Raw genomic sequence first — 57,671 nt, forward strand, 5'->3', positions numbered from 1 at the left:
CCCTGACCGCGGTCCTGGCCGGCTGTGGTGTCTTATCGTGGCTGTTTGGCCGCAATGCAGCAAGGAAAGCACGGTAAAACTTGATCTAAGTGATTTTTCCATATTAGAATAATCTTCTTTGTACCCCAGCACTGGGGTTAACACGATCCTAATTTTACAATCGCCCGCGGCTTTTTTCGTTTAGCGGAGGCTGATTTAGATCTCAAGGGGTATGACCATGGCACGCGTATGCCAAGTGACCGGAAAAGGCCCAATGTCGGGCAACAATGTTTCGCACGCCAACAATAAGACCAAGCGTCGCTTCCTGCCAAACCTGCAGTCCCGTCGTTTCTGGGTTGAAAGTGAAAACCGCTGGGTTCGCCTGCGCGTTTCCGCTAACGCTATCCGCACCATCGACAAGAACGGTATCGACTCCGTTCTGGCCGAAATGCGCTCCCGCGGCGAAAAGTACTAAGCTGCGCTTCTTAAACATTTAACCAGGAGCTCATCATGGCAAAAGGTATACGCGAAAAAATCAAACTCGAATCGTCCGCCGGTACGGGTCACTTCTACACCACCACCAAAAACAAGCGCAACATGCCTGAAAAGATGGTGATCAAGAAATTTGACCCCGTCGTTCGCAAGCACGTCGAGTACAAAGAAACCAAGCTGCGTTAATTCGCGCCCGCTCCTGCAGCGGATTGGTTTTCAAAAAAGCCCCTGCCCTGCAGGGGTTTTTTTTGCCCTTCACGGGCTGCTGTGGCAGGCCCACCTCCTGTCTGCCATTACGTTCATGCACACTGCCCGCCTTGCAGCCGTCCACAGCGAGATTTGCCCCGTATAATGGCGGATACTCCTTTACTTCTGTCTAAAACGGTATTGCCACTCATGCAGGAACGTTACAACCCCAGCGAGGTCGAACAACTCGCTCAGCAAAACTGGACCGATCGGGACGCCTATCGTGCCGTCGAGAACGCCACCGCTCCGGATGGCTCGCTCAAACCCAAGTTTTACGCATGCTCCATGCTGCCCTACCCCAGTGGCAAGCTACACATGGGCCACGTGCGCAACTACACCATCAACGACATGATGGCGCGCCAGCTACGCATGCGCGGTTTTAACGTTCTCATGCCCATGGGCTGGGATGCTTTTGGCATGCCCGCCGAAAACGCCGCCATCAAGTCACAAGTGCCGCCTGCCAAGTGGACTTACGACAATATCGCCTACATGAAAAAGCAGATGCAGGCGATGGGGCTGGCAATCGACTGGTCGCGCGAAATGTGCGCCTGCGATCCTGAATACTACAAATGGAACCAGTGGCTGTTCCTGAAGATGCTGGAAAAAGGCATTGCCTACCGCAAGACCCAGACGGTGAACTGGGACCCAGTGGACCAAACCGTTCTGGCCAACGAACAGGTTATTGAAGGCCGTGGCTGGCGCTCCGGTGCGCTGGTTGAAAAGCGTGAAATCCCCGGCTACTACCTGCGCATTACCGATTACGCCGAAGAGCTGCTGGATACCGTGAAAACCGGCCTGCCCGGATGGCCCGAGCGTGTACGCCTGATGCAGGAGAACTGGATCGGCAAGAGCCAGGGCGTACGCTTTGCGTTCCCTCACGACATTCGTGACGAGCAAGGCCAACTGATTCAGGACGGTCGTCTGTACGTGTTCACCACCCGCGTGGACACCATCATGGGCGTTACCTTCTGTGCGGTTGCTCCTGAGCACCCGCTGGCTGCCCTGGCTGCCCGCAACAATCCCGAGCTGACGGCCTTTATTGAAGAATGCAAGAAAGGCGGCACCACGGAAGCCGACATGGCTACCCGCGAAAAAGAAGGTCTGCCTACCGGCCTGAGCGTCAAGCACCCCTTGACGGGCGCGGACGTTCCTGTCTGGGTCGGTAACTATGTCTTGATGAGCTACGGTGACGGTGCCGTGATGGGCGTGCCTGCTCACGACGAGCGCGACTTCGCCTTCGCCCTGAAATACCAATTGCCTATCAATCAGGTCATTGGGGTAGAAGGCAAGGAATACGACGCCACCCAATGGCAAGACTGGTACGGCGACAAGCAGCAAGGTCAAACCATCAATTCCGGCAAGTACGACGGCCTGACGCACGTCGCGGCCGTGGATGCCATTGCCGCAGACCTGAACGCCAAGGAACTGGGCGAAAAACAAACCACCTATCGTCTGCGCGACTGGGGCATTTCCCGTCAGCGTTACTGGGGCACCCCGATCCCGATCATCCACTGCGACGATTGCGGACCGGTTCCTGTTCCAGAAAAAGATCTGCCCGTGGTCTTGCCCGAAGAGCTGATTCCCGATGGCAGCGGCAACCCGCTGAACAAGCATGACGCCTTCCTGAAGTGCGCTTGCCCTTCTTGTGGCAAACCCGCACGCCGTGAAACAGATACCATGGACACCTTTGTGGACTCGTCCTGGTACTTCCTGCGCTACACCACACCCAATCTGAACGATTCCATGACCGATCCACGCACCGATTACTGGATGCCCATGGATCAGTACATCGGTGGTATCGAACACGCTGTGCTGCACTTGCTGTACGCCCGCTTCTGGACCAAAGTCATGCGCGACATGGGCCTGGTCAAGATTGACGAGCCCTTCACCCGCCTGCTGTGCCAGGGCATGGTGCTGAACCACAGCTACACCCGCCGCACCCCACAAGGGGGTATCGAATACTTCTGGCCTGAAACTGTCGAAAACGTTTACGACGAAAAAGGCGCGATTATCGGTGCCCGCTTAAAGAGCGATGGTCAGCCCGTGCAGTACAACGGCATTGGCACCATGTCCAAGTCCAAGAACAACGGCGTGGACCCTCAATCCCTGATCGACACGCTGGGTGCGGACACCGCCCGCCTGTTCATCATGTTCGCCAGCCCGCCAGAACAGACGCTGGAGTGGTCTGATTCGGGTGTGGATGGCGCCAACCGCTTCCTGCGTCGCCTGTGGGCCTTCTGCTACAACCACGCCGATGCGCTGCGCGCCGGCAACGCCCAAGCTACCGATTGGAGTGATCTGGACGCCGCTGCCAAGCGCGCACGCCTGGAAATTCACTCGCTGCTCAAGCAAGCCAATTACGATTACGAGCGCATTCAATACAACACGGTTGTTTCGGCGTGCATGAAAATGCTCAACACGCTGGAACAGACGCAGTGGGAAGACACACCGGCAGCACAACGTGCGCTGGCCGAGACCACCTCCATCCTGTTGCGTGTTCTGTACCCGGTTGTCCCCCACATCACCTGGCAGTTGTGGCGTGAGCTGGGTTGGGCTGATACGCTGGGTGATCTGCTCGATGCAGCCTGGCCCGACGTTGATGAACAGGCCTTGATTGCCGACGAAATTGAACTGATGCTGCAAGTCAACGGCAAGCTGCGCGGCTCACTGGTCGTGCCTCAGGGAGCAGAAAAAGCCGCCATTGAACAAGCCGCTGCCCAACACGCCGCCGTGCTCAAGTATTTGGAAGGCCGCCCTGCCAAACGCATTATCGTCGTGCCCGGCAAACTCGTTAACGTCGTAGGTTAATCATGCACTCAGCCCGCCTATTTTCTTCCAGCTCCATGTCTGCTCCTGCACCCAGGTTCTGGGGACTGGCGGGCCTGATCGTCCTGCTCAGCCTGGTGTTGACCGCCTGCGGTTTCCATCTGAAAGGCGTGTCTCCGCTGCCGTTTGACACGCTATACACGAACATTACGGACAACAGCGCTTTTGGCGCGAACCTGCGCCGCACTTTATCGGCCAGCTCGCCGCAGACCCGCTTTGTTGAGCGCCCGCAAGAGGCAGAGGCCCTCTTGCAACAGCTCTCGCTCAACCGTAATCAACGTGAGATCTCCATCAACGCCAAAGGTCAGGTGGAAGAGTACGAACTGCAGCTGACCTTCGTGTTTGAACTGCTGGACGCCAAGGGCCGCCCCATCCTGCCTCCCACCACCTTGAACGTGATTCGAGAGGTGCCTTATGACGCTGAAGCGGTTCAGGCCAAAGACAGCGAGATCGAGATGATTTTCCGTGACATGGAACAGTCACTGATCAACCGAATCGTGCGCCGCCTGAGCTCTCCCGATGTCGCCAGCGCCTACCACTTCCTGCGCAGTCAGCCCGAGGCCAGCTCGATGGAAGAGATGGAACTGCTGCCCGCGCGAGAACAGGCGCCGTTGTAAGTATGGGACGCAGGGCCGACCACGACACCTTGCTGCGCGAACTGGCTACGCCATCCGCCGCTTTCCAACCACTTTATGTGGTGTCTGGCGACGAGCCCCTCTTGCTGGTTGAAGCAGCCGACGCGGTACGCGCCCGTGCCCGTCAGGATGGTTTTACAGAACGCAGCAGCTTTACGCTGGATGCACGCGCAGACTGGTCCCAGCTATTTGCGGTGGCCCAGAACATCTCCTTGTTTGGCGATCAAAAGCTGGTGGATATCAACATCCCCAGTGGCAAACCCGGCAAACCGGGGGGCGACGCCCTGCAAAAACTGTGCGAACTGATTAGCGGTGGCCAGATGGACGGCACCAGCTTTCTGATCCAACTGCCCAGATTGGACAAGGCCACGCGCAACAGCAAATGGTGTCAAGCTCTGGAACAAGCGGCCTACTGGGTTGAAATTCAGCCCATCAGTCGCCACTCCCTGGCGGGCTGGATTGCCCAGCGCCTCCAGGCTCAGGACCAAAGCCTGGAGCGCAACAGCCTGGAATGGATGGCTGACAAGGTTGAGGGCAATCTGTTGGCTGCGCATCAGGAAATCCAGAAACTGGCCCTGATTTACCCACCTGGACAGCTCACCCAGCAAGAACTGGAGAGCGCGGTACTGAATGTGGCACGATACAGCGTGTTTGATCTGCGCGACGCCATGCTGGCGGGCCATAGCCAACGGGCGCTCACCATACTGGATGGCTTGCAGGCAGAAGGCGAGGCCTTGCCTCTGGTCTTGTGGGCCGTGGGTGAAGAGGTCCGCACCCTGGCGCGCCTGTCGCAAGCGCGTCAGCAAGGGATGGATTTATCCAACCTGTTTCGTCAATACCGCATTTTCGGTCCGCGTGAAAAACTGGTACGCCAGGCGCTGGATCGCATCCCGCCCCACAGCTGGCCCGCCTCGGTTCTGCACGCCCACGATATAGACCGTTTGATTAAAGGCCTGCACCCCAACGGACGTCAGCAAGACCCGTGGGAAGAAATGCGCCGCCTGACCATGCGTATCGCGGTCGCGACACAAGCGCCCCGTCGCTAAGCGTCCAATACCCCTTAATGTCTTAATTGTTGCGATAATGCTCTCTTGAACCGGAGAGTTACACGGCTATGAACGATATCACCCAGTCCTCTGCCGCCACCCAGGTCGGCGATCTGTCCTCCATGATGCAAGATTTGGGCAAGCGTGCCCAGCTTGCTGCACGCCGCATGCGCGCCGCCACCGGCAAAGCCAAGGCTGACGCCCTGCGCTACATGGCTGACGCCCTGATTGAACAAAAAGCCCAGTTGCAGGCGGCCAACGAGCTGGACCTGCAAGCGGCACGTGAACGTCAGATTGCCCCGGCCATGATCGAGCGTCTGGCCCTGTCCGACCGTGCCCTGGAGATCATGACCACAGGCCTGCGTCAGATTACCGACATGGACGATCCGGTCGGACAGATCAGCGCCTCGCGTACTCGCCCCAACGGCATGCGCGTCGCCCAGATGCGCGTGCCATTGGGCGTGATCGGCATCATTTACGAATCGCGCCCCAACGTGACCATTGACGCCGCCGCCCTGTGCCTGAAATCGGGCAATGCCACGATTTTGCGCGGTGGCAGCGAAGCATTCCACTCCAACCAGGCTTTGGCGCAGATTATTTCCAACAGTCTGGAGCGCGCCGGATTGCCCAAAGACGCCGTGCAAGTAGTGCCCACGACCGACCGCGATGCCGTCGGCCTGCTGGTGACCATGAATGACTACGTGGACGTCATCGTGCCGCGTGGTGGCAAAAGCCTGATCCAACGCCTGAGCGCCGAAGCAACCGTGCCGCTGATCAAGCATCTGGATGGCAACTGCCACGTCTATGTGGACGAGTTCGCCGATCTGGAAAAAGCCAATCGTATTGTCTTTAATGCCAAAACCTACCGCTATGGTATTTGCGGCACGATGGAGACCTTGTTGGTTCACCGCAGCATTGCGCCGGCTTTCCTGCCGGAAATGGCCCGCCAACTACAGGAAAAAGGCGTGGAACTACGAGGCTGTGAGCAGACCCGTGCGCTGGTCGCCAATGTCGCTCCCGCTACCGAAGAGGATTGGGAGACCGAGTTTGCCGCGGCCATACTGGCCGTACGCATTGTGGACTCCATGGATCAAGCCATGGACCATATCGCTCAGTACAGCTCCGAACACACCGAATCCATTGTGACGGAAAACCTGAGCCAGGCCGAACGTTTCCAACGTGAAGTCGATTCCAGCTCTGTCATGGTAAACCTGCCCACCTGTTTTGCCGACGGCTTCGAGTATGGCCTGGGAGCCGAAATCGGCATTTCCACCAACCGTCTTCATGCCCGTGGTCCAGTCGGCCTGGAAGGGCTGACGACTTATAAATGGGTGTTGCACGGCAACGGCCAGATGCGTGGTTAAATGATGCTTTGGCTAAAGACCTTTCACATCCTGTTTGTGACCTCCTGGTTTGCCGGGCTCTTCTACCTGCCCCGCATTTATGTCAACCTGGCCCAGGAGCACGACCCCAAAACCCATGAAACGCTGCTGGGCATGGCTCGACGCCTGTATCGCTTCATGGCGCCCCTAGCCGTCCTGACCTTGCTGACGGGCCTGGGGCTGTTTTTGTATTACGGCATAGGCAAAGGACAGGGATGGATGCACGCCAAGCTGACCCTGGTTCTGGTTCTGTTTGCCTTTCACGGTGTGTGCGGACGCTATCTGCGGCAGTTCCAGCAAGGACAGCAAAACCGCTCACACGTATTCTTCCGCTGGTTCAATGAAATTCCGGTCATCGTTCTGCTGCTGGTCCTCATCCTGGTGGTTATAAAACCCTTCTAATACCTTATTCATGTCAGACCAATCTGAACGCAAGACACTAAGCCTGAACCCAGGCGCCAAAAAGAAAGCCAGCAACGCGGAACCCCGCGTGCGTTCGGGTGCACGCGCCCGAGCAGCCAGCCTGCAGCAGGACCGCCAGGGCGGTGCCCAACGAGAGGCCCGTCCCTACGTAGAAAAGCGCGATCAGGAGCGCCGTGAACGCCCCGCATTTAACCGTGACCGCGACAGCCGCCCACAATCGGGTGAACGTCGTGAGTTCTCCGGTGAGCGCCGTGAACGCCCCGCATTCAACCGTGACCGCGACAGCCGCCCACAATCCGGTGAGCGTCGTGAGTTCTCCGGTGAACGCCGCGAACGCCCCGCATTTAACCGTGACCGCGACAGCCGCCCACAATCGGGTGAACGTCGTGAGTTCTCCGGTGAGCGCCGTGAACGCCCCGCATTCAACCGTGACCGCGACAGCCGCCCACAATCGGGTGAACGTCGTGAGTTCTCCGGCGAGCGCCGTGAACGCCCCGCATTCAACCGTGACCGCGACAGCCGCCCACAATCGGGTGAACGTCGTGAGTTCTCCGGTGAGCGCCGTGAACGCCCCGCATTTAACCGCGACCGCGACAGCCGCCCACAATCCGGTGAACGTCGTGAGTTCTCCGGTGAGCGCCGTGAACGCCCCGCATTCAACCGCGACCGCGACAGCCGCCCACAATCGGGGGAACGTCGTGAGTTCTCCGGTGAGCGCCGTGAACGCCCCGCATTCAACCGCGACCGCGACAGCCGCCCACAATCGGGGGAACGTCGTGAGTTCTCCGGTGAGCGTCGCGAACGCCCCGCATTTAACCGCGACCGCGACAGCCGCCCACAATCCGGTGAACGTCGTGAGTTCTCCGGTGAGCGCCGTGAACGCCCCGCATTCAACCGTGACCGCGACAGCCGCCCACAATCGGGGGAACGTCGTGAGTTCTCCGGTGAACGCCGTGAACGCCCCGCATTCAACCGTGACCGCGACAGCCGCCCACAATCGGGTGAGCGTCGCGAGTTCTCCGGTGAGCGTCGCGAACGCCCCGCATTTAACCGCGACCGCGACAGCCGCCCACAATCCGGTGAACGTCGTGAGTTCTCCGGTGAGCGCCGTGAACGCCCCGCATTCAACCGCGACCGCGACAGCCGCCCACAATCGGGTGAACGTCGTGAGTTCTCCGGTGAGCGTCGCGAACGCCCCGCATTCAACCGTGACCGCGACAGCCGCCCACAATCGGGTGAACGTCGTGAGTTCTCCGGTGAACGCCGTGAACGCCCCGCATTCAACCGCGACCGCGACAGCCGTCCACAATCCGGTGAGCGTCGCGAGTTCTCCGGTGAACGGCGTGAACGGCCTACCTTCAAAGACAACTCCGAATCCTCAGAGCGCCCTGCGGCTGGCAATATGCCTAGCGGGCTGTTTAGTCCGGCCAGTGATTCTGACGCTTTCCCCCAGTATGTCTCCCCTATTCAGCGTGTAGACAGCCCCCAGGCCCCTAAACCCGGCCAACGCCTGCCCGATAGCAATATCGAACAAAACGAGCGTGTCCAGGTCAAGGCCCTGCAAGGCGAGCGCTACCGGTTGTTTGCACCCTGCCCTCAAGGACTGGAAGAAGCACTGGCTTTGGAGCTGCAGGCTCTGGGCTATGAAAACGTTCTGGCCGGTCGTGCCGGCTGTCATTTTGATGCAGACTGGATTGGCGTCATGCGCGCTAACCTGTCCTCACGACTGGCGACGCGCATTTTGCTGGAAGTCTCGCATGCTCCTGTCACCAACGAGGAAGACATTCTGGCCTTGGCCCGTGTGACGCCGTGGGAGCGCTGGTTTGGCCCCGAACACACACTGCGTGTCGATACCTCGGCCGTACGCAGTCCGATGCAAAGCCTGCAATACTGCAATCTTCGTGCCAAAGATGGAATTTGCGACCGACTCAGAGACCTGGAAGGTGCCCGTCCCTCGATCGACACGGTGCGCCCCGACGCCAAGGTACATTTGTTCCTGGACGAGACCACGGCCACTTTCTATCTGGACACCAGCGGCGAGTCCTTGTTCAAACGCGGCTGGCGTCATGACAAGGGCGACGCCCCCTTGCGTGAAAACCTGGCAGCCGGTCTGCTGGTCCTGTCAGGATGGGACCCCAGCAAACCCTTGATCGACCCCTTCTGCGGTAGCGGCACCATTCTTATCGAAGCCGCCTGGATGGCTCTGGGGGCTCCTCCCGGCATCTGGCGTCCATTCCACTTCGAACGCCTGCGCTGCCATGATCAGCGTCTGTGGCGTGACATCAAGGACGAAGCGCGTTCCATGATCGCCCCTCGTCTGGATACCCCGCTGATTGGCTACGACATCAACCCCACCGTTCTGGATGCCGCCCGTTCCAACCTGGAGCGCTCGCACCTGACCTTGGAGACGATTCGCTTCGAACAGGGCGATGCCCTGAAGATTCGCCCCGAAACAGAAGCTGGCTGGATTGTGACCAATCCTCCTTACGGAGAGCGTCTGGAACATCAGGACGAGGACTTCTGGCCCAGCTGGGCCAGTAACCTCAAGCAGAACTTTGCCAACTGGAGCGTAAACATGATCAGCAGCGACCTGGAGCTGCCACGTCATATGCGCCTCAAACCCAAGCGCCGTTACCCCTTGTATAACGGTGCGCTGGACTGCCGCCTGTTCTGTTTTGACATGGTTCCGGCCAGTTATCGCAATAACGATGCAGCCTCAGACGCCAGCGAAGACTCGGCCAGCGCTGAATAAGCGTCAAGCAGTCTTGTAAAAGGCGACAAGGGCCAGGACCATGCAAATGGCTTGGCCCTTGTTTATGGGGACAAGCCCCCCATATCGTGGTTACCGCTCACATTTTTAACGCTTCCCACGACACCAGGCCGTGTTCCAGACCCCAGCACACCTTGCTGGTCAGCCCTGAACGGGCAGCATTCCGTTAGCAGGCGATATACGCGATAATGGAAGTCTTCCCTGCATCAAGACGCACCATGACACCCTCCTTTACTACCCCAGGCCGCTGGCGACGCTTTGCCTGCATGATGTATGAATCCATTCTGCTGTTTGGCGTCATTTTTACCACTGGCTATCTGTTCGATACCTTGACCCAAAGCCGTAGCGGCCTGGATCTGCGGCATGTGCGTCAGGTCGTTCTGTTCATTGCTCTGGGGGTGTACTTTGTGCTGTGCTGGCGCAAAGTGGGTCAAACCTTGCCCATGAAGACCTGGCATATACGCCTGGTTGACGAGCACGGCCAGATTCCTGCCCTGCGCACCCTGGTGCTGCGTTATATTCTGCTATGGCCCCTGCCCTTGCTCGGGGCATTGCTGGTTCAGCTCCTGTCTGGCTACACAGGTTTTGCCTCCACAGACCTGCTTATCGTCTTTACGCCGTTTCTGAACTTTATCTGGACCTGGTTCGACAAAGACCAGCAGTTCCTGCACGACCGTCTTAGCAAGACTCGTCTGATCAATGCGCGCCCAAGCCGGGTTAGCTCGGCTGCTGCCTGATCGGGCAAGCTGCCTCTTCATTTTTTAGTAGTACAGCAAAGTCATGACTGACATTTTAAAAAAATACCTGTTCGCCGACCAAAGCACACGCGCCCAGATTGTTCATCTTGAGCAAGCCTGGCAAATGGGTCTGGAGCATCAGCACTATCCTGCCTGCATCCGCGACCTGCTGGGTGAACTGGTTGCGGCCTCGGTGCTGCTGGCCGGCAATCTCAAGTTCGATGGCTCCTTGATTCTACAGATTCAAGGCGATGGCCCCATTGCCCTGCTGGTCGTCGAATGCACCTCGGACATGGACATCCGCGCTACCGTGTCCCTGCGCGAAAATCATCCTGTCCCCCAAACGGGCACCTTGCAAACACTGCTGAATCCACAGGGCCAGGGCCGCTTTACCGTCGTGCTGGCGCCACGCCAAAGCAGCAAGGACTTCCGCCCTTATCAGGGCGTCGTCCCTCTGGAAGGCGAGACTGTTGCCGAGGTATTGCAAACCTATATGCGTACCTCCGAGCAACTGGATACTCACCTGTGGCTGGCTGCAGATGAAAACCGATGCGCGGGCCTTTTGTTGCAACGCATCCCGCCACAAGGTGGCCACAGCCTGGCTCAGAACCTGGACACCTGGGAGCGTGCGCTGGCGCTGGGCTCAACCGTCCAGACGCAGGAACTGCTGCAGCTGGACAGCGATACCCTTATTCACCGTCTGTTCTGGGAAGAAGACCTGCAGGTCTTTGAACCCCAATCCGTGCGTTGGCACTGCCCCTGTTCCCGTCAACGGGTCAGCAATATGCTGCGCATGCTGGGACAGGCAGAAATCGAACAGATGCTGGCAGAGCAAGACACGATCAATGTGTCCTGCAATTTTTGCGGCAAGCCCTATCAATACGACGCAATTGATTGCGCCTCTCTGTTTGTCGATAAAGGGGATACGCAGCCCGGTGATGACACCCTGCACTAAGCCCTGATCCCTACGAAGCACTACGCCGGTACAAGTGCTTCTATCAGGCTCAAGGACAATCAGCCATGATGGCAACATCATGGCTGATTTCTTTCTCTCATCCCATCGCCAATCGGGCCTGGCGGGCTCTCACATTCTGGGAGCCCTCCTAGCCATGATTCTGCTCAGCTGGCTGGTGCTGGACGTCTTGACGCTGTACTCCTTACGCGTGCGTCTGCAGCACGGCCTGCTACAAGCAGCCCGCCAAGCCAGCGTGCATCATGCCCGGCCTGACACCATTGCCGTGGCATTCAGCCAAACACTGGCCGCTGCCAAAGTGCCACTGCACGATCAGTGGCAAATCCAGATTCTGTCTCCCTCAACACAGGCTTTTATATTGCATGGCAGACCTTCCAGGCTGCATGAGGGGCGAACCAGCATTACCCAGGGCTGGCAGGCGCAACAAGCGGAACAAAGCAGCCATAGCGGCCCCAACATTTACCAGGCCAACACACTGCATTTGTATCTACTCTACGCCCATAAGCCCGGGCCCCTTTCCTTGCTTCGTCTGCTACCCAAGCTTGCCCTGAGTATGCCTAACCCCGTGGGGTCGACAGCAGTGTGGCTACGCCTGGAAATCAAACACCCCATGCAATCTGATGCCGTACAGTGGAATGACCTGGCTGACGGTCGAGTCATCTATGCCCAGCAGCTTGAGAACACGCGTGTCTTGCCCGTTTCCCAAACAAGCGGGTTAGCAGAACGGGAGCCCGCGAAAACGCCCTCACCGGACGTGAATGCCCGTCTGCCGTCATGGGATGGTGCTGCCCCAGGGCCAGACACGGGTTCGCTTTCTCCAGAGCCTGCCGCCCCCACTCCAGACTCAGGAGGAGCTCCAGCCTCGCCCCCACCCCCCGCCTGCTACTAATCGACGCATCAGCCAGTCTCAACAACGAAGGGCGCCAGAAAGCCCGGATCACCGATCCAAACACACAGCAGAAGAATCATCAGAAATGAACTGGCTGATCAGCCGTTCTAGCCGCACATTGCGCGCTGCTTGTTATCGCGGATTGGCATTCGTGGCCGACGAACCACCGGGAGGCACAATCTGCACAAAAATCTCGCCTTCCCGCATCATGCCAAACTCGCTGCGGGCACGCTCTTCGACAGCGTGGGTTCCCGAACGCAAATCCTGAACCTCGGCCAGCAAGGCGTTGTTGCGCGCCGTCAGGGCTTCATTGGTTTCTTTTTGCGCGACCAGCCTGGTCTGCATTTGCCGTACATCCAGCCAGCCGCCCTTGCCCCACCATAATGCGTAATGGGTGATCAGGGTCAGACATAGCAGCAGCAGAACAATAAGGCGCATGGTGATATAAGAACCGGGTCTTGCGACCCGGTTCCTCAAACAGAATTAGCGCAGATTATAGAACGCTTCGCGACCTGGGAAGGTAGCAACTTCTGCCAATTCTTCTTCAATACGCAACAACTGGTTGTACTTGGACATGCGATCGGAACGGGACAAGGAGCCTGTCTTGATCTGCATGGCGTTGGTTGCCACGGCGATGTCAGCAATAGTGGAGTCTTCGGTTTCGCCGGAACGGTGCGAAATAACAGCGGTATAACCGGCTCGCTTGGCCATCTCGATGGCGGCGAAAGTCTCGGTCAAGGTGCCGATCTGATTGATCTTGATAAGGATGGAGTTGCCAATACCCATCTCGATACCCTTTTTCAGGATCTTGGTATTGGTTACAAACAAATCATCACCCACCAACTGGATCTTGTCGCCCAGTTGCTGGCTCAGAATGCGCCAGCCATCCCAGTCGTCCTCGGCCATCCCGTCTTCGATGGAGATGATGGGGTACTTGTCGCACCAGTTAGCCAACAGATTGGCAAAGTCTTGCGAGCTTAGAGACACGCCGCCTTCGCCAGCCAGGTGGTATTTGCCGTCACGGTAAAACTCGGACGCTGCGCAGTCCAGAGCCAGTGCAATTTGCGTACCGGCTTCATAGCCTGCTTGTTCGATAGCACGCAGAATCAACTCGATAGCCGCTTCGTGGTTGGCCACGTTAGGAGCAAAACCACCCTCGTCGCCCACGGCGGTGGACATGCCTTGGTCGTGGATCAGGCCTTTGAGTGTATGGAACACTTCGGCACCCATACGCAAGGATTCGCGAAAGCTCTTGGCGCCCACGGGCATGATCATGAACTCTTGCAGGTCCAGGGTGTTGTTGGCGTGCGCACCACCGTTGATGACGTTCATCATCGGTACAGGCATGGCCATGGCACCACTGCCGCCAAAATAGCGGTACAGGGACAGGCCTGAGTCATCGGCAGCAGCACGAGCCACCGCCATACTGGCAGCCAGCATGGCGTTGGCGCCCAGGCGGCTCTTGTCTTCGGTGCCGTCCAGTTCGATCAGGGTGCGATCGATAAAGGTTTGTTCCTGCGCATCCAGACCCATCAACGCTTCGGAGATTTCTGTGTTCAGATTTTCGACAGCACGCAAGACGCCTTTACCCAGGTAACGGCTCTTGTCACCATCACGCAGCTCCAACGCTTCGCGAGCACCCGTGGATGCGCCAGACGGCACGGAGGCACGCCCCATTGCACCCGACTCGAGCAATACATCACACTCCACCGTTGGATTACCACGGGAGTCCAGAATCTCGCGGCCAATAATATCTACGATTGCACTCATGATTTTGACAGTCCTGCCTGAAGTAGCATTAAGCTAGATAAGTTAAACAATCCTGCTGCCGGGCCTACTGCGCCGGGCCAATCGGAAGATCGACTGGAAAAGGCGCCTAGCCTGGAAGTTGAAAAGATCAGCAAGCGCGACCGCTACCTTGCAATCTGCGCCCCCTGCCCTCCTGCTAAAACAGGATTGTACCTGCCCATGACACAGCCGTGCCATGTCTGGTTTCGAAAGCTGGAAAAAAGCCCGGATTCATACCGTGGCCCTTACGCAGCTGGAACCGGCACGTGTTTATTATCACCAGAAATTCCGAGACTAGGCGGCGTCTCTGTAAATACAAAAAGTACCGATGCGTCTCAAAGTAAATCTTTGTCGCCCGCTTTGAGCAAGGCGCTCTCCCAGTTGCTCAACAAGGTAATCAGCTGGTTCAAATCCTGATCGGAAAAGTCCTGCAGCATGGCTTCAACCAGGCGCCGCCGCCGGGGCAATGTGGCTTCCACCAGCTCACGCCCCGCCTGACTAAGGCGCACATTGGTGAGACGATTGTCCTGCTCATCGGTGAACCGTTCGATCAAACCCAGGGTTTCAATGCTTTTGAGCTGCCGGGTTACCGCGGCCGGATCAATGCGCAACAAGCGTACCAGTTGCTTTTGAGACAGGCAGCCATTTTCTTGATACAAGCCAATCAAAATACGCCAGCGGGGCAAGGGCATGCCCAATTGCTGGTCAAACGCGGCCATCAAACTGCGATACGTGCGCCCCAATTGTTGCGCCGCTTGAAGTTGCGGAAATTCGTTCATCATGCTCAAGACTGTTCTTGACGAGTAAATCGTATCGGTGGCACTTTACGTACCCAATAGAAACACCAGATGATCAGCAGCAAGGTCACCGCCATGCCCATATTGACGGCATGTGCCAGGGCATCGCGGGCCAAACCCAGATACATCTGCCCCTGCTCCCCCGCCTGCTCCAGAAACTGCGTCTGTTCACTCACACTCATCAGTACCTGCGGGTCTTGCAAAGCATGAGCCACCGTTTCGGGCAAGGCGGCCAACTGAGTGCGAATGGCCTCGCCGTACTGGTAATTGATCAGCGTTCCGATCACAGCGGTTCCCAACATGCCGCCCACCATGCGCATGGACTGTAGCATGGCCGTCGTTATCCCCAACATGGAGCGCTCGACAATTTCCTGCGCAAACACCGTCAGATTGGGCATGATGCAGCCCACTCCCGTACCGGCAAGCGTGGCATACAGCACGAAATGCCAATGCGGGTCGGTTTTCCTGTTAAACACCATACCCAGACACGCGATGGTGAGCAGTACCAGCCCCAGATACAACATCATGGCAGGACGCCGCAAACGAGTAATTGTGCGGCCATTGATAATACTGCCTACCGTAATGAACACGACCAGCGGGGTAATCAAGAGGCCCGCAGTTTGCGGCCGCAACCCGTACCCGCCCTGCAACAATAAGGGGGCATAAAACAAAAGCCCGAACAAGATAAAGCCTAGGCCAGCCGATAACACCAGCAGAGACAATTGGGCGGGGCTACTAAACAACACCAAGGGCAGCAAAGGCTCAGCTACTCGACGCTCCCAGGCGACCAACAGCGAAAATGCGACCAGACTACATAGTCCCAGCAACACCATCAGGTAACTGCCCCCATAGAGCGGCAGCAATTCCACCAGCAACTGAATGCACGCCAAGCCGATCATCAGCAACACAGCCCCGAGCCAATCCAGACGGACCTTGTCCTGACGAAAATGCCGAATCTGCGGCAGGTAGCGATAAACGAAATACAGACTGAGCAAACCCACCGGTAAATTCACATAGAACACCGAGCGCCATCCATAGTATTGGGTCAGCACCCCGCCCAGAAACGGCCCAATGCCATTGGCAATACCAAACGAGGCGCTTAGCATGACCTGCCAACGCAAGCGCACCCGTGGGTCAGGAAACAGGTCCGGGACACAGGCAAAGGCAGTGCCAACCAACATACCACCGGCCACGCCCTGCAACCCTCGGGCCAGCACCAGTTGCATCATGCTTTGCGCCATGCCACAAAGCACAGAGGCCAGCGTAAACAGCACGATGGACACCAGCACAAACCGGCGGCGTCCATAAAAATCCCCCAGGCGCCCGAAAATCGGCACGGTGATCACGGACGTGAGCAAGTAGGCGGTCGCAACCCAGGCGTACAGCTCAAAGCCATGCAGCTCCGAGACAATGGTAGGCAAAGCCGTGCCCACGACGGTCTGATCAATGGCGACCAACATCACCACAAAGCACAGCCCCATCATCGCCAGAATGGATTCGGTGACCGACAAGACACGACCTGGGTTTTTTTGTTCTGTTTCCGATACCTTTGCCATTTTATTGACCAAACAATAATTGCCTAGTCAATGATTTTACGGGACAGTTAAAAACCTGACAAGCGAGCGCTGAATCTCAGTCGACCCAATCCAACTGGTTCACAATAACGATCTGGAAGAAAACCGACTCACCGCAGAATCTGCTTACAGGAAAAGTGCATGGACATCATGATTGTGGGCGCCAGTATGGGCCTGGGGCGCGCCTTGATGGATGGTCTGGCGCAAGACGGACATACGATGCACGGCGTAGCCAGACGAGCTCCTGCTGCGGCAAGCAGCGCTTTGCCCCCGGACGCCTTTTCCAAGCAGCATTGGTTCAGCGCCGATCTCTCCCACGCCGACGCCGCGCCAGCGCTGGCCGCCGCCTGCCCCGATGCACTGGACGTACTGATCTATAACCTGGGTATCTGGGAAGACACGGCGTTCACCGAGCAATATGATTTCCTGTCGCAATCCGACCAGGCACTGCGTCGCCTGGTCGATGTCAACCTGACGGGTGCCTTATTGACCCTGCGCCACTTGCTGCCCTATCTGCTGCGCAGTAGCCAGCCTCGTTTGATTCTGACGGGCTCAACGTCGGGGCTGCGCCAAAGTGGTCGTCCCGAAGTAGCGTTCGGGGCCACAAAATTTGCCTTGAATGGCTTGGCAGACAGCCTGCGCGAAGGCTACCGCGATCAAGGGTTGGCGGTCACCTGCCTGCAACTGGGATACCTGAACACCACGGATGGACTGGACGTCCCCCTCCAGGCGGCAGCTCAACGAGACTTGGGTGAGACTATTCCCGTGCATGACGTGCTCACAATCGTGCGCAGCCTGCTGCAATTGTCCCCCGCCAGCTTTGTACGCGAACTGACGCTGCCCGCCCTGCGTGATTCCCGCTTTTAAGCTCCCGGCTTGATCTGTCTACGCTTCATAAGCCGCCCCCATCGCCTCAGGGCAAGTTCAAGGCTCTCTCCCCGATCACAAAGATCTGTCCTTTGCTGGCTCCTACCCTGCCCCGCCCCCCTTTACACCCCAGAGCCAGGCAGCACCAACAGCCTCGCTCAGGCCTGGCAGGCGCTAAGTGCTCACCCAAAAAAAAGAGAGTGTTTCCACACTCTCTTTTTCACGCGTTCCAGCAGAACATAAGCTGCTTTTTACAGCCCTTGCACCACGTACATGGTCATTTTGGCAGCACCTTCACGGGCTTTGCGGGCGCGACGGTATTCCTCGGAATCATGGAACGCCTGGGCCTGTTCCAGAGTATCAAACTCCATCACCACAGTACGCACAGGCGCATTCCCTTCCAGGGCAATCGTTTCACCACCCCGCACCAGAACTTTCACGTTGTGGGTTTTCATGGCAATGCTGGAAAATTCCTGGTATTGCTTGTACTGCTCGGGGTTGCTGACTTCAACATTAGCAATCAAATATGCGGACATAGTGTCTCCCAACTACCTTTAATAGCCGTGCTGCAAGGCACCGCTGTTTTTAACAATCGAATCAATCTGTTGCAGTGTCCGCAACAAGTCTGCCATCTGTGATAACGGAACAGCATTCGGGCCATCGGACAGGGCCTTGTCGGGATTAGGGTGGGTTTCCATGAAAACGCCCGACACCCCGGCAGCCACCGCAGCACGTGCCAATACCGGAACAAATTCGCGCTGACCACCCGACGAGGTCCCCTGCCCGCCCGGCAATTGCACCGAGTGAGTGGCATCAAATACGACAGGGCACTCGGTGGCACGCATAATCGCCAAGGAGCGCATGTCCGATACCAGATTGTTATAGCCAAACGAGGCGCCACGTTCACAGACCATGATGGTGGAGCCATCTCCGCCCATTTCCAGTGCAGCCGCACGCGCCTTTTCCACTACCTGCACCATATCCTGAGGGGCCAGGAACTGGCCTTTCTTGATGTTGACGGGTTTCAGCGTCGCGGCGCAGGCTTGGATAAAGTCCGTCTGACGACACAAAAATGCCGGTGTTTGCAGCACATCCACCACGGCGGCCACATCGTCGACCTGATCTTTATCGTGCACATCCGTCAGGACAGGCACCTTGTAGTAGGAACGCACATCGGCCAGAATCTGCAAGCCTTCCGCCATGCCGGGGCCGCGATAGGACTTGCCTGAACTGCGGTTGGCTTTGTCAAACGAGCTCTTGTAGATAAAGGGAATACCCAGAGCCGCGGTGATCTCAACCAATTGCCCCGCTGTGTCGAACGCCATCTGGCGCGACTCAATAACACAAGGGCCAGCGATCAGGAAAAAGGGCCGATCCAGGCCGACGTCGTAACCGCATAAATCCATAATAGACCTCGTTTCAGTATTGCTGCATTCTCCCACATTCCTGAAAGCCTGGACACCGCAGCGCAGCAGGACTGTCAGCCCAATCGTTTGGAGATTTCGATCGGTTTCTAATCCGGGTCGCACCCGTGGACGGCGCAAAGCCGCCCTGTTGCGTCGGCATGCTGAGCCGGCCCGGCCTACCAACCGCCCGTTTCGTCCTCTCATACGGAATGAAAAAGCCCGCATAACGCGGGCCTTTTCAATCATAACAAACGATCAAGCCGACTTTTTCTGGTGTTCCAGGGCCGCTTTGATATAGCTGGTAAACAGCGGGTGTCCATCACGCGGAGTCGACGTGAACTCCGGATGGAATTGCACCCCCATAAACCAGGGGTGGTTAGGCAATTCCATGATTTCCGGCAGGTTCTCGGTAGGCGTACGCGCCGAGATCACCATACCCACCTCTTCCAGACGCGGTACGTACAAGGTGTTGACCTCGTAACGGTGACGGTGACGCTCGTTTACCTCAGGCCCATAAATGGCTTCAGCACGCGAACCGGGTTTGACCGGGCAACGTTGTGCACCCTTGCGCATGGTACCGCCCAGATCGGAAGAGCCATCACGATGCTCGATCTTGCCATCGCGATCTGCCCACTCGGTAATCAAGGCCACCACAGGATGCACCGCCGAGGGATCAAACTCGGTGGAGTTCGCGCCCACCAGATTGCCCACATTGCGCGCAAACTCGACCACAGCCAATTGCATGCCCAGGCAGATACCCAGGAAAGGCACGCCGTTTTCGCGAGCGTATTGAATCGCGCGGATCTTGCCTTCGGTACCGCGTTTGCCAAAACCGCCTGGCACCAGAATGGCGTCCAGACCTTTCAGGCAATCGGTGCCTTCGTTCTCGATGACTTCCGAATCCAGATACTCGATCTGGATGCGGGTGCGGGTATGAATACCGGCATGAACCAGGGCTTCACTGAGCGACTTGTAGGACTCGGTCAGGTCCACGTACTTGCCGACCATACCGATGCGCACTTCATGCTCGGGATTTTCCAGGGCCTGCACCAAACGGTCCCACATCGACAGATCTGCCGGTGGTGGCGACAAGGCCAGTGCATCACACACCAGGCTGTCCAGACCTTGCTTGTGCAGCATGGCCGGAATCTTGTAGATGGAATCCGCATCCCACACCGAGATCACGGCATCCATGGGTACGTTGGAAAACAGCGAAATCTTGGCCAGCTCATCATCAGGAATGACACGGTCGGCACGGCACAGCAAGGCGTGCGGGTGAATGCCGATTTCGCGCAGTTTTTGCACGGAGTGCTGGGTTGGCTTGGTTTTCAGTTCACCGGCCGAGGCAATGAACGGCACCAGTGTCAGATGAACAAACGCGGTGTTGTTGCGGCCCAGACGCAGATTCATCTGGCGGGCTGCTTCCAGGAAAGGCTGGGATTCAATATCACCCACTGTGCCGCCAATCTCGACGATGGCAACATCGGCCTCGCCATTGTAGGCAGCCTTGGCGCCACGAATGATGAAGTCCTGGATTTCGTTGGTGATGTGCGGGATAACCTGCACGGTCTTGCCCAGATAGTCCCCGCGACGCTCTTTGCGCAGCACGGATTCATAAATCTGGCCCGTGGTGAAGTTGTTGACCTTGCGCATGCGAGCGGAAATGAAGCGCTCGTAGTGGCCCAGGTCCAGGTCGGTTTCCGCACCATCCTCAGTAACAAACACTTCACCGTGCTGGAAGGGGCTCATGGTGCCCGGGTCTACGTTGATGTAGGGGTCCAGCTTGAGCATGGTCACGCGCAGACCGCGAGACTCCAGGATGGCAGCCAGGGATGCGGCCGCAATACCTTTGCCCAGGGAGGACACAACGCCTCCCGTTACGAATACATATTTGGTGGTCATTATAAAAGGCGCCTGAGGTCAAATCAGGCGATAGCGGGAAATTTGGATTATAACGGCAAGCGCCCATGCTTGGCGACCAGGCGAGTGGCTTTTCACAGCGGAAATACCACTAGCCTGTGCAACTATTGACAAGCGCAGACGATGACGATCAGATCGCCTGCGTTCTTTGTTCGAGCCACTGGCGTGCCTCACCCTGCACACGCGGCAAGAGACGTTCACGCACCTGCTGATGATATTCATTGAGCCAGTTACGCTCGGCAGCCGTCAGGAGTGCAGCATCTATACAACGCGTATCAATGGGGCACAAGGTCAGGGTTTCAAAACGCAGAAACTGGCCATACTCCGTGCGCATGGCAGGCACTGCCGCCACCAGGTTCTCAATACGAATGCCCCACTGGCCGGGGCGGTACAGGCCCGGCTCGTTAGAGGTAATCATGCCAGCGCGCATGGCCGAATGCGGCCCGATGCGACCACGCCAGGAAATGGACTGCGGGCCTTCATGCACATTCATGAAGTATCCCACGCCGTGACCGGTGCCATGACCAAAGTCCAGGCCATGCTCCCACAAAGGCTGACGGGCCAGCACATCAATTTGCTGACCGGCAATGCCTTCGGGAAACACCAGCATGGATAAAGACACCATGCCTTTTAGAACCAGCGTGAAGTCCCGAATCTGCTCCGCTGAGACAGTCCCTACCGGCACAACACGAGTAATGTCGGTGGTACCACCCAGATACTGCCCACCCGAGTCGATCAACAACAAGCCATTTCCATCAATGCGGGCATGGGACTGCTGGGTAGCCTGATAGTGCGGCATGGCACCGTTGGCGTTAAAAGCCGCAATCGTGCCAAAACTGGGGCTGACAAACCCTTCCTGGCGGGCTCGGGCGGCACAGAGATGCGCATCCACATCCAGCTCGTTCACCTCACTTTGTTGCTCAAACCAAGCAAAGAACTCACACAGGGCAGCCCCATCTTTTTCCATGGTCTGGCGCACCTGAGCCAGTTCAGCATCGGTCTTGCAGGACTTGAGCAATTGAGCCGGGTTGATATATTCGATCACGTGCAAATGCGCCGCCAATTGGGCGGCCCAGGCCGTGGTTCGAGCCATATCCAGCAATAGGGGCATGGATGCCGGCAAGGCGCGCATGAAGGAGGACAGCTCGGTGTAATTTTGAACCTGCACACCATCTGCCGCCAACGCTTCCTGTAGGCCTGCCGTCAGCTTGTTGCTATCCACGAAAAGAAAAGCCTGGTCCGGGCCGATCAGCAAGTACGACAGGAATACCGGGTTATAGGACACATCGCTGCCGCGCAAATTCAAAGTCCAGGCAATATCGTCCAGCGCACTGAGCAAGTGCCAATGGGCGCCCTGCTCCTGCATGGCAGCCCGGGTGCGAGTCAGATTTTCCTGGCGAGTGCGACACGCAAAAGGCGGCTGATGCTCTACCACCTGCCCACACGGCGCGGCGGGCCGGTCAGTCCAGATCGGGCTGAGCAGATCGGCTTGCAGCACCCACTCGAACTCCTGCGCTTGAGTGGTTTTCTGCCAGGCAAGAAGGCTTTGAGCCGATACCGACTGACTGTCCAGGGCTACTCGCGAACGGGCAGGCAAATGATCGGCCAGCCAGTTGGCTGGCTCAGGCACGCCCGCTTCCCCTGCACGTTGCAGCTCGATGCCACTGCCGTGCAGCTCCTTGGCGGCCTGCTCCCAGTAACGGCTGTCGGTCCATAAACCGGCCCAGTCGGCTGTCACGACCAGCAAGCCGGCCGAACCAACAAAACCACTGAGCCACTGACGGCTTTTCCACCGATCGGGCAGGTATTCAGACAAATGGGGATCAGATGTCGGCCAGATGCTTGCCTGTACGGACTGAAATTGCATTTGTTCGCGCAGCGCCTGCAGGCGTGCGACAACGGAGGTAAGGGCCATACCAACTTCCTTTACATAAACAGCGTTCACGCACCGAACGAGCATAAAAAAAGCTTCGACTCGCGCCGAAGCTTTTCTAGCCAGAGTGAGCGCTCAGGCCAAAGCGCTGACGTCCAGCGGGACGCCTGTCTTGGACTGAATGTACTCAAGGCTGACTTCTGGTGCCAACTCAAGCAACTTTAAACCATTTTCCGTCACTTCCATCACTCCCAGATCAGTAATGATGAGGTCGACCACCCCAACACCGGTCAGGGGCAAGGTGCAGGCGGGCAAAATCTTCAGATCTTCGGTGCCATCTTTTTTAGTGGCCACGTGTTCCATCAGAACCACCACACGGCCCACTCCGGCTACCAGGTCCATGGCGCCGCCCATACCCTTGATCATTTTCCCAGGGATCATCCAGTTAGCCAGATCGCCTTTTTCCGACACCTGCATCGCGCCCAGAATCGCAATATTGATCTTGCCGCCACGAATCATCGCAAACGAATCTGCCGAGGAAAAAATGGACGAACCGGGCAGGGTTGTAATGGTTTGTTTGCCAGCGTTGATCAGGTCAGCGTCAATCTTGTCTTCGGTCGGGAATGGGCCAATGCCCAGCAAACCGTTTTCCGACTGCAACCAGACCTCAATACCTTCAGGCACATGATTGGCAACCAGCGTCGGCAAGCCAATGCCCAGGTTGACGTAAAAGCCGTCCTGAAGCTCCAGGGCAGCACGGGCCGCCATTTGATCTCTATTCCAAGCCATTATTATCTTGCCTCACTAATCAGGAAGAACGAACGGTACGCTGTTCAATGCGCTTTTCAGGATGGGCATTGAGCACGATGCGGTGTACATAAATGCCGGGCAAATGCACATCATCCGGGTCCAGGCTGCCGGTCTCGACGATTTCCTCGACCTCGACAATGGTGATTTTTCCCGCCATTGCCACGTTCGGGTTGAAGTTGCGCGCGGTCTTGCGAAACACCAGGTTGCCGCTGCGGTCCGCCTTGTAGGCTTTGACCAGCGACACATCAGGTACCAGCGCCTCTTCCATCACGTATTGCTGACCATTGAACTCGCGGATTTCCTTACCCTCTGCCACCACGGTACCCACCCCGGTCGCCGTGAAAAAAGCGGGAATCCCCGCCCCGCCGGCACGCAGCTTCTCAGCTAGGGTGCCCTGAGGGGTGAACTCCAGCTCGAGCTCACCGGCCAAGTATTGGCGCTCGAACTCTTTGTTCTCGCCCACATAGGAGGAAATCATCTTGCGGATCTGACGCGTTTCCAGCAACTGCCCCAGACCAAAGCCATCCACCCCGGCATTATTGCTAATGCAGGTCAGATCTTTGACTCCACTATCGCGCAGCGCAGCAATCAGCGCTTCGGGAATTCCGCACAGGCCGAACCCACCTACCGCAACTGTCTGTCCGTCGGCAACGACTCCCTGCAACGCCTCCTTGGCGCTTGGATAGACTTTATTCAATTGACTCTCCAATAACTCTTTAATTGGCCTAAACAGCAAACTTTGTCCAATAATGCCGCGGTGCACCCTACCGGGCTATCAGGCATTCTACGACTTGACTATGCTTTCCGTATACGTAAAGCTTAACCCTGAAAAACTGAATGTATCTGTTCGCGCTCTTTTTCGGTCCACGGTTGTGAACCGCCCTGGGGGTTGATGGACACCAGCACACATCGTCCGCGGGCGTACATGACATCGGCTTGATCTGCATCCCCGACAATGACTTCCAACTCAATGCTGCTACCACCGACCTTGATCAGTTTATGCACGATGCGCACCGTGGCCGGATACAGGACCGAGCGCAGGAAGTCCAGACTGGCATGCGCCAGCACCCCGGTACGTGGCGACGGTGGCACCATGCCCAGCTTCATCATCAACTGAACACGGGCTTCCTCAATGTAGCGAAAATAGACCGTATTATTAACATGATTCATGGCATCCAGATCCCCCCAGCGCACGGCAATATCAAAGGTGGCTCCTGCACCAGAATCAACGACGTGTGTCATTACATGCTCTCCTTGCTGATAGTTACTGATGAACCCAACGCTGCCAATGACCGTTCCTGGCCGCTGAACTCAAAACGGAATTGCTCAGACTACAATACAATCGACCGTACGCACAGTACACGACCTTCACCCGCCAACAATCAAGAACAAAGCGCTAAGCCTTAATAGGAGATCAGCAGCAATGTCTGAACGTGAATCGATGGAATACGACGTCATTATCGTCGGTGCTGGCCCTGCAGGCCTGGCCACCGCGATACGTCTGAAACAGCTCGCCCAAGAAAAAGAACAAGAGATCAGCGTCTGTGTGCTGGAAAAAGGCGCGGAAGTGGGAGCCCATATTTTGTCAGGCGCCGTCATGGATACGCGTGCCCTGGACGAGCTGCTGCCCGACTGGAAAGCGCAAGGCGCCCCCATTTCGGTAGAAGTCACCGAGGACAAGTTTCTTTTCCTGACCGAGAAAGGCGCTCGTTCCACTCCCATGTGGTTGCTGCCTGACTGCTTTAAAAATCACGGTAACTACATCGTTCGCCTGGGCAATGTCGTCCAATGGATGGGAGAACAGGCTGAGGCCCTGGGTGTGGATATTTTCCCCGGATTCGCTGCCGCCCATATCCTGTACGACGACAAAGGCGCGGTACGGGGAGTGCTGACAGGTGATATGGGGGTGGCCCGCGATGGGACACATACTCCCCACTATCAACCCGGCATGGAACTACTGGCCTCCTACACCATTTTTGCAGAAGGCTCACGCGGTCATCTGGGCCGTGAACTGACGGAACGATTCAAACTGAACGAATCCCGCAATGCTCAGAGCTACGGCATCGGCATTAAAGAATTGTGGGAAGTGGACCCATCCCAGTCCCAGCCTGGTCTGGTTATTCATACGGCTGGCTGGCCTCTGGATTCGGACACCTACGGCGGCTCCTTCCTCTATCACCTGGATAACAATCTGGTGATGGTCGGCATGGTCGTGGGCCTGGACTACGCCAACCCCTGGCTGTCGCCCTTTGAGGAATTTCAGCGCTACAAGACGCACCCTGCGCTGCGCGCCACCTTTGAAGGCGGCAAGCGGATCGCGTATGGTGCTCGTTCTCTGACCGCTGGCGGCTTGCTGGCGCTTCCCAAGCTCAGTTTCCCCGGTGGTGTACTGGTCGGTTGCGATGCAGGCTTTCTCAATGCTTCGCGCATCAAGGGTAGTCATGCCGCGATCAAGTCCGGCTCCCTGGCCGCTGAGGCCGCTTTCGACGCCTTGCAGGCTGGCCGCAAGCAAGACGAACTGTCGCAATACGCCGAGAAGTTCAAGCAGTCCTGGTTGCATGAAGAGCTGAACAAGGCTCGCAATTTCAAGCAATGGTTCAAGAAGGGTCGGTCAATCGCCTCCGTGATGACCTTTGTGGAACAGGGCCTGCTCAAGGGAAAAATGCCCTGGACGCTGCGCAACAACAAGCCTGACCACGCCTGTTTGCAGCCTGCGGCCGAATGCGCCCGCATTGACTACCCCAAGCCCGATGGCAAGATTACCTTCGATCGCCTCAGCTCCGTGTTTATCTCCAACACTAACCACGAGGAAGATGAACCGGTCCACCTGACGCTGAAAGACCCCAGCGTCCCCGTTGCGATCAATCTGGCGCGCTATGGCGGTCCCGAAGCACGCTTTTGTCCAGCGGGCGTTTACGAATTCATCAAGACTGAAACCGGCGACGACAAGTTGCAAATCAACGCACAGAACTGTGTCCATTGCAAAACCTGTGACATCAAAGATCCGACCCAGAATATTGTGTGGGTGCCACCGCAAGGGGGCGAAGGTCCGGTCTACAACGGCATGTAAAAACAATCCTGGCCTTGGCGGGAACTCCAAGGCCAGCCGTGTTGATGCTGAAAAAAGCCACCCCAACGGGTGGTTTTTTTATGTTCTTTTGGACCTGCGCGAGCGGCTGGGCCAGTTCACCACAAACAGCCCCAATAGAATCAGACCTGTCCCCATCAATTCCAACAGTGTGGGCAATTCGTCCAGCAACAGCCAGGCCAGCAAGACAGTCAGTGCAGGCACCCCCAGACTGGACATTCCGGCCACAGTCGCGCTGACGCGACTGACTACCGCCATCCACAGCAGCCACCCTACCCCGGTTGCGATCACGCCCAGATACAGTACGCCGCTGAACATCTGCCACTCCATCACTACGGAACGCTGGGGAATCAGGAAGCTCAAGGGCAGAACAATCACAATCCCCAGCAGGCACTGCCAGACGGTGGCATTGAGCAGTTCGACTCGATGGCGCTCAAAGAGCTGCTTGGAAAAAACCGCCCCCAAGGCCCAGCTCACGCCACTCAAGGTTGCAAGAACAGAACCGAGTAGGCCGCCCATTCCTTCCCAAGGTGCGATCAGGAGCATCAAGCCCAGAGTCGCGGGCACCATACCCATTACATGACGCATCTGGGGACGCTGTCCCAGCATGGGCCAGGACAACAACAGAATCCAGATTGGCATGGTGTAGGCCAGAGCCACCATCTTGCCCGCCCCACCCGCCTGCAAGGAAAACTGGCTTAGCAACTGAAAGCCGGTAGTCTGAAAAACAGCCACGCCCAGACTCAGTTTCCATGGCGTAGGCCGTAAATGCCCCCCTTTAAGACGCAGTACCAGCCATAAAAAGACAAATGCCACGGCATAGCGTGCCGCAATCAGATCCACTGGCCCAATGTAGGCGGTCATCGCCTTCATCACAACCCAGCTCATGCCCCAGGTCAGTACCACCAAACCCATCAGCGCCAAAGCGCCTCTGTCTGTCTGCTGTTCCCCGCTCAAGCCTTACCCCTTTTTTGCATTCTTGGACCAATATTTTTGGCCCAAGCATAATGCTAGGCCAATTCCGGACCATTCAGTCTTTCAAGCGCCACATTGTCCAGAGGAATAAAAAAACCCTGGTTCTGCGAGAAAACCAGGGTCAAACAGGAACGGGGAAAAATTAATGCGCTTCGGACAACTGATCCAAGATGGCAGGATTTTCCAGGGTGGACACATCCTGGGTAATCGGCTCGTTATTAGCGACGAAACGCAGCAAACGACGCATGATCTTGCCCGAGCGTGTCTTGGGCAGGTTTTCACCAAAACGGATTTCCCGCGGCTTGGCAATAGGACCGATTTCCTTACCTACCCAATTGCGCAACTCGGCAGCAATCTTGTCTGCCTCCGCCCCCGCTGGCAGATCGCCATTGAGCACCACAAACGCCACAATCGCTTCACCCGTTGTCGGGTCAGGCTTGCCAACAACCGCTGCTTCTGCCACAAGAGGGTGGGCAACCAACGCCGACTCCACTTCCATCGTGCCCAAACGGTGCCCGGAGACGTTCAGCACGTCGTCGATTCGACCCATGACCCAGAAGTAGCCATCGGTGTCACGCTGCGCACCATCACCGGCCAGGTAATAGCCTTTCAACTCAGGGGGGAAGTAACTTTTCACGAAACGGTCCGGATCACCCCAGATCGTGCGAATCATGTTGGGCCACGGTTTGCGAATGACCAGAAAACCGCCATTGCCACGCTCGGCTTCTTCGCCCACCTCGTCCACAATCGCCACGTCCATGCCGGGAAACGGCAGGCCGCACGAGCCGGGTTTCAACGGTGTAGCACCAGGGAGCGGCGTGATTACATGGCCACCGGTTTCTGTCTGCCACCAGGTATCCACAATCGGACAACGTTCACGACCCACATTCTTGAAATACCACATCCAGGCTTCGGGATTGATGGGCTCCCCTACCGAACCAATGATGCGCAAGGTATCCAGATTATATTGTTTGGGATGAATGGCCTCGTCTGCTTCCGCGGCCTTGGTCAAGGAACGAATGGCTGTCGGCGCCGTGTAGAACACGGTCACACCGTGGCGCTCAATCATATTCCAGAAGCGGCCTGCATCCGGATAAGTTGGCACGCCTTCAAACACAACCTGAGTAAGCCCGGCGGCCAAGGGGCCATAGGTAATAAAGGTGTGACCGGTCACCCAGCCAATATCGGCCGTACACCAGAACACATCACTGTCCTTGGCGTCGAATGTCCACTGCACGCTGAGGATGGCCCCCAACAAATAACCTGCGGAAGAATGCTGCACCCCCTTGGGTTTACCGGTAGAGCCAGAGGTATAGAGAACGAACAAAGGGTGCTCGGCATTGACGGAGACCGCCGGGCAGTCCGCGCTTTGTCCCTTGACGACCTCTTCCCACCACAGGTCACGACCTTCATGCCAGGCAACCGGGCCACCTGTGCGCTTGTAGACGATCACATGACGCACAGCCTGGCAATCACCTGCACTGAGGGCTTCATCTACCGCGTTTTTCAAGGGAATGGCACGACCGCCACGACGCTGCTCGTCCGCCGTGATAACCAGCGTAGCGCCCACGTCCACGGCACGCTCGTGCAGACTTTTGGCGGAAAATCCGCCGAACACCACCGAGTGCGTAATCCCCAAACGAGCACATGCCTGCATGGCCACAATGGCTTGTACCGACATGGGCATATAAATCAGGGCGCGTTCGCCCGTTTTGTAACCCAGAGCCTTCAAACCATTGGCAAGCTGACAAACCTGCTCATAAAGCTCGCGAAACGTGACCTTGGTAACTTCGCCGCCATCGGCTTCAAAGATAAGCGCAGTCTTGTGCTCGGTAGGGGTACCCAGATGCTTGTCCAGACAGTTGGCCGAGACATTCAGTTCACCATCGTGGAACCACTTATAGAACGGAGGCTTGCTATCGTCCAGAACCTGTGTGAATGGTTTGGTCCAAACCAGGCGATCACGGGCCAAATCCGCCCAGTAGCCGGGATAATCCTGCTCGGCCTTCTGGCAAAGCTCCTCGTAGGCCGCCATGCCAGCGATGCGTGCATCGCGTTCCAGATTCGGGAACACAGGAAACACCCGGCTTTCCGACAGGACGGATTCAATAGACGTGGGACCGCTCATAGTTTGGCTCCTTTATTTTCCAGATTTGGTGTTTTTCTTGGGCCGCGCATGGCTAGCCCAGCTTAATTTTATATAAACGTAACGCGCCTTACTTACTCAATCCTGACAAGCCAGATCGGCCTGATTCTTGGCCAAAATGCCTCGTTGAAAATTCAAACGCGACAAGATAAACAGTCCGCTTAAAAAGAACAGACCGGTGCAGGCCAGCGCAAGTCGATGGTTGCCGCCGCTCAGCCAGGTCACCAGACCGTAGGACAGCGGCCCGCATACCGCTGCCAGCTGGATGGCAAAGGTCCACAAGGCAAAAAATTCGGCCAGCCGGCTCTTGGGCGCCAACAAACCCACCATTGCCCTGCCCGCACTCTGACTGCTGCCAATGCACAGCCCCGCCACGGCCGCGGCCGCCCAGAAACCGGCCAGGGAACTCGTGCTAACGGCAATGGCCACCATAATCAGCCAGGCGCACAGCGTCAGCGCCAGGGCGCGTCGATGACCTACCCGGTCCTGAATATGTCCAAACAGCAAGGCGCCCACTGCCGCCGCAATATTGACCGTGAAAATCAGGGTCATGGTTTGAGCCATGGTAAAACCCATGGCTTCCGTAGCGTAAACAGCCGAGAGCGTGATGATGACGGCGATGCCGGCCTGATACGCAGCCCCACAAAGCAACAAGGTGCGAAAATCGGGAAAATGATGATGTATGTCCCTAGCCGATTCCGCCAGACGGGACAGCATGCCCTGCGGTCTGGCTCCGCTGGGCGCAGTACGTTCATGCAGAAACAGAAAAGATGGCAGGGCGGACAGGGCAAACAAGCCGGCCGTAATCAAGGCGATCCCCGGCACATACTCCTGAGCGGTCCAACCCTGTGAGGTGGCCCACGTCAGAAAAGCCAAAGAAAGCCCCAGGGCCAACATGCCGCCAAAGTAGCCGAATCCCCAGCCCCAGCCCGACACGCGACCCAGCGCTTCAGGCCTGGCGATTTCGGGCAGGAAGGCCCCAATGACCGACTCGCCAATACAATAGCAATAGTTGGACAGTGCAATGAAAACCAGAGCCCAGACGATGTCACCGGGCCCTGCCCAATACAACATCAGCGTAGCCAGAACACACCCTATCGTGCTGCTGAACAAAAGCCGTCGCTTGCCCTGACGTGCGTCGGCTTTGGCTCCCAGGCCAGGCATGGTGAACATGATGCTCAGATACGAGATGGACAAGGCCGCTGTCCAGGCCAGCGTGGCCCAACTGCGTCCTTGGGCCACGACACCCACAAAGTAGGCGCTATAGACACTGGTCAGGATGACGGTGGTGTAGCCAGAGTTTGCAAAGTCGTACATGGCCCACGCCCACAACTCGCGCAATCGCACACCATCATTCAGGGCTTTCCCTAGGGTCTGTCCCATAACTCGCATCATTCAATCCTATAAATACAAAAACGTCGCCCTACTTCCCGCAACTTGCAGCCAACTTCAAAAAAGAGCACTGGACTCATGCACAGCACCGGAAAATCCCGCTAAGACGCAGTTTGCAACAGTATGATTCAATCGCAAAATACCCTCCTACAACGCTTTACGGTGTAATTTTCCTCCGGTACACTGCCTGACAACCTAACGTACAGCACCCTCGGCAAGGTATGTGCTTTTAGCCATACTTACAGCCCTGATACCCATCAATTGCTGCTAATTTCAGCAAAAATAGGCATCAAGGTTGTGCTGCTGCCCACCAAGTCCTTAAAAAAGCCCTGGTCATGCCGCCACATTACCTGAATCCACACGCACTTTTGCATATTACTTATCGCAGCGCCAAATATCTTTTGCTCGCCGGTGCCCTGGCTCTGACAGGATGCGCCACCACGGGTACCCAGCAGTCCAGTCAAAACAGTGATCGTGCAGAACTGGATCACGGTTATTACGCCGATTACGAATTCCAGACCGAGTCCGATCCGCTGGGCACTTATCTGGCCAATCGAGCCCGTAACGACATCAATATTGCTTACAGCAGCGATCGCCGCCAAGGGCGCGCCGAAAGCCGCAACCAGCAGAATTCCTCTTCCACGCATGGTCTCGCCAACGCCGCACTCGATTTTCTGGGTGTGAAGTACAGCTTTGGCGGCGATGCTCCCAACACCGGCTTTGATTGCAGCGGACTGGTCTCCTATGTAGCCGAAAAGTCCCTGGGCCTGAAACTGCCCCGTCAGTCTAAAGACATTGCCAAGGAAGGGATTTCAGTCAATCGCAACGAGCTGCGTAAAGGCGACTTGGTCTTTTTCAATACCCGAGGCGCTCGCTTCTCTCATGTTGGAATTTACCTGGGTGACGACAAGTTTGTTCATGCTCCACGCACCGGAGCGGTCGTGCGGGTTGAAAACATGCAGGTGAGTTACTGGAAAAAACGCTACAACGGTGCACGCCGCCTGGCTGCTGCCGATACACAGCAATCCGAGACGCGGCTGCGCAGCGTTCGATAAAACGGCCCTGTCAATCGGCCCTCAGCACAAAAAAAGCCACTGTTATCAAACAGTGGCTTTTTAGTCTTTACCGATTCCTTCTTTGCCCCAGTCAGTCATGCGGCCACTCTAGTGCCTTTTGGACTTGCCCAGCGGACAAGCCTCACAATAGCCGCACTGAGTCAGCGCCTGCTTCATACTGCATACCGAGCGTCGGCAGGCGACGACCCGGATACCTGATTTCAAGGCCGCTGCGCGGAACGTTTTCATGACGTTATGCCCCAGAAAATCAGTCAGAAGAATCAATAGATCGGTTCCCGAGGGCAACTGCAAGGTCTTTTTCTGATGAGCCGGATCACGCCCGCTAATATGGTGTTTGATGGAAATATTGTGGATCTTGAGCAGATCGGGAATATTGCCCAGACGGTCCGCTCCAACCACGACTGCGCTGACGTATTGAGACACAGAAAACTCCATTGGCTAAGAAAGTTAGATAATGATAATCATTCTTATTATCATAGTCAATCGAATCGATAGCTTGTTTCAATTTTTACTTATAGCCTTTAGCCATACATACTGGCGGAGGCCAACACCGCCCTGACGGCCGAGACAAAAGGGCCACCGTGCATTGACGGTGGCCCTGACCTGAACCCATGCAGCCAGCGCATGAGACTTACTGGCCGCTGGCCTGCTTCTCGTCCAACGCGCTCAACACCACATCGCGAGTCAATTCCGGGGCCAGCATCTCCAGCAACTCAAAAATATAATCGCGCAAAAATGCCCCCGCCTTTACCGCCACCTTGGTATGGTGAGCGCCAAACAAGTGCCCGGCAGGCAAACCCACCAGCCCTTTGTCGCGCCGTGGATCAAACGCAATACCGGCAATAATGCCAATGCCCAAACCGACATCCACGTAGGTCTTGATCACGTCCGCGTCGATCGCCTCAAGCACAATGTCGGGCGTAATGCCATGCTTGGCAAACGCCTCATCAATCGAGCCCCGGCCAGAAAAAGCATGGTCATAAGTGACGATGGGATATTGAGCCAGCGTCTCGATGGACAGTTGCTTGTTGGCGGGCAGGTCTGCCAGAGGGTGATCCGGTGTGACCACAACCGTGTGTTCCCAGGTGTAGACGGGCAAAGCGACCAGGCCCGGCGTCAGCGCCAGAGTCTCGGTAGCGATGGCCACATCGGCCTGCTCATGAATGACCATCTGAGCCAATACAGGCGGGCTGCCCTCGGCAAGGGACATATGCACCTTGGGAAAGCGGCGACGGAACTCGGGTATGACCTTGGGCAGCAAATAACGTGCCTGGGCGTGGGTACATGCGATCACCAATGTCCCTTCGTCCCGGCGGGCGAAGTCATCGCTGACTCGCTTGAGGTTATCGATCTCGCGCATGATGCGGTCAATCACCTCGGCGACGGCCTCTCCCGGTCGGGTCAGGCCCTTGATGCGTTTTCCATGACGTTCAAAAATCTTGATGCCCAGCTCATCTTCAAACTCGATGATCGCCTTGGACACTCCTGGTTGGGAGGTATACAGCGAACGAGCGGCTTCAGTCAGATTGAAGTTACGTCGGATGGTCTCTCGGACAAAGCGGAATTGTTGAATATTCATATAATAATAGCCCTAGGTACAGGGCTATTATATGTAATAAGAAACAGCTCGCTTATTGCATTAAGTTATATATTTAGATTCAACCATTACGTCATGCTGATGGTTGTGTTCATGGTATTGGCATGAGCCTGCCAACGGGCAGTCACTGTTTTAGTCTGTGTCCAGAACTGAACGGCCTGTTTGCCATTGGGGCCCAAGTCGCCCAGCTTGGACGCGCGCGAACCGGTAAAGCTGAACCAGGCCACGGGCACTGGGATGGGGATATTGATCCCGATTTGCCCCACATCGATACGGTTTTGAAAGTAACGCGCATGGCCGCCGTCCTGAGTAAAGATGGACACACCATTCCCATTGGGGTTGCGGTTGACGAACTGCACCGCCTCTTCCAAGGTGTTGACGCGCACGATACACAGGACAGGACCGAAAATCTCTTCCTGGTAAATACGCATATCGGTCTTGACATCGTTAAAGATGGTTGGCCCCACAAAGTTGCCATTCTCGTATCCCGGCACCTTCACACCCCGGCCATCAAGCAGAAGCGAGGCCCCCTCCTGTACGCCGGATTCAATCAAGGACTCAACTCGCTGACGGGCACGAGGCGACACCAGCGGTCCCAGATCGGCTTGGCGGTCTGTGCCCACATTCACCTTCATGGTTGCCGCGCGCTTGACCAGTTCATCAACCCACTCACCGGTTTCTCCCACCATCACGGCAACGGAAATTGCCATGCAACGTTGACCAGCCGCGCCGAAAGCAGCACCCAGGAGCTGGTTAATGGCGACATCACGATCTGCGTCAGGCATCACGATGCAATGGTTCTTCGCTCCCATCATCGCCTGCGAACGTTTGCCGGCTTCTGTCGCACGACGGTGAATTTCAGTGCCAACCGCAGTAGACCCAATAAAGGACACGGCCTTGACCTCGGGATGCGTCACCAAGGCATTGGCAATCTCGGCTCCGCCATGAACCACATTGAGCACGCCGGGGGGCAAGCCCGCTTCCAGCGCCAGTTCGGCCAGCATCAGACTGGCGCTAGGGTCCTGCTCGGAGGGTTTGAGCACAAAGGTATTGCCGCAGGCCACCGCCAGCGGGAACATGAAACAAGGCAGCATGACGGGAAAGTTGAACGCGGTGACACCGGCACACACGCCCAAGGGCTGGATTAGGGTGTACACGTCAATACCACCGGCCGCGTTTTCCGCATATTCACCCAACTGCATTGAGGCAATCGAGCAGGCGTACTCAATCACTTCCAGCCCCCGGCCTACTTCACCTTCCGCATCGGGCAAGGTCTTGCCGTGTTCACGGGAGATGGCTTCGGCCAGCCTGGCACTGTTTTCACGCACTAGTCGCTGCAAATTAAGCATGACGCGCATGCGGGCGCCCTGACTGGAATGACGCCAGCTTTCATAGGCTTTGGCCGAACTGGCGATGATTGTTTCCAGTTCGTCCATCGTGGCGTAAGGAACCTGGGCCACCACTTCCTGGGTGGCAGGATTGAGCACATCGTCCCAGCGGGTGCTCTTGGACTGCACATGTTGTCCATCAATCAGCAAAGGAACACGAACCACTTCCGTCATAACCTGTCTCCAATGAATTGCTCAGGCGGCTAAGCCTTATTTTGTTATCCCCCTTGTATGAGGGTTCTCATTGAGTGTAGAGGCCTCAGAACCTGTTTACCATGTTGAAAATTGCACAGGAGCTGGGCATTTATGCACAAGTCTTTTTCAGGACGGGCTACTCACCATGGACTGGGATAATCTGCGGTATTTTCTGGAGGTGGCCCGCTGTCAACGAATCAGCGTGGCGGCACAGCGCCTTGGGGTGCAACACAGCACCGTGGCACGCCGCATCCAGGCTCTGGAACAGGAGCTGGGCTTGCGCCTGTTTCATAAGTCCACAGTCAGCGGCTATAGCCTGACCAGCGAGGGACAAAACCTCCAGCAGAAAATGGAACCGGTGGAAAGCCGTTTACTGGCCGCGCGCGATGCGATCACGGGCAAGGCAAGGCCGCTGACGGGCAAGCTGCGCCTGGGCTGTACCGAGGCCTTTGGCAGCTACGTACTGACCCCGCTCTTAAGTGTGTTCCAGGCCCAGTATCCTGAACTGACGCTGGAACTGCTACCTGTCCCCCGCCCAATCAGCTTGTCGCGTCGGGACGCTGACCTGGCCATTGCGCTGGAACGCCCCCAACGCGGGCCTTATTGGTGTACCCGTCTGGCAGACTACAGTTTGCGGCTCTACGCCCATCAAGACTATCTGACCGCGCACGCGCCCATCGAGACGGTGCAGGATCTGTCTCAACACCGTTTTATCGCCTACGTGGATGATCTGGTATTCAGCGACAGTCTGCGCTATCTGGAGGAGATAGTCCGATCGGCTGCCGTGCGTTTTCGCAGCACCAGCGTCATTGCGCAATATCAGGCCACCTTGCAAGGCCAAGGCATTGCAGTGCTGCCCTGTTTTCTGGCGAAAACCGATCCGCGACTGCGCTGTGTCTTGCCCGATCAGGTCGAACTACGCCGTCGCTTCTGGATGTTCTGCCACGAAGAGCAACGCCAGAATCCCAGCCTGACGCGATTGTGGCATTTTCTCAAGCAATCCGTGGCGGAGCGGCAAGACCTGCTGGACGGCGCCTGAGCCGGCCACTTTATCCAGCGTAATGGGGAAAGCCCCAAAAAAGGGGCAGGACGACGCTGGTATGCTCTCTATCAGCTCGCTGCAGGCGGTTTGGGGGCCTTGATGCGTAACTTACGCCACATCATAAAGACCATAATCAACAAGAAGATCGCATGGACCAGCCATAGACCCAGCTCAAAACCCAACTGACCGTTTCGGATCCAGCCTCGCGACAGGTTGATCAGATTCATGTACAGCAGCCCCACCAATCCCGCCATCAGAATATTGCCGGAGCGGCCCAGACGCGGATTCACCGCTCCCAGGGGGATGGCCAGCAAGGCCAGATTCAAGGCAGCCAGGGGCAAGGCCACGCGCCACATGATCTGGGAGCGCGCTTCGTTGTTATCATCCGTCAGCAACATACCCGTCTGGCGGGCCTTGATCTGCTGCTCTGCACGAGCGCGGATGGTTTCAGCGGTATTGCCCGCATCCCGACTTTCCAGACGCATGCCATAGCTTTCAAAATCCACCATGCGAAACTCTGCCTGCCCCGGCTTCAAGTCATAACGGTGACCTTCGCTCAAAACCAGAAAACGGTCGCCATTGGGCTGCTCCTCCATCCGAGCGCTTTGCGCCGTCACAATGCTCAACCATTGCGGATCGATCACGCGAGCGATGACATTACCCAGTTCGTCCCCTTCTTGCTCCGGCGAATCCGCATAAAACACGCGCGCGCCGTCATCAGACTCGATAAATTGTCCGGCGGTCACCTTGCTCAAGTCCGAGCGTTGCTCAAAGCGCTGCCGGTACTCGGCGATCTGACGATACGCCCAGGGCGAGGCCTGCAAGGTCAACACAGCGATCAGGATCGCTACGGGTACGGCGCACTGAAGCACAGGCGTGATCCAGTTTTTCAGGGACAAACCGCTGGCGAACCAGACCACCATTTCAGACTCGCGATAACTGCGCGTCACGGTAGTGAGAACGGCAATAAACAGGGAAACGGCCAAAATGATCGGCAAGGCGGTAATACTGGAAAAGGCGGCCAGACCCAGCACCACATCAGGGCCAATGGCACCATTGGCGGCTTCGCCCAGCAAACGTACCAGAAGTACACTAAGCCACACAATCAGCAAAGTGGACAGCACCACGCCACTGTGACTTAAGATTTCGGATACCGCAGAGCGTTTAAATAGAGACATATGAGAATTTGCGAGATAATCGCAGGTACGATTTGCGACACACTGAGGATAGTTGAATGGAATTTAGCACACAGACATCCGCTTCTTTGCACCAAATTAAGACAGCCGCGCTCGGCGTGGGCGTCTTTACCGAGGGCATTCTAAGCCCCGCAGCGGAACTTATCGACCGCGCCAGCAACGGAGCGGTGAGCGCTGCCGTGAAAGCCGAGTTTAAAGGCAAGCCCAACACCCATCTGGTGCTGCGCAATCTGCCCGGTGTGAAGGCCGAACGCGTTATTTTAGTCGGCTTAGGCGCCCAAGAGGAATACAAAGCAGAAACGCATACACAGGCACAGGCTTGTCTGGCCTCTTACTGCCTGAAAGCGGACCTGAAAGAAGCTGTGTCGGCCTTGGCCAGCATCGACTGCAAAGGCACGACCTTGCGCAGCCGGGCCCAAGATGCCGCCGTGGCGGTGTGCCGAGCCAGCTACCGCTATACGGCCACACTCAGCAAGCCCGAACCCGCTCCTCAACTGAGCCAGTTCCTGCTGTGGACAGCCCGCACCCAGGCCAGCGAAGCCAAAGCCGGTCTGGAGCAAGGCCAGGCCATTGGTAACGGTGTCAACCTGACGCGTCTGCTGGCAGATCTACCCGGCAATATCTGCACGCCCACCTATCTGGGCAAGACAGCCAAGCAACTGGCCAAGGAATTCAAGACACTCAAAGCCGAAGTGCTCGAGCGCAAGCAGATTGAAGCCTTGAAAATGGGCTCGTTTCTGTCGGTGGCCAAAGGCTCGGATGAACCCCCAGCGTTCATCGTGCTGCGTCACACTCCCACCACCAAGACCAAGCACGAGGACGGCCCTATCGTTCTGGTGGGTAAAGGTCTGACATTTGACTCGGGCGGTATCTCCATCAAGCCAGCCGGCAATATGGACGAGATGAAGTACGACATGGGCGGTGCTGCCAGCGTTCTGGGCACCATGCGTGCCATTGCCGAACTCAATATTGATCGCGAAGTAATCGCTGTCGTGGCCTCTTGCGAAAACATGCCCAGCGGTCGCGCCAACAAGCCGGGCGATGTGGTGACCAGCATGTCGGGCCAGACCATTGAAATCCTGAATACGGATGCCGAAGGTCGCCTGGTCCTGTGCGATGCCCTGACCTACGTCGAGCGCTTCAAACCGGCCGCCGTGATCGACATGGCTACCCTGACCGGTGCCTGCGTGGTGGCCCTGGGCCACATCAATACAGGTCTGTTCTCGCCGGACGACGAACTGGCCGAGGAACTGCTGCAAGCGGGCAAGCAAACGGGCGACACCGCCTGGCGCATGCCGCTGGATGATGCCTACCAGGAGCAATTGCGCTCGAACTTTGCAGACATGGCCAATATTGGTGGGCCACCTGCCGGTTCCGTCACCGCCGCCTGCTTCCTGGCGCGCTTTACCAAAGCCTACCGCTGGGCTCACCTGGACATCGCCGGTACCGCCTGGCGCGGTGGCAAGGACAAGGGCGCCACGGGCCGTCCCGTGCCTTTGCTGGTTCAGTACCTGCTTAATCAGTGTCGCTAAGCATGACTCGCGTCGATTTTGCTTTCGGCGCGCCAGATCGCTTGCGCATGGCCTGCGAGGTCGTGCGCAAGCACTACGAGGCGGGTCGTCAGGTGGTGGTCTATCTCTCCGACCCCCGTCAACTGGCTCGCTTCGATCGATTGCTGTGGGGTTTTGAATCCACGGCCTTTGTGCCACATGTAGGCGTCGGAGACCCCCTGGCCGCCCAGACACCTGTACTGCTGACCAGCACCGCCCCCATAGCCCGCGATGAGCAAAGCTGGCTGTTGAATCTGGATGTGCAGTGCCCACCCGGTTTCGAGCAGTTTTCACGCGTTCTGGAAATTGTCTCTGAACGGGAAACCGACCGTACCCAGGCCCGCGAACGCTGGCGTGTGTACCAGACACAGGGTTGCCAAGTGCATGCCCATAAGCTGGGCACTTGAACAATCAAGAAGCTTCTTGATTATTCAGGTAAATGTCAGTTATTCTTGATTCATGATCTCTCTGCATTCTAAGGACTCATCATGAGCGAATTTCGTCAATCAAGCTTGCCCGAGCATAACGGCACCCTGGGCGCCCAGTCGCTGATTGCTCGCAATCGCGTCCTGCGCAACACCTATTGGCTACTGGCCCTGTCCATGATTCCCACCGTCTTGGGAGCCTTGCTGGGCCTGTCTTCGGGCATTAACCGGGTCATGGGCGCCAGCCCTGGTCTGAGTGCCATTGTTTTTCTGGTCGGTGCCTTTGGCCTGATGTTCCTGGTCGAAAAGAACAAGAACAGCTCGCTGGGCGTCGCCCTGCTGATGGCCTTTACCTTCTTTATGGGCATCATGTTGTCGCGCCTGCTCGGCTTTGTGCTGGGCATGGGTAATGGCGCTCAACTAATCATGCTGGCTTTTGGCGGAACCGCTGCGGTCTTTGCCACCATGGCAACCGTCGCCAGCACCACCAAGCGTGACTTCAGCGGCATGCAGAAGTTTCTGTTTGTCGGTGCCGTTATCTTGCTGGTAGCCGCCCTGGCCAACATTTTTCTGCAACTGCCTGCATTGATGCTGACCATCTCCGTAATGGCGATTGGCATTTTTTCAGCCTTTTTGCTGGTGGACTTGCAACGCGTCATCAATGGCGGCGAGACCAACTATGTGTCAGCCACCTTGGCCATCTATCTGGATGTCTACAACATCTTCAGCAACCTGCTGATGCTGTTGGGCATATTGGGTGGTAACCGCGAATAAGATCGCAAACCCGAACACCCCTGCCCCCTTTGCGAAGGGGGCTTTTTTTATCCTATCCACCGCACTCGACGCTGAAAGACCCTTTTCAGGCCTTGCTCATCCAGCCTGAGCACCCCACCCTTCCATCGGCTTGGGGTGTGCCTGCGCGGACTTTTCAAGCGGGCTGTCGCGGCCCTGAATCACCCTGATGAATCATCCTGTTTTTCGTGTCCTTGCCCAGACGCGCAGGTATAGTAAACCTTATAGAAAAATTTCCCCTTTGGAGAACACTGGTGGCAGTCTTTGAAACTCAACATATTGTCGATAATCTGCGTGCGGCTCGCGAAGAATGGCGACAGGCGCATCAACGCCTGAACGAGCTTGAGGGACAGGAGTTTCCGTCGGTACAAGCTCTGATTCAAGTGATCGAGCAGCTCAAAGGAATTTTGTTTCCGATGCGTCTGGGCAGCCCGGAACTACGTCGCGAGTATGAAGACCACTTTGTAGGACACCACCTGGGACAGGCACTGAACACGCTGCTGCAACAAGCCCGTATCGAGCTGCAACGCGCAGCGCTGCTGCGTGGTGATCAATACGATCGTGAAACGATTGAAAACCAGGCTCATCAGGCCATCCAGGCCTTTGCCAATAAACTGCCCGACTTGCGCCGCACCCTGGATCTGGACGTGGTGGCAGCCTACCAGGGAGATCCAGCCGCCCGCAACGTGGATGAAGTGCTTTTGTGCTATCCGGGTCTGCTGGCCATGATCCATCACCGCATCGCCCACGCCCTGACCAATCTGGGCCTGCCCCTGACGGCGCGCATCATTGCTGAACTGGCTCACAGCCAGACGGGCATTGATATTCATCCAGGTGCGCAAATTGACCATTCGTGCTTCATTGACCACGGCACCGGCGTTGTCATTGGCGAGACGGCGATTATCGGCAAGCGGGTGCGTATCTACCAGGCAGTCACACTCGGTGCCAAGCGCTTTAGCAAGGATGAAAAAGGTTTGCTGCTCAAAGGCCAGCCTCGTCACCCGATTGTGGAGGACGACGTCGTCATTTACGCCGGCGCCACGATTCTGGGCCGTGTCACATTGGGGGCAGGCTCGACCATTGGCGGAAATGTCTGGATTACCGAAGACGTACCAGCTGGTTGTTCGGTGACCCAGGCCAACCTGTTGCGCAATCAGCCCGACTGTCCAGAAAAACTGCTCTAAACCATCTGAGGCGGTGACACGGAACTGAGGCGGGCTTGCTGCCTCCGGTCTTTATGAAAAGATCACCCTCATAAAAAAACGACTCCATATCGCTGGAGTCGTTTTTTTTACTGAGGATTCATTTCCGGCGCAACCCTCACGCCAGCGAGTTGCCCACTATCAGGCTTGGCAGGCGCAGCATGCCCAAGCCTCATACCTTGGGGGGCGGCACGGGGGGACCTGGACGCCACATGTTGATCAAGCCTTCCAGCGCCATTAAAGAAATCGCAATCCAGATCGGAATGTAGGTCCACCATTGACTGGCACTCATAGGCTCATTCAGCAGCAAATAGGCCACCCAGAACAACAGGACAGGCTCCACATAGCCCAGTATTCCGAAAAGGGCCAGGGGCAACTGCCGACTGGCAGACAAGTAGCTGACCAGAGCCACTGAACTGATCAGGCCCAGGACCGGCACCTGCCAGAACAAACGAGGCTCGTCCGCAAATACGCCCCACATCTGTGTATCTTGCACAAAGAGCAGCCAGCATGCGGGTAGAAACAAAAAGCTCAGATCAAACCACAGCGATGCCAACGAACCCAGCCGCAGGTGACGGCGCAACATAAAATACGGTGGGTAGCCTATCACCACCACAGCGGTCGCCCATGAGACGCTTCCCACGCGCAACAGCTCATGCAGCACCCCCAGGCCGGCCAGAGCAACAGCAATCCACTGCATGCGGCTTAGCCTGTCCTTGTAAATCACCCGCCCCACCAGCACCATCATCAGCGGCAACAGAAAGTAGCCCAGTGATACGTCCAGTGCCATTTGATGCAAGGGCGCCCATACGAAAATCCAGAGCTGCACGCCCACCAAGGCGGCGGCCAGCAGCAACAGGGCAAAATAGCGCCAGTTGCCGGGCCAGTGACGCAGTACCCAACGCACCTCTCGCCAACGTCGCGCGCGGGTGATCACCAATGCCAAAGCGGGCAAACCCAAGACAATACGCCAGGCAAAAATCTGCTCGCCACTGAGCGGATGCAAGACCGTGGCATAGTAATACAGACAAGCGAACAAGGCTGAGGCCAGAACCGACAGCAATACTCCCTGCTTCATGAATGTGCCTCGTCCATTTTCTGTCGCCGTGCATAAGCCTGGCCTACGCTAAACAAGCGATCACGCTTTAATAAGGTATGGGTATCCAACGCCTGGGCTTCGGGTGTCAACATCAAGGCTGGCAAGGCATCGAGCAAACGCTGCATCAGCTCGGGATAAGCGCTCATATACAAACCCAAGAGTTGGTCCGGCTCCCACAAGCTGATCCCCAGGCGACGCAATTCAGAACGATTGAAGTCTTTTAGATTACGCGTCAGGATACCGACTGCCTGATCGGGGTAGCGCTGCTGTGCTAGACGAGCACTGGCAATCACATGCCAGTCCTTGGCATCAGAGTAGCGCAGGTTTTTCTTGAACTCGCTGCTGTCGCCCAAATCCGCCTCGGGATAGCGTTGCTGTAACTGCTCCCATTGCTCTTCGATGGACAATGGCATGACCTTCCAGAGGCGGCCCGCATTGCGACGCCATTCATCCCCGATGACCGGGCTCCAGACAGGTTTGAACAACTGTTCGTCGGCCAGAGCCAAAAGCAGACGGCGCAACACATTGGAAATCAGTACGCAGGTATCGAGAACCAGCACGGCAGGAAGAGAGGCGGCCATATCAATAGCGTTGCAGCTGCATAAGAACAGAGCGGGTATGCAAGGGGCGGCCCAACAGGCTGTTGAGCCGTTCACGCAAGCGTATGCGCAGTTCAGGCTCCCCAACAGGATCGTCAAAATCAGGCGTGGGCTCATCAAAGCCATAGCCTGTCTCGGTCAGCAGCACCCACTCAAAGCGCCGCAAGGCTCCCGCCACAGGAGGACGAGGTACCTGGGCCAGATGTACCAGGGCTTCCTCATAGGCATCGTATAAAACAGGATGGGGATCTTCGCGTGGCAACAAACGAATCAATAATTCATTCATATACCAGGCCGACATCAGGGCACGTCCCTTTAAAGGCCGAATTCCGGCACAGTCCGCTCGCGTCAATGTCTTGACTTCGTTTTTGCCCGACCAGGCCAACAACAAAGGCTGAAACACAGACAAAGCAGGCCGCAAAATGGAATGCGGCCTTTTCGCGCCTTTCGCGACCATCGGCACCAGTCCGTGGTTGCGTGTAAAGGCATGGCAAATCAGAGACGTTTCACGCCAGGCACTGGTGTGCAGTATGTAGCCCGCTTCGTCCTGAAAGCGATGACGGGGATTACTCATACCCCAGGTCACGCAGGACCGCTTCACGATCAGACCAGCCTTTACGCACCTTGATATACACATCCAGGAACACCGGCTTGTCGATCAACTTGGCAATATCCTGGCGAGCTTCAGTTGCAATGCGCTTCATGTGCATGCCACCGGCTCCCAACAGAATCGGACGATGGCTCTCGCGCTCGACGACGACGCAAGCCGCAATGCGCGCGCCCTGCTCGTTCTCATCCCATTGTTCAATGACAACGGTGCAACCATAGGGCAATTCATCGCCCACCAGACGGAAGATCTTTTCGCGCAGCAGCTCTGAGGTAATGAAACGAACCGAGCGATCGGTGATGGTATCCGCATCGAACATGGCTTCGCCCTCGGGCAGACGCGAGGCGATCTCATCGAGCAAAGGCTCCAGTTGCAGGCGTTTTGCTGCACTGACCGGAATCACTGCACCGTACTCAAACTCCTGGGACAGGCGAGCAATGTAAGGCAACAAGTCATTCTTGCTCTTGAGTGCGTCAACCTTATTGATCACCAAAATGGTTTTGCCGCCTTTGGGCAGCATGGGCAACAGCTCAGCGTCTGCCGCGGACCACTTACCGGCTTCAACCACATGCACCACCACATCCACATCGGCCAGAGCCTGAGTCACCACGCGGTTCATCATGCGGTTCATGGCGCCGCCGTGCTTGGTTTGAAAGCCGGGGGTATCCACAAACACCATCTGATCATGCTCACGCGTCAACACGCTGTTGATGCGATGCCGGGTCGTCTGCGCCTTGCGCGATACGATCGAGATCTTGCTGCCGATCAGGGCATTGGCCAGTGTGGACTTGCCCACATTGGGCCGTCCTACGATAGCCACGAACCCGCAGCGAAAAGGGGTATCTGTCATTGTGTTTCCTGCGACACCGCCACGGGCAGAGTCAATTGTGAGGGGCGACGATGGCGGCTGGCGCGCGTCGTCTTGGCTGGAAATTCAGCTTCTAAAATAGCGATTGCCTGTGTGGCGGCGGCTTGTTCCGCAGCACGCCGGCTGCTGCCACTGGCTTGCACATGGATATTGAGCTTGGCGATCGTGCATTCAATATCGAAGAGCTGATCGTGAGCAGCGCCATGCGTGGCCACCACGGTATACACCGGCAAATCCAGCTTTCGGCCTTGCAACAACTCTTGCAGCAAGGTTTTGGGGTCTTTCCCCAAGGTCTTGGGGTCCACATCGACCAGCATGGGTTCATACAGCTGGGTGATGACGGTTTGGGCTTGCGTAAAGCCGGCATCCAGAAAAACAGCGCCAAATATTGCTTCCAGGGCGTCGGCCAGAATGGAGGGGCGACGAAAACCGCCGCTCTTGAGCTCCCCTTCCCCCAAGCGCAGATAATCCGACAAACCCAGGCGCGTTGCAATTTCAGCCAGGGCAGCCTGCTTGACCAGATTAGCGCGCAGACGCGACAGATCGCCTTCGTCAATACGTTGAAAGCGCTCAAACAACAAGGCCGCAACCGTGAAGTTCAAAACCGAATCGCCCAGGAACTCCAGACGCTCGTTATGACGAGCGCTGTGGCTGCGATGGGTCAAGGCCTGCTCCAGCAGGCCTATGTCTTTAAAGGAGTAGCCGATAGCGGCTTCAAGCAAAGCAAGACGTTTCATTAATGGAAGCGACCTATACGACTAAGTTCGCGGAAATTCATCCAGATAAAAAAGGCGCGTCCCACAATATTCTCATCGGGTACAAAGCCCCAATAACGACTGTCCAGACTATTGTCGCGATTATCCCCCATAACGAAGTAATTACCCTCAGGCACGACACACGAGATGCCATTGGAGAAATACTCACAGGAGTCGCGATGGGGGAACGCCACGATGGGCATCAGTCCCTGCGGCTGTGTCTTGTTCAACAGGATGTTGTGCTGCACCTTGCCCAGCTCTTCCAGATAGCGCCCGATATAGGCAGAACGATCCGGCTCATAATAATCACCACTGCGCACCTGGGTAATAACCTGTCCATTGACGGACAGCACTTTGTCACGGTACTCGATCCGGTCACCGGGCACGCCAACTACGCGCTTGATGTAATCCACGCTGGTGTCCACAGGGTAGCGAAACACAATCACATCGCCCCGCTCGGGCTGACCCAAGGGCACCACCTTGGTGCCACTGACAGGCAGACGAATGCCATATTCGTACTTGTTCACCAAAATGAGATCGCCATTTTTCAGTGTAGGCAGCATGGAGCCGGAGGGAATGCGAAATGGCTCAATAATGAAAGAGCGCAGTACAAACACGAACAAAATGACCGGGAAGAAACTGACACCATACTCAATCCACCACGGCATGCGATTGGCCTGGTCATAGGCTTCCTGGCGCAACTGCTGCAAATGCTCGGGGTCTTGAGCTGCCGTTTCCGGTACCGCCTGCATCGCAGCCTGCGCGCGCGCCAGACGACGTGCCCGCAAGGAGAAACGATCCAAAAACCAGATTGCGCCAGTCAATATCAGCAGTACAAACAAAATCAGAGCGAAATCCCAGCTCATCGGTTTCCTTTAAAGAAATTAAAGCAGTCCTGGCTGTGGCCGGCTTGAACCGCCGGCCCCCAGCATTACTTATCCTCGACCTGCAAAATTGCCAAAAAGGCTTCCTGCGGAATTTCCACGTTTCCAACCTGCTTCATCCGCTTCTTACCGGCTTTTTGCTTCTCAAGCAGCTTCTTCTTGCGAGAGATGTCACCGCCATAACACTTGGCCAGCACGTTCTTGCGCAGTGCCTTGACGTTCTCGCGAGAAATCACTTCGGCACCAATGGCGGCCTGAATCGCAATATCAAACATCTGGCGCGGGATCAGGGATCGCATCTTGGCGACCACTTCACGGCCGCGGTAACGGGCGTTGCTGCGGTGCACGATCATGGACAGCGCATCGACCCGGTCACCGTTGATGAGGATATCGACCTTGACCACGTCCGCCGAGCGGTATTCCTTGAACTCATAATCCATCGAGGCATAGCCGCGCGAAACGGATTTGAGCCGATCAAAGAAGTCCAGCACGATCTCGGCCAAAGGCATTTCATAGACCAGGTTCACCTGACGGCCATGATAGGTCATATTTAACTGCAAACCGCGCTTGGCTGTACACAGGGTCATGACCGGGCCCACGTATTCCTGCGGCATTAGCAGCGAAACCACAACAATGGGTTCGCGTACGTCTTCAATATGTGCGACTTCCGGCATGCGCGAAGGGCTTTCAATCATCAGCACTTCGCCATCGCGTCGCTCGACTTCGTACACCACCGACGGCGCGGTGGTGATGATATCCATGTCGAACTCACGCTCCAGACGCTCCTGGACGATTTCCATATGCAGCAGGCCCAAAAAGCCACAGCGGAAACCAAAACCCAGCGCCTGGGACACTTCAGGTTCGAACATCAGGGAGGAGTCGTTCAGCTTCAGCTTCTCCAGCGAGTCACGCAGTTGATCGTATTCACTGCTTTCCACCGGATACAGACCCGCGAACACCTGGGGCTTCACTTCTTTAAAGCCGGGCAGCGCGCTTTCAGCTGGTTTGCCCGCCAGGGTGATGGTATCGCCCACCTTGGCGTGCTCAAGTTCCTTGATGCCTGCAATGATAAAGCCCACCTCACCGGCAGACAGATGCGGACGGTTTTCAGACTTGGGCGTAAAGACCCCGATGTGCTCGACCAGGTGCGTCGCACGCGTGGCCATCAGCAGAATCTTTTCCTTGGGCTTGAGTACCCCATTGACAATGCGGACCAGCATGACCACGCCCACGTAGTTGTCAAACCAGGAGTCAATAATCAGAGCTTGCAGTGGAGCAGACGGATCACCCACTGGCGGGGGAACACGCGCCACAATGGTTTCCAGGATATCGTCAATACCCAGACCGGTCTTGGCGCTGGCCGCAATCGCATCGCTGGCATCAATGCCGATAACGTCCTCTACTTCCTGGCGTGCTGCGTCAGGATCAGCCGAAGGCAAGTCCATTTTGTTGAGCACGGGAATCACTTCCACGCCCTGGTCCAAGGCGGTATAGCAGTTGGCCACGGTCTGTGCTTCCACCCCTTGCGAAGCGTCCACCACCAGCAAAGCACCCTCACAGGCCGACAGGGAGCGGCTGACTTCGTAGGAGAAGTCGACGTGGCCGGGGGTGTCGATCAGGTTCAGGTTGTATACCTTGCCATCCCGAGCCTTGTAGTGCAAAGCCGCGGTCTGGGCCTTAATCGTAATGCCACGCTCTTTCTCGATGTCCATCGAATCCAGAACCTGGGTCGACATCTCGCGGTCGGCCAGGCCACCACAGCGTTGGATCAGGCGGTCAGCCAAGGTCGATTTGCCATGATCGATGTGGGCAATAATAGAGAAATTGCGGATGTGATCCATAAACCCGTTACTAAACAAAGAAATGTTGAGGCGCAATGCCAGAAGGGACGGCACAAGAAAGGGGCGCCCATGACGCCCCTTTTCAGTCCACGCGCCGAAAACGCAAGACCCGTCCTGTCAGACGGGCGCACGTGGAGCCATTATCTACTCGAAGCTGACTACACCCTCGAGTAGTGGCGGAGAAACTCCGGCCAGGGGCCGGAGTCCATCAATCACTACCATTTTAGCCGTTTTAGAAAAATTTTATTTCGATGGCGTAATCAAAATCCATTGCGACTGGCCTGCACGCAAAACCAGCAGGGCTGCTGCTTTGGATTTATCCAAGGAAGCCACCATTTTAGCGTATTGCTCTGGCGTCCCTACGTCTTTATCGTTGACACGCAAAATAAGGTCACCTGGTTGCAGACCGGCCTGGTTGGCAGGAGGGCCCACGTCGACGACCTGAACCGCACTTTCTACCCCCAGGCGCTTCAAATCGGCCTCCGGCACTGCCGTCACTTTCAGACCAAACGCATCGGTGCTGCTGGCAGCCGGCGCGTCTTTCTGATCTTTTCCGGCAGCAACCGGGTTGCCGGAAGGCATTTCCTCGACATTAATCTTGACGGTCTGCAGTTTGCCCTTGCGCCAGATTTCCAGCGTGGAGCTCTGGCCTGGCTTGGTGCTGCCCACAATACGTGGCAGATCCGTCATTTGGTCAATGCTGCGGCCATTGAATTTCAGAATGACATCACCGGACTGGATGCCAGCCTTGGCGGCCGGACCACCCTCTTCCACGCTGCTGACCAAGGCGCCCTTGCTGTCTTTCAGGCCCAGCGCAGTAGCCACATCATCAGCCACCGGCGTGATCTGTACACCGATGCGACCGCGCGTTACCTTGCCGTCCGTCTTGAGCTGCTCGACCACGTTCATGGCTTCGTCGATCGGGATGGCCAGGGAAATACCCATAAAGCCGCCACTGCGCGAGATGATCTGCGAGTTCACACCCACAACCTCACCGTTCAGATTGATCAGCGGCCCACCCGAGTTACCGGGGTTGACGGCTACGTCGGTCTGAATGAAAGGCAGGTAGTCCCCTGTCTCACGATTGATGGCGCTGACAATGCCGGCAGTGACCGTGGACTCCAGGCCAAAAGGCGACCCAATGGCCAGAACCCATTGCCCTTTCTTGAGTTGCTTGGAATCGCCAATCACCATGGGTTTCAGATCTTTGGCCTCAATCTTGATCAAAGCCACATCCGTACGTTCGTCCGTACCGATGATCTTGGCCGGGTATTCCTTGCCATTGCTCAGGGTGACAAAAATGCCGTTGGAATCTGCCACCACATGATTATTGGTCAGGATGTAGCCGTCAGCTGAAATGATAAAACCCGAACCGACGCCACGCGGTACGGTGCGCTCTTGAGCTTGTGGAGCGTTATTGCCGCCATGAGGACGCTGAGGCGTCATGCCAGGAGGCATGAAGTCAGGTCCGAAGAACCAACGGAACATATCGTACGGGTCTGAGCCGGGGCCCATGGCCGGTGAGCGTACCTGCACTGCCTCTGTAGTGCGGATGTTGACTACCCCATCCTCGGTTTTGGCAACGATTCCCGTGAAATCAGGCAGACCGAGCGTTGTGCTCTGGACCTGCTCGCTTGTCGTGACAGCTTGGGCCTGCGCGTAAGCCATGGGCGCACCCGCTGCCAGTATCACGGCAGCTGTCAAAGCCGAGAGAACAGGAATACGCATTTTTTTACTCGATTTTTCCATTCAAATACTCCTGGTGGACGATAGTCAATGTGTCCGGGATAGTGGGGTGAACTGTGTGCCTTCAAGCAAAGCGCGCAGTGTCTGTACGGGAACTGCTCCCGTACTGGTCAAAACATAATCGTTGATACGACTGCGGTACATATTCATGGAACCACGATGGAAAGCTCCCAGACTGTTTTCCTCGGCCTCGGGGGTTCCAACCCGCTCCAGAAATACAGAAATGGCAGCCAGGCCATCAGACATCATCAAGTGCGTTACCTGGCGCCCAGCGCGCATAGGCCGGAGCATTTCGGAACGCAGGGTGAAACCGGCAGGCAAAGCGAACTGCCAACCCTGCTCACCTATATCAATCTTGCGCACCTCGGGTTCGACCACCTCCCACTTGCTGGGGTTCCAGCTGGTGCGCAACTCCTGCAAATCCACCTGTTCGCCAAAAGCGACCGAGGCAAAGGCAATCTGGTCTACTACCTCTTGTTGTGGGTCCAGAGTCTGCATTTTCAACAGCAAATGATGATCGACATCCGCACACACCCGATAACCATAGCGTTTGTCATCCTTGGGCACCAGCTCGATCAGCTCACAAGGACGGCCCGCAACACGTTCGCGCGATGGCAAACGACGCATATCGTAAAAATTGGGCAGCTGACTGACGTCGCCGACCAGAAAACTAGGAAAACGCTCGTTTTCACGGCGCTCGATCACCACCATCTTCTTTTCGGGAATCAGGCATTGCGTGACTTCGTTCTGGCGTAAAAACTCGCGCGGTTCACCGTCCAGAATTTCCAGGCGCTCACGTTCACCTGTACCGTCAATGATATGCACCAGTTTCATGGACTGGCTGGACTGACCCTGGGTATACATAATGACACCCGAATAATCCAGATCGCGCGCCGCCTTATGCACCTTCTGCAGCCAGGGCAAATCAAGGGGCTCGAGCCCCTTGGCCTCTTGAGCCAGCACGGGGGTACACAGCATCGCCAGAGAAAAGGCCAGCAAACCCTTGTAGAAGCGCGCCCGGCTCACCGGTGACGGCATGCGTACAGACCTCATTGACCCAGGGCTCCACTTTCAAAGGAAACATGGCGTACCGGACCGGTACCAACAAAATCGCGGTGCAAATCCGCGTAATCATTCCAGAGCTGATCGTCCTGGGCGCTGGCTACCAAAGTAGCCGGACCAGACGTGCCCCCCATATAAGGCAAGCCCACCCACAAGGCAGCCGCCACAGCAGCCACCACCGCCAGGCCGCTGACGCCGTAGCGTTGCACCAAGGGCCGCTTCATGGCGTTGGGCGCGAGCACTGTGGGCTCTTCATCAATCGCTTTGGACAGACGTGCGTAAAAGCGATCCGACGTACGGATCGCCAGCGCCTCCGTGCGCATGACATCACCGATCAAATGATAGGTATCCCAGACTTGACGCCCGTACGGGGAGTCCAGTTCCTCGGGGCGTATTTCAGCCTCACCATCCACCCAGGAAGACACGGCGGCCTCCCAGGCATTGAGTTGATCGTCATCGGAATGGGATTTCAGGGCTTGCATCATCAATCCTTACCACCGTCGTTCACTATCTTCACCATCGAGTATGGGACGCAACTGCGCGGCAATGGCGTCTCGGGCTCGAAAGATGCGTGAACGTACAGTTCCTATAGGGCAGTCCATGGTCTGAGCAATATCTTCATAGCTCATCCCTTCTATTTCACGTAGCACAATCGCGGTCCGTAACTCTTCGGGCAGTGCCTGAATTGCTGTATTTACCGTTTCAGCAATCTGGCGGCTGACCATCATGGATTCCGGTGTGCTTATATCGCTTAGGTTGTCAATTCGGTCAAAAGTTTCACCTTCTTCGGTTTCGACGTTCTGTAACGTGTTGGGACGTCGCGCGGCCGAGGCCTGCCAATTACGAGCCGTGTTGATCGCAATGCGATACAGCCAGGTGTAAAAAGCGCTCTCGCCCCGAAACTGGGGGAGAGCCCGATAGGCTTTGATGAAAGTTTCCTGAGCCACGTCCTCGATTTCAGACGGGTCACGGACCATGCGACTGAGCAGACGCATGATCTTGCGCTGATACTTGAGTACCAGCAGGTCAAAGGCTCGCTTGTCCCCACGCTGAACACGTGCAACCAGTTCGGCATCGGTATCGCGTTCACTCATTAAGAATCCTTATTCTGAGCACGGACCTGATGGGACAGCCGCTTGGCACAAAGACACAATGCCCACCAGGCCTGTGGGGGCTGAGCACTGCGCCATACGGTAACGGTGCGACAGCCCTTGCCAGGTGGAACACTGCGCAAACGCAAAGTCATAAACCAGGCAGAGCACCAGAGTTGCTCGACTTGGACACGCTGTTCCACAGCCTTAGCGTCTTGCAAGGAGTATAGCCCTGCATGATGCGCTAGTGTAGCGCGCTGACTCCATACCGGACGATAGCAAGCATACAGAAAATAAGCCCACAAAGCACTTGCCAGCAGGGCCACAATCCAGGGCACTTGCCAGCTATGCATCGTCCAGGCCAGAGCGGATGCAAGGACCGCATAGACAAAAGCGCCCAGTCGGCGCACCAGAGCCGGAGCTCCGATCGACCAGGACTGGGCGTGACGAGTGGGGCAGTCTGACTTAACGAAGACGACGAACCACCATCGAACCGTTCGTGCCACCAAATCCAAAGGAGTTGGACAAGGCCACATCAATCTTCATATCACGAGCCTGATTGGCGCAGTAATCCAGATCGCATGCCGGATCCTGATTGAAGATATTGATGGTTGGAGGCGAGATCTGGTTGTACACCGCCAACGTAGTGAATACCGCTTCAATGCCACCAGCTGCACCCAGCAGGTGACCCGTCATGGATTTGGTGGAGTTGACCACCAGCTTGTAGGCGTGATCGCCAAAAGCCAGCTTCAATGCCTCGGACTCGTTCACGTCACCCAGCGGCGTAGAAGTGCCATGAGCATTGACGTACTGAACCTCATCCGGGTTGATGCCACCGTTGCGCAAGGCATTCATCACGCCACGACGTGGACCGTCACGGTCCGGCGAGGTGATGTGGTGAGCATCCGAGCTCATGCCGTAGCCGGCGAACTCACCATAAATGCGGGCGCCTCGCTTTTTGGCATGTTCGTACTCTTCCAGCACCAGAACACCCGCGCCTTCACCCAGCACGAAGCCATCACGGTCCATATCCCAGGGGCGCGATGCCGTCTGCGGATCGTCATTGCGGGTAGACAAGGCACGCATGGCCGCAAAACCGCCGATGCCCAGTGGCGAAACGGTAGATTCCGCGCCGCCGGCAATCATCACGTCGGCATCGCCATACTCGATCAGACGAGCGGCGTCACCAATGGAGTGCAGGCCGGTTGTACATGCCGACACCACTGCATAGCTGGGACCTTTTAGACCCAGGCCAATCGACAACTGACCAGACACCAGGTTGACCAGGGAGCCGGGTACAAAGAACGGGGAAATCCGACGCGGCCCCCGTTCCAGATAATCTTTTTGGGTTTCTTCGATACGGGGCAAACCACCAATCCCCGACCCTACAATGACGCCCACACGCTCAGCATCGATGCTGTTGATATCCAGGCCGCAATCTTTCCAGGCTTGCATCCCTGCTACCACGCCGTAATGGATAAAGGTATCCATCTGCTTGGCTTCTTTGGACGAAATATAAGGTGTTAAATCAAAATCCTTGACCTCACCCGCTATCTGGGCGCTAAGGGCCGAAGGATCGAAACGGGTAATACGCCCGATGCCCGAACGCCCATTGACGATGTTATCCCACGCGGTAGGAATATCGTTGCCGACCGGGGAAACAATACCCAGCCCGGTAATGACGACACGTCGCTTCACGGATGACTCCTAAACACAAAAAAAGCGGTTTAAAGGGAATAACTGCGTCTTGCAAGCTAAAGCCGCCGGGCACAAGCTATTCTCTGGAAACCGCTCTGGAGCGAGGGCGTGCACGATGCCGCCCACCCTCTTAATTGAACTTACTGCTTGCTGTGAGAATTGATGTAGTCCACAGCTTGCTGGACCGTCGTGATTTTCTCAGCTTCTTCGTCTGGTATTTCGGTTTCGAATTCGTCTTCGAGCGCCATCACGAGCTCGACCATGTCGAGCGAGTCGGCACCGAGGTCGTCGAGAAAAGAAGATTCGTTTTTGATCTCGGCTTCGTTAACGCCAAGTTGTTCAGCGACGATCTTCTTGACGCGCTGTTCGATGCTTTCCATGCAGATTCTCCAAGTTGGGAAAAATTCCCGCAAATTATAGCCAATCCATACTATTAAGAGGGATAAGCTATGACAAAAAACGGCGTTCTTGTATGAGGCCCAACGTTATTCTTACAACGCCGGCTCAAGCAATAGGCCCCAAATAATCCCGCAATTTTACCTCAGCCGGGCACGATGCCAAGCCTTACATATGCATACCACCATTGACGTGGATGGTACTGCCCGTAATATATTGCGCTTGCGACCCGGCCAGGAAGGCGACTGCGTTAGCAATATCTTCCGCAGCGCCCAGTCGTCCCAGAGGGATTTGCGACAGAATGGCCGCCGACTGCTCAGGGGTCAAAGAGCGTGTCATGTCCGTATCGATAAAGCCCGGAGCGACGCAATTAACTGTAATGTTACGGCTACCAAGCTCGCGCGCCAAGGCGCGGCTCATGCCGGCCACGCCCGCTTTGGCGGCGGCGTAGTTGGCCTGCCCGGGATTGCCGCTCTCGCCCACCACCGACGTGATGCTGATAATGCGGCCCCAACGGGCTTTCATCATGGGGCGAATAACCGCCCGCGACAGGCGAAACACGGCACTCAGATTGGTCTGAATAACAGCGTCCCAGTCTTCATCTTTCAGACGCATGGCCAGATTGTCACGCGTAATGCCCGCATTATTAACCAGAATGTGCGGACCGCCGTCTTCTTTGCTCAAGGCCGAGACCAGCGCTTCGCAGGCCGCTGCATCATCAACGTTCAAGACATGGCCGTAGCTGCCATTCTGGTCGAGCACCGCGGAAATCGCCTGTGCGCCCGCCTCAGACGTGGCCGTACCCACGACCTTGGCGCCGCGTGCCATTAATGCTTTGGCAATCGCCTGACCAATACCACGCGATGCGCCGGTTACCAGGGCGGTCTTGCCGCTAAGATCCATTTCTTGCATTTATGCTCCCTCCAGGGCTTCCAAAGTGGCCTGCAAGGACGCAGGGTCGCTGATCGACAAGGCAACAAGATCACGATCAATGCGTTTGACCAGACCTGTCAGCACTTTGCCCGGACCACACTCGACCACATGGGTGACACCCTGGGCCTTCATGGCCTGAATCGTCTCCACCCAGCGCACGGGGTGCCAGGCCTGACGGACCAGTGCATCCTTGATCTGTTCCGGGTCGGTGGGCGCGGCTACGTCCACATTGTTGATCACGGAAATGGCAGGTGTATTCACCTGCACGGAAGCCAGGGCCTGGGCCAGCACCACTGCAGCCGGCTCCAGCAGGCTGGAGTGGAAAGGCGCCGATACGGGCAGCACCAAAGCACGCTTGGCACCGGCTTCTTTAGCCAGGGCACATGCACGATCTACCGCTTCCACATTCCCGGCTATCACAACCTGGGCAGGTGCATTGTAGTTAACAGCCTGAACAATCTGCTGTCCCTCAGAGGCACGAGCACACACATCGCGCACTTGATCGTCATCCAGACCCAGCACGGCAGCCATGGTACCGACACCCACAGGTACGGCAGCTTGCATGGCATCGGCACGGATGCGAACCAGCGGAACAGCTTGTTCCAGGCTCAGAGCACCGGCCGCAGTCAGGGCCGAGTATTCACCCAGGCTATGACCGGCCATCACGGCAGGAGCGGGGCCACCAGCCTGAATCCAGGCTTGGTACATGGCCACGGCGCTAGCCAGCATGACAGGTTGAGTATTGGTAGTCAGGTTCAGAGCCTCGGCAGGCCCTTGTGCCATCAGCTGAGCCAGGTCCTGGCCCAGCGCCTGGCTGGCTTGTGCAATGGCTTGCTGTACGACAGCCGACTCGGACCAGGCATCGAGCATGCCAACGGACTGCGAGCCTTGTCCTGGAAAGACAAACGCAATTTTCATGGAAGAAAAACCCAAAGAGATGAGGCGGTAATCCGGATCGCGCTACTTAGCAGCGGACCAGCACCGAACCCCAGGTAAAGCCGCCACCCACGCCTTGCAACAAGGCCAGATCACCGGCACGGATACGACCATCCCGGCGAGCGGCATTCAGGGCCAAAGGCACACTGGCTGCCGAGGTGTTGGCATGTTGATCAACCGTGATAACCACCTTCTCGGAGGGGATACCCAGCTTGCGACCCAGAAAATTGATGATGCGAACGTTGGCCTGATGCGGAACCAGCCAATCGATATCAGCCAGGGAAACACCTGCCTGTTCGCAAACTTGATTGGCCGAGGCGGCCAGAGAGGTGACAGCCAGCTTGAACACAGCCTGACCATCCATGCGCAGGAAGGGATCGCCCACCACCTGGCCATGCGAGACATTGCCTGCCGCGCACAAAATACCCATTTGGCTGCCATCAGCATTGAGTTGGGCGGCCAAAATACCGGGCTCATCACTGGCTTGCAGAACCACCGCCCCCGCCCCGTCACCAAACAGGACACAGGTGGCGCGGTCGTCCCAATCCAGAATGCTGGAGAACACTTCGGCGCCGATAACCAGCGCATTGCGTGCACGGCCAGCCTTAATCATGGCATCCGCCGTAGTCAAGGCATACACAAAGCCGCTGCACACTGCCTGTACGTCGTACGCGGCAGCGCCTTTATTACCCAGTTCGGCCTGCACAAGGCAGGCGGTGCTGGGAAAAACATAATCGGGGGTGGAGGTTGCCACCACGATCAGGTCCAGATCCTGGGCAGCCAGACCGGCATCTTCCAGCGCCTGACGTGCAGCCTGAGTCGCCAACTGACTGGTGCGAACACCGGGATCGGCAAGATGACGCTGGTGAATACCGGTACGCTCAACAATCCACTGATCGGAGGTTTCGATACCTTTTTGAGCCAGCTCAGCAGCCAGATCATCGTTAGACACAATCCGAGGAGGCAGGTAGCCGCCTGTACCGATAATCTTGGCAAATATCGTCATAATTAGGTTCCCGATCAAGCCCGTTCTTATGAGGACGAGGGCTCTGAAGTATGGCGTGTATCTGGTTCGCCGCTTTGCTCTTCATGCAGGCTGACGCTTTGCATGATGCGCTCGACTGCCTGGCTGGTGCCGCTGAGCAGACCATTGAGCACCGCACCGCGGGCTCGCTGCAAAGCATAACCGAAAGCGTAGGCATCGGCAGAACCATGACTCTTGATAACAATACCGCGTAAACCCAAAAGGGCCGCACCGTTATGTCGGCGATTATCCACCCTGTCGCGGAAACGATTCAAGACCGGACGAGCCAGCAAGGCGGATAATTTGCTCAAGGGGTCACGGGTAAATTCGTCGCGCAGCATACTGCCGACCATCTTGGCCAGCCCCTCAATGGACTTGAGGACCACATTGCCCACGAAACCGTCGCACACGACCACGTTGACGGTACCTTTGCAGATATCGTCACCTTCCACGTTGCCGTAAAAATTCAGTCCGCTGGAGCGCAACAACTCCGCCGCCTTCTTGACGACTTCGTTGCCTTTGATGACTTCTTCCCCAATATTGAGCAAGCCCACGGTGGGACGCTCATGGCGATCCACGATGCTGGCCAGGGCAGAGCCCATGATGGCGAACTGCAGCAGGTGTTGTGCGGAACA

Annotated in this window: 55 protein-coding genes (2 of these 55 only partly in view); 20 read left to right on the top strand and 35 right to left on the bottom strand. The window is 56.7% G+C overall.

What is annotated here, in order from left to right:
- From RSQ48_RS11580 to RSQ48_RS11635, 12 genes are all read left to right on the top strand, one after another.
- Positions 1 to 77: the final stretch of a Bcr/CflA family multidrug efflux MFS transporter gene (locus tag RSQ48_RS11580; protein ID WP_415301814.1), read on the top strand. Its footprint begins 1,072 nt before the window's first position; 77 of the gene's 1,149 nt are visible here — the last part of the coding sequence; the start codon falls outside the window, past its left edge; the stop codon is at positions 75 to 77.
- A gap of 140 nt (positions 78 to 217) precedes the next feature.
- Positions 218 to 454, top strand: coding sequence for a 50S ribosomal protein L28 (gene rpmB / locus RSQ48_RS11585; protein WP_003802782.1), 237 nt, complete (start codon positions 218 to 220; stop codon positions 452 to 454).
- Positions 455 to 489: 35 nt separating this feature from the next.
- Entirely contained in the window at positions 490 to 657 is a 168-nt protein-coding gene (gene rpmG / locus RSQ48_RS11590; protein WP_003802781.1) for a 50S ribosomal protein L33, read from the top strand.
- Between the two features lie 210 nt (positions 658 to 867).
- The gene (leuS, locus tag RSQ48_RS11595) at positions 868 to 3,525 is read left to right on the top strand and encodes a leucine--tRNA ligase (RefSeq protein WP_059317982.1); all 2,658 of its coding nucleotides are present in this window, start codon (positions 868 to 870) and stop codon (positions 3,523 to 3,525) included.
- A gap of 2 nt (positions 3,526 to 3,527) precedes the next feature.
- The gene (gene lptE, locus RSQ48_RS11600) at positions 3,528 to 4,160 is read left to right on the top strand and encodes an LPS assembly lipoprotein LptE (protein ID WP_003802779.1); all 633 of its coding nucleotides are present in this window, start codon (positions 3,528 to 3,530) and stop codon (positions 4,158 to 4,160) included.
- 2 nt (positions 4,161 to 4,162) lie between these two features.
- Positions 4,163 to 5,224, top strand: coding sequence for a DNA polymerase III subunit delta (holA, locus tag RSQ48_RS11605; protein ID WP_003802778.1), 1,062 nt, complete (start codon positions 4,163 to 4,165; stop codon positions 5,222 to 5,224).
- 68 nt (positions 5,225 to 5,292) lie between these two features.
- Entirely contained in the window at positions 5,293 to 6,588 is a 1,296-nt protein-coding gene (locus tag RSQ48_RS11610; RefSeq protein WP_415301815.1) for a glutamate-5-semialdehyde dehydrogenase, read from the top strand.
- Between the two features lie 3 nt (positions 6,589 to 6,591).
- The gene (locus tag RSQ48_RS11615) at positions 6,592 to 7,008 is read left to right on the top strand and encodes a CopD family protein (protein WP_003802776.1); all 417 of its coding nucleotides are present in this window, start codon (positions 6,592 to 6,594) and stop codon (positions 7,006 to 7,008) included.
- A 10-nt stretch (positions 7,009 to 7,018) separates the two neighbouring features.
- On the top strand, positions 7,019 to 9,781 hold the full coding sequence (locus RSQ48_RS11620; protein WP_415301816.1) for a THUMP domain-containing protein: 2,763 nt from the start codon (positions 7,019 to 7,021) through the stop codon (positions 9,779 to 9,781).
- 236 nt (positions 9,782 to 10,017) lie between these two features.
- Positions 10,018 to 10,536 (top strand): RDD family protein, encoded by a 519-nt coding sequence (locus RSQ48_RS11625; protein WP_131070722.1) that lies wholly within the window; start codon positions 10,018 to 10,020, stop codon positions 10,534 to 10,536.
- Positions 10,537 to 10,579: 43 nt separating this feature from the next.
- Complete coding sequence (gene hslO, locus RSQ48_RS11630; protein ID WP_003800884.1) at positions 10,580 to 11,491, top strand: Hsp33 family molecular chaperone HslO; 912 nt, start codon at positions 10,580 to 10,582, stop codon at positions 11,489 to 11,491.
- Positions 11,492 to 11,570: 79 nt separating this feature from the next.
- Entirely contained in the window at positions 11,571 to 12,398 is an 828-nt protein-coding gene (locus tag RSQ48_RS11635) for a hypothetical protein (RefSeq protein WP_059317985.1), read from the top strand.
- A gap of 132 nt (positions 12,399 to 12,530) precedes the next feature.
- On the opposite strand, the gene ftsB is transcribed toward RSQ48_RS11635, so the two are convergent.
- The 4 genes from ftsB to RSQ48_RS11655 all read right to left on the bottom strand — a co-directional run bounded on the left by ftsB (position 12,531) and on the right by RSQ48_RS11655 (position 16,539).
- Positions 12,531 to 12,836: a cell division protein FtsB gene (ftsB, locus tag RSQ48_RS11640; protein ID WP_003800886.1), complete on the bottom strand. Its 306-nt coding sequence runs from the start codon at positions 12,834 to 12,836 to the stop codon at positions 12,531 to 12,533.
- 45 nt (positions 12,837 to 12,881) lie between these two features.
- Entirely contained in the window at positions 12,882 to 14,168 is a 1,287-nt protein-coding gene (eno, locus tag RSQ48_RS11645; protein ID WP_003800888.1) for a phosphopyruvate hydratase, read from the bottom strand.
- 353 nt (positions 14,169 to 14,521) lie between these two features.
- The gene (locus tag RSQ48_RS11650; protein ID WP_003800890.1) at positions 14,522 to 14,968 is read right to left on the bottom strand and encodes a MarR family winged helix-turn-helix transcriptional regulator; all 447 of its coding nucleotides are present in this window, start codon (positions 14,966 to 14,968) and stop codon (positions 14,522 to 14,524) included.
- 2 nt (positions 14,969 to 14,970) lie between these two features.
- On the bottom strand, positions 14,971 to 16,539 hold the full coding sequence (locus RSQ48_RS11655) for an MFS transporter (protein WP_415301817.1): 1,569 nt from the start codon (positions 16,537 to 16,539) through the stop codon (positions 14,971 to 14,973).
- Between the two features lie 159 nt (positions 16,540 to 16,698).
- Here RSQ48_RS11655 and RSQ48_RS11660 point away from each other — a divergent pair, with 159 nt between their 5' ends.
- Positions 16,699 to 17,424, top strand: coding sequence for an SDR family NAD(P)-dependent oxidoreductase (locus RSQ48_RS11660; protein ID WP_415301818.1), 726 nt, complete (start codon positions 16,699 to 16,701; stop codon positions 17,422 to 17,424).
- A gap of 251 nt (positions 17,425 to 17,675) precedes the next feature.
- Here the strand turns inward: RSQ48_RS11660 and RSQ48_RS11665 are convergent, their stop codons facing one another.
- From RSQ48_RS11665 to RSQ48_RS11695, 7 genes are all read right to left on the bottom strand, one after another.
- Positions 17,676 to 17,960 carry a DUF1330 domain-containing protein gene (locus tag RSQ48_RS11665; protein WP_059317988.1) on the bottom strand — a complete coding sequence of 95 codons (285 nt, stop codon included), beginning with the start codon at positions 17,958 to 17,960 and terminating at the stop codon, positions 17,676 to 17,678.
- 18 nt (positions 17,961 to 17,978) lie between these two features.
- The gene (gene kdsA, locus RSQ48_RS11670) at positions 17,979 to 18,830 is read right to left on the bottom strand and encodes a 3-deoxy-8-phosphooctulonate synthase (RefSeq protein WP_415301819.1); all 852 of its coding nucleotides are present in this window, start codon (positions 18,828 to 18,830) and stop codon (positions 17,979 to 17,981) included.
- 255 nt (positions 18,831 to 19,085) lie between these two features.
- A complete protein-coding gene (locus RSQ48_RS11675) occupies positions 19,086 to 20,732 on the bottom strand; it encodes a CTP synthase (protein WP_003800899.1) in 1,647 nt (548 codons plus the stop codon).
- 148 nt (positions 20,733 to 20,880) lie between these two features.
- Positions 20,881 to 22,665 (bottom strand): aminopeptidase P family protein, encoded by a 1,785-nt coding sequence (locus RSQ48_RS11680; RefSeq protein ID WP_415301820.1) that lies wholly within the window; start codon positions 22,663 to 22,665, stop codon positions 20,881 to 20,883.
- Between the two features lie 93 nt (positions 22,666 to 22,758).
- Positions 22,759 to 23,412, bottom strand: a complete 654-nt coding sequence (locus RSQ48_RS11685) for a CoA transferase subunit B (RefSeq protein ID WP_059317990.1) — start codon at positions 23,410 to 23,412, stop codon at positions 22,759 to 22,761.
- A gap of 19 nt (positions 23,413 to 23,431) precedes the next feature.
- Positions 23,432 to 24,130 (bottom strand): CoA transferase subunit A, encoded by a 699-nt coding sequence (locus RSQ48_RS11690; protein WP_059317991.1) that lies wholly within the window; start codon positions 24,128 to 24,130, stop codon positions 23,432 to 23,434.
- A 122-nt stretch (positions 24,131 to 24,252) separates the two neighbouring features.
- Complete coding sequence (locus tag RSQ48_RS11695) at positions 24,253 to 24,675, bottom strand: acyl-CoA thioesterase (RefSeq protein ID WP_003800907.1); 423 nt, start codon at positions 24,673 to 24,675, stop codon at positions 24,253 to 24,255.
- Between the two features lie 181 nt (positions 24,676 to 24,856).
- Between RSQ48_RS11695 and RSQ48_RS11700 the strand changes: the two genes are divergently transcribed.
- Positions 24,857 to 26,503 (top strand): electron transfer flavoprotein-ubiquinone oxidoreductase, encoded by a 1,647-nt coding sequence (locus RSQ48_RS11700; RefSeq protein WP_165477519.1) that lies wholly within the window; start codon positions 24,857 to 24,859, stop codon positions 26,501 to 26,503.
- A 78-nt stretch (positions 26,504 to 26,581) separates the two neighbouring features.
- Here the strand turns inward: RSQ48_RS11700 and RSQ48_RS11705 are convergent, their stop codons facing one another.
- From RSQ48_RS11705 to RSQ48_RS11715, 3 genes are all read right to left on the bottom strand, one after another.
- Positions 26,582 to 27,478 (bottom strand): DMT family transporter, encoded by an 897-nt coding sequence (locus RSQ48_RS11705; RefSeq protein ID WP_336579271.1) that lies wholly within the window; start codon positions 27,476 to 27,478, stop codon positions 26,582 to 26,584.
- Between the two features lie 160 nt (positions 27,479 to 27,638).
- The gene (acs, locus tag RSQ48_RS11710) at positions 27,639 to 29,624 is read right to left on the bottom strand and encodes an acetate--CoA ligase (RefSeq protein WP_415301821.1); all 1,986 of its coding nucleotides are present in this window, start codon (positions 29,622 to 29,624) and stop codon (positions 27,639 to 27,641) included.
- Between the two features lie 96 nt (positions 29,625 to 29,720).
- Positions 29,721 to 31,025 carry an MFS transporter gene (locus RSQ48_RS11715; protein WP_003800915.1) on the bottom strand — a complete coding sequence of 435 codons (1,305 nt, stop codon included), beginning with the start codon at positions 31,023 to 31,025 and terminating at the stop codon, positions 29,721 to 29,723.
- 344 nt (positions 31,026 to 31,369) lie between these two features.
- On the opposite strand from RSQ48_RS11715, the gene RSQ48_RS11720 reads away from it, so the two are divergent.
- Entirely contained in the window at positions 31,370 to 32,089 is a 720-nt protein-coding gene (locus RSQ48_RS11720; protein ID WP_193353487.1) for a C40 family peptidase, read from the top strand.
- A gap of 108 nt (positions 32,090 to 32,197) precedes the next feature.
- Here RSQ48_RS11720 and RSQ48_RS11725 read toward each other — a convergent pair whose 3' ends face one another.
- From RSQ48_RS11725 to RSQ48_RS11735, 3 genes are all read right to left on the bottom strand, one after another.
- Positions 32,198 to 32,533 (bottom strand): DUF2325 domain-containing protein, encoded by a 336-nt coding sequence (locus tag RSQ48_RS11725; protein WP_131070728.1) that lies wholly within the window; start codon positions 32,531 to 32,533, stop codon positions 32,198 to 32,200.
- Positions 32,534 to 32,741: 208 nt separating this feature from the next.
- Positions 32,742 to 33,689, bottom strand: coding sequence for a CysB family HTH-type transcriptional regulator (locus tag RSQ48_RS11730; RefSeq protein ID WP_003800920.1), 948 nt, complete (start codon positions 33,687 to 33,689; stop codon positions 32,742 to 32,744).
- 86 nt (positions 33,690 to 33,775) lie between these two features.
- Positions 33,776 to 35,269, bottom strand: coding sequence for a CoA-acylating methylmalonate-semialdehyde dehydrogenase (locus RSQ48_RS11735; RefSeq protein WP_059317996.1), 1,494 nt, complete (start codon positions 35,267 to 35,269; stop codon positions 33,776 to 33,778).
- Between the two features lie 166 nt (positions 35,270 to 35,435).
- On the opposite strand from RSQ48_RS11735, the gene RSQ48_RS11740 reads away from it, so the two are divergent.
- A complete protein-coding gene (locus RSQ48_RS11740; protein ID WP_003800925.1) occupies positions 35,436 to 36,329 on the top strand; it encodes a LysR family transcriptional regulator in 894 nt (297 codons plus the stop codon).
- A 71-nt stretch (positions 36,330 to 36,400) separates the two neighbouring features.
- Here RSQ48_RS11740 and lptF read toward each other — a convergent pair whose 3' ends face one another.
- Positions 36,401 to 37,510, bottom strand: a complete 1,110-nt coding sequence (gene lptF, locus RSQ48_RS11745) for an LPS export ABC transporter permease LptF (RefSeq protein ID WP_003800927.1) — start codon at positions 37,508 to 37,510, stop codon at positions 36,401 to 36,403.
- A 56-nt stretch (positions 37,511 to 37,566) separates the two neighbouring features.
- Here lptF and RSQ48_RS11750 point away from each other — a divergent pair, with 56 nt between their 5' ends.
- From RSQ48_RS11750 to epsC, 4 genes are all read left to right on the top strand, one after another.
- A complete protein-coding gene (locus tag RSQ48_RS11750) occupies positions 37,567 to 39,060 on the top strand; it encodes a leucyl aminopeptidase (RefSeq protein ID WP_003800929.1) in 1,494 nt (497 codons plus the stop codon).
- Between the two features lie 2 nt (positions 39,061 to 39,062).
- Entirely contained in the window at positions 39,063 to 39,485 is a 423-nt protein-coding gene (locus tag RSQ48_RS11755) for a DNA polymerase III subunit chi (RefSeq protein ID WP_415301822.1), read from the top strand.
- 81 nt (positions 39,486 to 39,566) lie between these two features.
- Entirely contained in the window at positions 39,567 to 40,277 is a 711-nt protein-coding gene (locus tag RSQ48_RS11760) for a Bax inhibitor-1/YccA family protein (RefSeq protein ID WP_003800932.1), read from the top strand.
- Positions 40,278 to 40,549: 272 nt separating this feature from the next.
- Positions 40,550 to 41,479, top strand: a complete 930-nt coding sequence (gene epsC, locus RSQ48_RS11765) for a serine O-acetyltransferase EpsC (protein WP_003800935.1) — start codon at positions 40,550 to 40,552, stop codon at positions 41,477 to 41,479.
- 190 nt (positions 41,480 to 41,669) lie between these two features.
- Here the strand turns inward: epsC and rarD are convergent, their stop codons facing one another.
- The 17 genes from rarD to plsX all read right to left on the bottom strand — a co-directional run.
- On the bottom strand, positions 41,670 to 42,575 hold the full coding sequence (rarD, locus tag RSQ48_RS11770; RefSeq protein WP_003800936.1) for an EamA family transporter RarD: 906 nt from the start codon (positions 42,573 to 42,575) through the stop codon (positions 41,670 to 41,672).
- Positions 42,572 to 43,177, bottom strand: coding sequence for a PIN domain-containing protein (locus RSQ48_RS11775; protein WP_003800938.1), 606 nt, complete (start codon positions 43,175 to 43,177; stop codon positions 42,572 to 42,574). The genes rarD and RSQ48_RS11775 overlap by 4 nt, the downstream gene beginning before the upstream one ends.
- Before the next feature lies 1 nt (position 43,178).
- Entirely contained in the window at positions 43,179 to 43,769 is a 591-nt protein-coding gene (gene recO / locus RSQ48_RS11780; protein ID WP_415301823.1) for a DNA repair protein RecO, read from the bottom strand.
- Complete coding sequence (gene era, locus RSQ48_RS11785) at positions 43,762 to 44,652, bottom strand: GTPase Era (protein ID WP_003800941.1); 891 nt, start codon at positions 44,650 to 44,652, stop codon at positions 43,762 to 43,764. Before era ends, recO begins: the two co-directional genes overlap by 8 nt.
- Positions 44,649 to 45,407 (bottom strand): ribonuclease III, encoded by a 759-nt coding sequence (gene rnc / locus RSQ48_RS11790; RefSeq protein ID WP_003800943.1) that lies wholly within the window; start codon positions 45,405 to 45,407, stop codon positions 44,649 to 44,651. Before rnc ends, era begins: the two co-directional genes overlap by 4 nt.
- Positions 45,407 to 46,291 carry a signal peptidase I gene (gene lepB / locus RSQ48_RS11795; RefSeq protein ID WP_003800944.1) on the bottom strand — a complete coding sequence of 295 codons (885 nt, stop codon included), beginning with the start codon at positions 46,289 to 46,291 and terminating at the stop codon, positions 45,407 to 45,409. Before lepB ends, rnc begins: the two co-directional genes overlap by 1 nt.
- 65 nt (positions 46,292 to 46,356) lie before the next feature.
- Complete coding sequence (lepA, locus tag RSQ48_RS11800) at positions 46,357 to 48,150, bottom strand: translation elongation factor 4 (RefSeq protein WP_219234958.1); 1,794 nt, start codon at positions 48,148 to 48,150, stop codon at positions 46,357 to 46,359.
- 243 nt (positions 48,151 to 48,393) lie between these two features.
- Entirely contained in the window at positions 48,394 to 49,899 is a 1,506-nt protein-coding gene (locus tag RSQ48_RS11805) for a DegQ family serine endoprotease (protein ID WP_003800949.1), read from the bottom strand.
- A 24-nt stretch (positions 49,900 to 49,923) separates the two neighbouring features.
- Entirely contained in the window at positions 49,924 to 50,949 is a 1,026-nt protein-coding gene (locus RSQ48_RS11810) for a MucB/RseB C-terminal domain-containing protein (RefSeq protein WP_230406180.1), read from the bottom strand.
- Positions 50,946 to 51,443: a sigma-E factor negative regulatory protein gene (locus RSQ48_RS11815; RefSeq protein WP_003800953.1), complete on the bottom strand. Its 498-nt coding sequence runs from the start codon at positions 51,441 to 51,443 to the stop codon at positions 50,946 to 50,948. Before RSQ48_RS11815 ends, RSQ48_RS11810 begins: the two co-directional genes overlap by 4 nt.
- A 6-nt stretch (positions 51,444 to 51,449) precedes the next feature.
- Complete coding sequence (rpoE, locus tag RSQ48_RS11820; RefSeq protein ID WP_003800955.1) at positions 51,450 to 52,052, bottom strand: RNA polymerase sigma factor RpoE; 603 nt, start codon at positions 52,050 to 52,052, stop codon at positions 51,450 to 51,452.
- 462 nt (positions 52,053 to 52,514) lie between these two features.
- Entirely contained in the window at positions 52,515 to 53,747 is a 1,233-nt protein-coding gene (gene fabF, locus RSQ48_RS11825; RefSeq protein WP_003800959.1) for a beta-ketoacyl-ACP synthase II, read from the bottom strand.
- 140 nt (positions 53,748 to 53,887) lie between these two features.
- The gene (acpP, locus tag RSQ48_RS11830) at positions 53,888 to 54,127 is read right to left on the bottom strand and encodes an acyl carrier protein (RefSeq protein WP_003800961.1); all 240 of its coding nucleotides are present in this window, start codon (positions 54,125 to 54,127) and stop codon (positions 53,888 to 53,890) included.
- Between the two features lie 184 nt (positions 54,128 to 54,311).
- Entirely contained in the window at positions 54,312 to 55,046 is a 735-nt protein-coding gene (fabG, locus tag RSQ48_RS11835) for a 3-oxoacyl-ACP reductase FabG (RefSeq protein WP_003800963.1), read from the bottom strand.
- 9 nt (positions 55,047 to 55,055) lie between these two features.
- Positions 55,056 to 55,994 carry an ACP S-malonyltransferase gene (gene fabD / locus RSQ48_RS11840; protein ID WP_003800964.1) on the bottom strand — a complete coding sequence of 313 codons (939 nt, stop codon included), beginning with the start codon at positions 55,992 to 55,994 and terminating at the stop codon, positions 55,056 to 55,058.
- A 46-nt stretch (positions 55,995 to 56,040) separates the two neighbouring features.
- Complete coding sequence (locus tag RSQ48_RS11845) at positions 56,041 to 57,018, bottom strand: beta-ketoacyl-ACP synthase III (RefSeq protein WP_059318003.1); 978 nt, start codon at positions 57,016 to 57,018, stop codon at positions 56,041 to 56,043.
- Positions 57,019 to 57,044: 26 nt separating this feature from the next.
- Positions 57,045 to 57,671 carry the 3' portion of a phosphate acyltransferase PlsX gene (plsX, locus tag RSQ48_RS11850; protein ID WP_003800967.1) on the bottom strand. Its footprint extends 462 nt past the window's final position, so only the last 627 of its 1,089 coding nucleotides appear in the window; the start codon falls outside the window, past its right edge; its stop codon occupies positions 57,045 to 57,047.

It is taken from the genome of Alcaligenes sp. SJTW-7 (assembly GCF_047716895.1).
Taxonomy (GTDB): Bacteria; Pseudomonadota; Gammaproteobacteria; order Burkholderiales; family Burkholderiaceae_B; genus Alcaligenes; species Alcaligenes ammonioxydans.

Coding starts and splice junctions, on each gene's coding strand:
- rpmB (WP_003802782.1), top strand. CDS start 218: ATGGCACGCGTATGCCAAGTGACCGGAAAAGGCCCAATGTCGGGCAAC.
- rpmG (WP_003802781.1), top strand. CDS start 490: ATGGCAAAAGGTATACGCGAAAAAATCAAACTCGAATCGTCCGCCGGT.
- leuS (WP_059317982.1), top strand. CDS start 868: ATGCAGGAACGTTACAACCCCAGCGAGGTCGAACAACTCGCTCAGCAA.
- lptE (WP_003802779.1), top strand. CDS start 3,528: ATGCACTCAGCCCGCCTATTTTCTTCCAGCTCCATGTCTGCTCCTGCA.
- holA (WP_003802778.1), top strand. CDS start 4,163: ATGGGACGCAGGGCCGACCACGACACCTTGCTGCGCGAACTGGCTACG.
- RSQ48_RS11610 (WP_415301815.1), top strand. CDS start 5,293: ATGAACGATATCACCCAGTCCTCTGCCGCCACCCAGGTCGGCGATCTG.
- RSQ48_RS11615 (WP_003802776.1), top strand. CDS start 6,592: ATGCTTTGGCTAAAGACCTTTCACATCCTGTTTGTGACCTCCTGGTTT.
- RSQ48_RS11620 (WP_415301816.1), top strand. CDS start 7,019: ATGTCAGACCAATCTGAACGCAAGACACTAAGCCTGAACCCAGGCGCC.
- RSQ48_RS11625 (WP_131070722.1), top strand. CDS start 10,018: ATGACACCCTCCTTTACTACCCCAGGCCGCTGGCGACGCTTTGCCTGC.
- hslO (WP_003800884.1), top strand. CDS start 10,580: ATGACTGACATTTTAAAAAAATACCTGTTCGCCGACCAAAGCACACGC.
- RSQ48_RS11635 (WP_059317985.1), top strand. CDS start 11,571: ATGGCTGATTTCTTTCTCTCATCCCATCGCCAATCGGGCCTGGCGGGC.
- ftsB (WP_003800886.1), bottom strand. CDS start 12,836: ATGCGCCTTATTGTTCTGCTGCTGCTATGTCTGACCCTGATCACCCAT.
- eno (WP_003800888.1), bottom strand. CDS start 14,168: ATGAGTGCAATCGTAGATATTATTGGCCGCGAGATTCTGGACTCCCGT.
- RSQ48_RS11650 (WP_003800890.1), bottom strand. CDS start 14,968: ATGATGAACGAATTTCCGCAACTTCAAGCGGCGCAACAATTGGGGCGC.
- RSQ48_RS11655 (WP_415301817.1), bottom strand. CDS start 16,539: ATGGCAAAGGTATCGGAAACAGAACAAAAAAACCCAGGTCGTGTCTTG.
- RSQ48_RS11660 (WP_415301818.1), top strand. CDS start 16,699: ATGGACATCATGATTGTGGGCGCCAGTATGGGCCTGGGGCGCGCCTTG.
- RSQ48_RS11665 (WP_059317988.1), bottom strand. CDS start 17,960: ATGTCCGCATATTTGATTGCTAATGTTGAAGTCAGCAACCCCGAGCAG.
- kdsA (WP_415301819.1), bottom strand. CDS start 18,830: ATGGATTTATGCGGTTACGACGTCGGCCTGGATCGGCCCTTTTTCCTG.
- RSQ48_RS11675 (WP_003800899.1), bottom strand. CDS start 20,732: ATGACCACCAAATATGTATTCGTAACGGGAGGCGTTGTGTCCTCCCTG.
- RSQ48_RS11680 (WP_415301820.1), bottom strand. CDS start 22,665: ATGGCCCTTACCTCCGTTGTCGCACGCCTGCAGGCGCTGCGCGAACAA.
- RSQ48_RS11685 (WP_059317990.1), bottom strand. CDS start 23,412: ATGGCTTGGAATAGAGATCAAATGGCGGCCCGTGCTGCCCTGGAGCTT.
- RSQ48_RS11695 (WP_003800907.1), bottom strand. CDS start 24,675: ATGACACACGTCGTTGATTCTGGTGCAGGAGCCACCTTTGATATTGCC.
- RSQ48_RS11700 (WP_165477519.1), top strand. CDS start 24,857: ATGTCTGAACGTGAATCGATGGAATACGACGTCATTATCGTCGGTGCT.
- acs (WP_415301821.1), bottom strand. CDS start 29,624: ATGAGCGGTCCCACGTCTATTGAATCCGTCCTGTCGGAAAGCCGGGTG.
- RSQ48_RS11715 (WP_003800915.1), bottom strand. CDS start 31,025: ATGGGACAGACCCTAGGGAAAGCCCTGAATGATGGTGTGCGATTGCGC.
- RSQ48_RS11720 (WP_193353487.1), top strand. CDS start 31,370: ATGCCGCCACATTACCTGAATCCACACGCACTTTTGCATATTACTTAT.
- RSQ48_RS11730 (WP_003800920.1), bottom strand. CDS start 33,689: ATGAATATTCAACAATTCCGCTTTGTCCGAGAGACCATCCGACGTAAC.
- RSQ48_RS11735 (WP_059317996.1), bottom strand. CDS start 35,269: ATGACGGAAGTGGTTCGTGTTCCTTTGCTGATTGATGGACAACATGTG.
- RSQ48_RS11740 (WP_003800925.1), top strand. CDS start 35,436: ATGGACTGGGATAATCTGCGGTATTTTCTGGAGGTGGCCCGCTGTCAA.
- lptF (WP_003800927.1), bottom strand. CDS start 37,510: ATGTCTCTATTTAAACGCTCTGCGGTATCCGAAATCTTAAGTCACAGT.
- RSQ48_RS11750 (WP_003800929.1), top strand. CDS start 37,567: ATGGAATTTAGCACACAGACATCCGCTTCTTTGCACCAAATTAAGACA.
- RSQ48_RS11755 (WP_415301822.1), top strand. CDS start 39,063: ATGACTCGCGTCGATTTTGCTTTCGGCGCGCCAGATCGCTTGCGCATG.
- RSQ48_RS11760 (WP_003800932.1), top strand. CDS start 39,567: ATGAGCGAATTTCGTCAATCAAGCTTGCCCGAGCATAACGGCACCCTG.
- rarD (WP_003800936.1), bottom strand. CDS start 42,575: ATGAAGCAGGGAGTATTGCTGTCGGTTCTGGCCTCAGCCTTGTTCGCT.
- RSQ48_RS11775 (WP_003800938.1), bottom strand. CDS start 43,177: ATGGCCGCCTCTCTTCCTGCCGTGCTGGTTCTCGATACCTGCGTACTG.
- recO (WP_415301823.1), bottom strand. CDS start 43,769: ATGAGTAATCCCCGTCATCGCTTTCAGGACGAAGCGGGCTACATACTG.
- era (WP_003800941.1), bottom strand. CDS start 44,652: ATGACAGATACCCCTTTTCGCTGCGGGTTCGTGGCTATCGTAGGACGG.
- rnc (WP_003800943.1), bottom strand. CDS start 45,407: ATGAAACGTCTTGCTTTGCTTGAAGCCGCTATCGGCTACTCCTTTAAA.
- lepB (WP_003800944.1), bottom strand. CDS start 46,291: ATGAGCTGGGATTTCGCTCTGATTTTGTTTGTACTGCTGATATTGACT.
- lepA (WP_219234958.1), bottom strand. CDS start 48,150: ATGGATCACATCCGCAATTTCTCTATTATTGCCCACATCGATCATGGC.
- RSQ48_RS11805 (WP_003800949.1), bottom strand. CDS start 49,899: ATGGAAAAATCGAGTAAAAAAATGCGTATTCCTGTTCTCTCGGCTTTG.
- RSQ48_RS11810 (WP_230406180.1), bottom strand. CDS start 50,949: ATGAGGTCTGTACGCATGCCGTCACCGGTGAGCCGGGCGCGCTTCTAC.
- RSQ48_RS11815 (WP_003800953.1), bottom strand. CDS start 51,443: ATGATGCAAGCCCTGAAATCCCATTCCGATGACGATCAACTCAATGCC.
- rpoE (WP_003800955.1), bottom strand. CDS start 52,052: ATGAGTGAACGCGATACCGATGCCGAACTGGTTGCACGTGTTCAGCGT.
- acpP (WP_003800961.1), bottom strand. CDS start 54,127: ATGGAAAGCATCGAACAGCGCGTCAAGAAGATCGTCGCTGAACAACTT.
- fabG (WP_003800963.1), bottom strand. CDS start 55,046: ATGGATCTTAGCGGCAAGACCGCCCTGGTAACCGGCGCATCGCGTGGT.
- fabD (WP_003800964.1), bottom strand. CDS start 55,994: ATGAAAATTGCGTTTGTCTTTCCAGGACAAGGCTCGCAGTCCGTTGGC.
- RSQ48_RS11845 (WP_059318003.1), bottom strand. CDS start 57,018: ATGACGATATTTGCCAAGATTATCGGTACAGGCGGCTACCTGCCTCCT.